At 63.7% G+C, this 46607-nt stretch carries 39 protein-coding genes; 15 read left to right on the top strand and 24 right to left on the bottom strand.

What is annotated here, in order from left to right:
• Positions 1 to 286 precede the first annotated feature (286 nt).
• The 4 genes from AC1DGI_RS16510 to chcC2 all read right to left on the bottom strand — a co-directional run bounded on the left by AC1DGI_RS16510 (position 287) and on the right by chcC2 (position 6479).
• On the bottom strand, positions 287 to 2656 hold the full coding sequence (locus AC1DGI_RS16510; protein ID WP_476899602.1) for an ATP-binding protein: 2370 nt from the start codon (positions 2654 to 2656) through the stop codon (positions 287 to 289).
• A 1285-nt stretch (positions 2657 to 3941) separates the two neighbouring features.
• Positions 3942 to 4316 carry an SDR family NAD(P)-dependent oxidoreductase gene (locus tag AC1DGI_RS16505; protein WP_441402332.1) on the bottom strand — a complete coding sequence of 125 codons (375 nt, stop codon included), beginning with the start codon at positions 4314 to 4316 and terminating at the stop codon, positions 3942 to 3944.
• The gene (locus AC1DGI_RS16500) at positions 4202 to 4702 is read right to left on the bottom strand and encodes an SDR family NAD(P)-dependent oxidoreductase (RefSeq protein ID WP_441402333.1); all 501 of its coding nucleotides are present in this window, start codon (positions 4700 to 4702) and stop codon (positions 4202 to 4204) included. The genes AC1DGI_RS16505 and AC1DGI_RS16500 overlap by 115 nt, the downstream gene beginning before the upstream one ends.
• Positions 4703 to 4760: 58 nt before the next feature.
• Positions 4761 to 6479: a 4-oxocyclohex-2-ene-1-carboxylate 5-dehydrogenase gene (chcC2, locus tag AC1DGI_RS16495; RefSeq protein WP_476899601.1), complete on the bottom strand. Its 1719-nt coding sequence runs from the start codon at positions 6477 to 6479 to the stop codon at positions 4761 to 4763.
• Between the two features lie 133 nt (positions 6480 to 6612).
• On the opposite strand from chcC2, the gene AC1DGI_RS16490 reads away from it, so the two are divergent.
• From AC1DGI_RS16490 to AC1DGI_RS16470, 5 genes are all read left to right on the top strand, one after another.
• Positions 6613 to 7398 carry an IclR family transcriptional regulator gene (locus tag AC1DGI_RS16490; protein ID WP_441402335.1) on the top strand — a complete coding sequence of 262 codons (786 nt, stop codon included), beginning with the start codon at positions 6613 to 6615 and terminating at the stop codon, positions 7396 to 7398.
• A gap of 106 nt (positions 7399 to 7504) precedes the next feature.
• Positions 7505 to 8266, top strand: coding sequence for an SDR family NAD(P)-dependent oxidoreductase (locus AC1DGI_RS16485; RefSeq protein WP_476899600.1), 762 nt, complete (start codon positions 7505 to 7507; stop codon positions 8264 to 8266).
• 80 nt (positions 8267 to 8346) lie between these two features.
• Positions 8347 to 10029, top strand: coding sequence for a 4-oxocyclohexanecarboxylate 2-dehydrogenase (chcC1, locus tag AC1DGI_RS16480; RefSeq protein WP_441402287.1), 1683 nt, complete (start codon positions 8347 to 8349; stop codon positions 10027 to 10029).
• Positions 10026 to 10355, top strand: a complete 330-nt coding sequence (locus tag AC1DGI_RS16475) for a Dabb family protein (protein ID WP_441402286.1) — start codon at positions 10026 to 10028, stop codon at positions 10353 to 10355. Before chcC1 ends, AC1DGI_RS16475 begins: the two co-directional genes overlap by 4 nt.
• A gap of 9 nt (positions 10356 to 10364) precedes the next feature.
• Positions 10365 to 11741 carry an MFS transporter gene (locus AC1DGI_RS16470; protein WP_441402285.1) on the top strand — a complete coding sequence of 459 codons (1377 nt, stop codon included), beginning with the start codon at positions 10365 to 10367 and terminating at the stop codon, positions 11739 to 11741.
• 789 nt (positions 11742 to 12530) lie between these two features.
• On the opposite strand, the gene AC1DGI_RS16465 is transcribed toward AC1DGI_RS16470, so the two are convergent.
• From AC1DGI_RS16465 to AC1DGI_RS16430, 8 genes are all read right to left on the bottom strand, one after another.
• The gene (locus AC1DGI_RS16465) at positions 12531 to 14501 is read right to left on the bottom strand and encodes an acetoacetate--CoA ligase (protein ID WP_476899599.1); all 1971 of its coding nucleotides are present in this window, start codon (positions 14499 to 14501) and stop codon (positions 12531 to 12533) included.
• On the bottom strand, positions 14498 to 15106 hold the full coding sequence (locus AC1DGI_RS16460; protein WP_441402701.1) for a cupin domain-containing protein: 609 nt from the start codon (positions 15104 to 15106) through the stop codon (positions 14498 to 14500). The genes AC1DGI_RS16465 and AC1DGI_RS16460 overlap by 4 nt, the downstream gene beginning before the upstream one ends.
• The gene (locus AC1DGI_RS16455; RefSeq protein ID WP_441402702.1) at positions 15106 to 16122 is read right to left on the bottom strand and encodes a fumarylacetoacetate hydrolase family protein; all 1017 of its coding nucleotides are present in this window, start codon (positions 16120 to 16122) and stop codon (positions 15106 to 15108) included. Before AC1DGI_RS16455 ends, AC1DGI_RS16460 begins: the two co-directional genes overlap by 1 nt.
• 87 nt (positions 16123 to 16209) lie before the next feature.
• Complete coding sequence (locus AC1DGI_RS16450; RefSeq protein WP_476899598.1) at positions 16210 to 17061, bottom strand: ABC transporter substrate-binding protein; 852 nt, start codon at positions 17059 to 17061, stop codon at positions 16210 to 16212.
• Positions 17058 to 18074 carry a fumarylacetoacetate hydrolase family protein gene (locus tag AC1DGI_RS16445; protein WP_441402704.1) on the bottom strand — a complete coding sequence of 339 codons (1017 nt, stop codon included), beginning with the start codon at positions 18072 to 18074 and terminating at the stop codon, positions 17058 to 17060. The genes AC1DGI_RS16450 and AC1DGI_RS16445 overlap by 4 nt, the downstream gene beginning before the upstream one ends.
• 46 nt (positions 18075 to 18120) lie before the next feature.
• The gene (locus tag AC1DGI_RS16440) at positions 18121 to 19059 is read right to left on the bottom strand and encodes a VOC family protein (RefSeq protein WP_476899597.1); all 939 of its coding nucleotides are present in this window, start codon (positions 19057 to 19059) and stop codon (positions 18121 to 18123) included.
• 33 nt (positions 19060 to 19092) lie between these two features.
• Complete coding sequence (locus AC1DGI_RS16435; protein ID WP_476899596.1) at positions 19093 to 20598, bottom strand: bifunctional 3-(3-hydroxy-phenyl)propionate/3-hydroxycinnamic acid hydroxylase; 1506 nt, start codon at positions 20596 to 20598, stop codon at positions 19093 to 19095.
• A gap of 104 nt (positions 20599 to 20702) precedes the next feature.
• Entirely contained in the window at positions 20703 to 22079 is a 1377-nt protein-coding gene (locus AC1DGI_RS16430; protein ID WP_441402443.1) for an aldehyde dehydrogenase family protein, read from the bottom strand.
• A 144-nt stretch (positions 22080 to 22223) separates the two neighbouring features.
• Here AC1DGI_RS16430 and AC1DGI_RS16425 point away from each other — a divergent pair, with 144 nt between their 5' ends.
• Complete coding sequence (locus AC1DGI_RS16425) at positions 22224 to 23237, top strand: ornithine cyclodeaminase family protein (protein WP_476899595.1); 1014 nt, start codon at positions 22224 to 22226, stop codon at positions 23235 to 23237.
• A gap of 27 nt (positions 23238 to 23264) precedes the next feature.
• Positions 23265 to 24284, top strand: coding sequence for a dihydrodipicolinate synthase family protein (locus AC1DGI_RS16420; RefSeq protein ID WP_476899594.1), 1020 nt, complete (start codon positions 23265 to 23267; stop codon positions 24282 to 24284).
• 507 nt (positions 24285 to 24791) lie between these two features.
• On the opposite strand, the gene AC1DGI_RS16415 is transcribed toward AC1DGI_RS16420, so the two are convergent.
• On the bottom strand, positions 24792 to 26177 hold the full coding sequence (locus tag AC1DGI_RS16415) for an MFS transporter (protein WP_476899593.1): 1386 nt from the start codon (positions 26175 to 26177) through the stop codon (positions 24792 to 24794).
• Between the two features lie 14 nt (positions 26178 to 26191).
• Positions 26192 to 27265, bottom strand: a complete 1074-nt coding sequence (locus tag AC1DGI_RS16410; RefSeq protein ID WP_441402746.1) for a substrate-binding domain-containing protein — start codon at positions 27263 to 27265, stop codon at positions 26192 to 26194.
• A gap of 305 nt (positions 27266 to 27570) precedes the next feature.
• Here AC1DGI_RS16410 and AC1DGI_RS16405 point away from each other — a divergent pair, with 305 nt between their 5' ends.
• The 4 genes from AC1DGI_RS16405 to AC1DGI_RS16390 all read left to right on the top strand — a co-directional run bounded on the left by AC1DGI_RS16405 (position 27571) and on the right by AC1DGI_RS16390 (position 31956).
• Complete coding sequence (locus AC1DGI_RS16405; RefSeq protein ID WP_441402747.1) at positions 27571 to 29082, top strand: sugar ABC transporter ATP-binding protein; 1512 nt, start codon at positions 27571 to 27573, stop codon at positions 29080 to 29082.
• Entirely contained in the window at positions 29079 to 30038 is a 960-nt protein-coding gene (locus AC1DGI_RS16400; RefSeq protein ID WP_476899592.1) for an ABC transporter permease, read from the top strand. The genes AC1DGI_RS16405 and AC1DGI_RS16400 overlap by 4 nt, the downstream gene beginning before the upstream one ends.
• Positions 30035 to 31063 carry an ABC transporter permease gene (locus AC1DGI_RS16395; protein ID WP_476899591.1) on the top strand — a complete coding sequence of 343 codons (1029 nt, stop codon included), beginning with the start codon at positions 30035 to 30037 and terminating at the stop codon, positions 31061 to 31063. Before AC1DGI_RS16400 ends, AC1DGI_RS16395 begins: the two co-directional genes overlap by 4 nt.
• A 296-nt stretch (positions 31064 to 31359) precedes the next feature.
• The gene (locus AC1DGI_RS16390) at positions 31360 to 31956 is read left to right on the top strand and encodes a fumarylacetoacetate hydrolase family protein (protein WP_476899604.1); all 597 of its coding nucleotides are present in this window, start codon (positions 31360 to 31362) and stop codon (positions 31954 to 31956) included.
• Positions 31957 to 32250: 294 nt separating this feature from the next.
• Here the strand turns inward: AC1DGI_RS16390 and AC1DGI_RS16385 are convergent, their stop codons facing one another.
• Positions 32251 to 32451, bottom strand: coding sequence for a hypothetical protein (locus tag AC1DGI_RS16385; protein WP_441402627.1), 201 nt, complete (start codon positions 32449 to 32451; stop codon positions 32251 to 32253).
• Positions 32452 to 32453: 2 nt separating this feature from the next.
• Here AC1DGI_RS16385 and AC1DGI_RS16380 point away from each other — a divergent pair, with 2 nt between their 5' ends.
• Positions 32454 to 32732, top strand: coding sequence for a cupin domain-containing protein (locus tag AC1DGI_RS16380; protein ID WP_476899603.1), 279 nt, complete (start codon positions 32454 to 32456; stop codon positions 32730 to 32732).
• 284 nt (positions 32733 to 33016) lie between these two features.
• On the opposite strand, the gene AC1DGI_RS16375 is transcribed toward AC1DGI_RS16380, so the two are convergent.
• The 4 genes from AC1DGI_RS16375 to AC1DGI_RS16360 are packed head-to-tail and all read right to left on the bottom strand — an operon-like array spanning position 33017 to position 36250.
• On the bottom strand, positions 33017 to 33802 hold the full coding sequence (locus tag AC1DGI_RS16375) for an ABC transporter ATP-binding protein (RefSeq protein WP_476899590.1): 786 nt from the start codon (positions 33800 to 33802) through the stop codon (positions 33017 to 33019).
• A gap of 12 nt (positions 33803 to 33814) precedes the next feature.
• Positions 33815 to 34576 (bottom strand): ABC transporter permease, encoded by a 762-nt coding sequence (locus AC1DGI_RS16370; protein WP_476899589.1) that lies wholly within the window; start codon positions 34574 to 34576, stop codon positions 33815 to 33817.
• A complete protein-coding gene (locus AC1DGI_RS16365) occupies positions 34573 to 35328 on the bottom strand; it encodes an ABC transporter permease (protein WP_476899588.1) in 756 nt (251 codons plus the stop codon). Before AC1DGI_RS16365 ends, AC1DGI_RS16370 begins: the two co-directional genes overlap by 4 nt.
• A gap of 49 nt (positions 35329 to 35377) precedes the next feature.
• On the bottom strand, positions 35378 to 36250 hold the full coding sequence (locus AC1DGI_RS16360) for an ABC transporter substrate-binding protein (RefSeq protein ID WP_476899587.1): 873 nt from the start codon (positions 36248 to 36250) through the stop codon (positions 35378 to 35380).
• Between the two features lie 378 nt (positions 36251 to 36628).
• On the opposite strand from AC1DGI_RS16360, the gene AC1DGI_RS16355 reads away from it, so the two are divergent.
• Positions 36629 to 37948, top strand: a complete 1320-nt coding sequence (locus tag AC1DGI_RS16355) for an NADH:flavin oxidoreductase (RefSeq protein ID WP_476899586.1) — start codon at positions 36629 to 36631, stop codon at positions 37946 to 37948.
• Positions 37949 to 38079: 131 nt separating this feature from the next.
• Here AC1DGI_RS16355 and AC1DGI_RS16350 read toward each other — a convergent pair whose 3' ends face one another.
• The 3 genes from AC1DGI_RS16350 to AC1DGI_RS16340 all read right to left on the bottom strand — a co-directional run bounded on the left by AC1DGI_RS16350 (position 38080) and on the right by AC1DGI_RS16340 (position 40464).
• Positions 38080 to 38493: a hotdog fold thioesterase gene (locus AC1DGI_RS16350; RefSeq protein WP_441402056.1), complete on the bottom strand. Its 414-nt coding sequence runs from the start codon at positions 38491 to 38493 to the stop codon at positions 38080 to 38082.
• The gene (locus tag AC1DGI_RS16345) at positions 38490 to 39710 is read right to left on the bottom strand and encodes an acetyl-CoA C-acyltransferase (protein WP_476899585.1); all 1221 of its coding nucleotides are present in this window, start codon (positions 39708 to 39710) and stop codon (positions 38490 to 38492) included. Before AC1DGI_RS16345 ends, AC1DGI_RS16350 begins: the two co-directional genes overlap by 4 nt.
• Before the next feature lie 223 nt (positions 39711 to 39933).
• Complete coding sequence (locus AC1DGI_RS16340) at positions 39934 to 40464, bottom strand: TetR/AcrR family transcriptional regulator (RefSeq protein WP_441402054.1); 531 nt, start codon at positions 40462 to 40464, stop codon at positions 39934 to 39936.
• A 248-nt stretch (positions 40465 to 40712) separates the two neighbouring features.
• Between AC1DGI_RS16340 and AC1DGI_RS16335 the strand changes: the two genes are divergently transcribed.
• Positions 40713 to 41699 (top strand): AraC-like ligand-binding domain-containing protein, encoded by a 987-nt coding sequence (locus AC1DGI_RS16335; protein WP_476899584.1) that lies wholly within the window; start codon positions 40713 to 40715, stop codon positions 41697 to 41699.
• A 28-nt stretch (positions 41700 to 41727) separates the two neighbouring features.
• Here AC1DGI_RS16335 and AC1DGI_RS16330 read toward each other — a convergent pair whose 3' ends face one another.
• A complete protein-coding gene (locus AC1DGI_RS16330; RefSeq protein WP_476899583.1) occupies positions 41728 to 43341 on the bottom strand; it encodes an FAD-binding oxidoreductase in 1614 nt (537 codons plus the stop codon).
• Positions 43342 to 43583: 242 nt separating this feature from the next.
• On the opposite strand from AC1DGI_RS16330, the gene AC1DGI_RS16325 reads away from it, so the two are divergent.
• On the top strand, positions 43584 to 44333 hold the full coding sequence (locus AC1DGI_RS16325; RefSeq protein WP_476899582.1) for an SDR family NAD(P)-dependent oxidoreductase: 750 nt from the start codon (positions 43584 to 43586) through the stop codon (positions 44331 to 44333).
• Between the two features lie 687 nt (positions 44334 to 45020).
• Here AC1DGI_RS16325 and AC1DGI_RS16320 read toward each other — a convergent pair.
• Positions 45021 to 46313, bottom strand: a complete 1293-nt coding sequence (locus AC1DGI_RS16320; RefSeq protein ID WP_476899581.1) for an IS256 family transposase — start codon at positions 46311 to 46313, stop codon at positions 45021 to 45023.
• Positions 46314 to 46607 lie beyond the last annotated feature (294 nt).

Here is a 46607-nt window from a genome sequence, read left to right as displayed (position 1 = left end):
AATGTGGCTCTGCCAGTCCACACCCCCGCGCCTACGTGCGGAAAGACCCGGACCGGCAACCCACGAATCGCTTTGAACCCGAGGTTCCAGTCCCACCGTCAGGACCGGGCGCCGCCACACTTCATATCGTCTAGCACCGCGCCGACGCCAAGGTTGATTCCTAGATCGGAAAACTTGTTACCTTCGGTGGGGCCGAGGGCCCACATTGTCATTCCGACCACGAAGATGACGGCGATAAGAATCAACGCGGGGAGGCTCGTCGATCGGAACCTCGACCAGAGCCGCGTCATGCGGTCGCTGCCTCGGCCTCGACTGCATCGCGGACCAGGGCCGCGCGATCTTCCTCTCCGTTGGCGTCGAGCTCGAGCGCGATAGCCTCCATCAGGTCGTTGCTCTCAAGGTCCCGCGCGTCAGCGGCCGACGTGAACCACTCAAGCGCGCGTTCGCGGTCACCCGTTCTCAGCGCGATCTCCCCCAGCACGATCTGAGTCTCGCGAATTCCCTGGGCGTAGCCAATTGACTGATGCCCGTGCAGGGCGCGCTCCGCCGTCGCATTCGCTTCGGAAAAGGACTCGTCATCTCTCGCGAGAGTCATGAGGAAAGTCGCCTTGTACTGCCAGCCGATCGCCTGGGACCGAGCGGAACCAACCTGAGTGCTCCATGAGATGACTCGCTCGATGTGGTCGAGCGCCTCCTTCGCTTTCCCCGCCCGACGAAGCGTCTTCGCATAGGGAATAAGGAATCGGTGACTCGCCACGCGGCTGTCCACAGTGTCGATAGCCTGACGGTAGAGGCTCTCCGCGACCGAGAGATCGCCGGACACCCGCGACAGCTTCGCCTTATTCCTCAGTGCCCGAGCCCGCAGAGGGCCGGGAGAGAGGTCGGCGCGCATGGCGAACGCTTTGTCGACGTGTGCGATGTATTGGATCCGGTGATTCTCAGCGTTGTCTGGTGCGATACCCGCTTGCCGCTCGTACTGCCGGCCGTGAAGTTCGGCCAGATCACACAATACTTCACACAGAGCCTGAGTGTCGTCGAGCGCCTCAGCAAGCCGTCGACTCTCTTCGTAGGCTTGGAGCGCCTGGTCGATTTCCCCCTCGAAAAGCAGCACATCACCGAACAAGCCAAGTGCGACCGCCCGAATTGAGGAGGGATTCTCTGCACCAGTCAGCTTTGCGAGCAGCCGCCCTGCATCCGCAACCTGGCTCGCACTTATATATGCATTCACTAGCTCAAGCTGGATTGAAGCCCGTGAGTCGTCCCCGTCAAACACGACTCCGTCAGAAGACTCGAGTACTTTGCCGAATAGCGCGGCCGCCTCAGACGACGCACCCGTGGCCTGCGCGTTGCGTGCCGCCCGGAGAAGATATGGGAAGGCATCCGCATGCTTGGCGGCCAGATACAGGTGCTCTCCGATCAAGGCGTCCCAGTCCTCGTTCGAGCTCGCGCGCAAATTGGAGATGACCTCTGCAACCTGAGCGTGAAGCCGGCGCTTACGCAAACCGCTGAGCTGGGCGTATAGCACGTCGCGGATCTTGCCGTGGGAGAACTCAAAGGACTCGTCATTTGTCTGGAGTTCACGAATTAAGTCGACGTCGAGAAACTTCTCCAGATCGCGCAGGAGTTCGTCCTCGCCTGCCTCCATCAGTCCGTGAAGCACGGCGAAAGCGAATCGCCGCCCGACGACTGCAGCGAGCTCAAGTTCGTGCCGTTCCTCGACGTCGAGCAGGTTCAGTCGGGAGGCGATGACCTCTTCCACGGAGTCGGGAATGTCCCATGAACCGATATCACCGTCGAATAACCAGACATCGTCGACCCGGCTCAGCGAGACGCGACCTGACCTCGGGTCGGGTGAGCAGAGCATCCGGATTAGCTCACGGGTAAAGAGTGGATTGCCTTCGGTCTCTTCGTAGAGCTTCTTTGTGACCGCGTCCGGCAGGTTCGTGGGACCGCCCAGCAATGACTCCAAAAGCGCCCCGAAGCCCGCTATGTCAAAGCCCCGGATCTCGTGATTCTGGTAGATCCCTTCCATACGTCGCGCCGAAGCTATGACAGGACGGACAGGATGCGCCGGTTCCGCCACCCGGTCGGAGCGAAAAGCTCCGAGAATAACGACGGGTCCTTCGCTCAGGCGCGAGACCAGGCAGATCAGTGCGTCGGCGCTGCCGACGTCCAGATGTTCGAGGTCATCGATGAACAGCAGCTTCGGGGAGGAGCCACCTACGCGATAGGCTCCCATAATCACATTCGTGAAGGTGGCAACGATGGCCTCTCGACGGCTAGACGGGTCAGCAGAGATGGATTCGCTCACCGCCGCCATCTCGACTTCGGACGAACCGCCGCCGAACTGCTCTGCTACGACTTCTCCCACAGATCGACCGTCGGCCATCTGCCGTACGAGCTCCCGCACCGGGAAATAGCTCATGCCTTCATGAAAGGGTTCGCACGCCGTGCGGACGCAGTCATATCCCAGCTGCTCCGCCGCCATCAACACGGCCTCGGCAAGTGCCGACTTTCCCGCGCCGCTGGCGCCACTGAGCATGATCACCGCCCCCGCCGGACCAACTTCTCGTTTGCTCACGCGCTCGAGTGTCCGATTGATAGCTGCCAACTCAGCGTCGCGGCCATACAACCCGCCGACAATATTGCGATTCACCGACACCCCATACGCCCCACATCGCACCGGATCGGCGATAGTGGATTCATGCTATTTGCGGCCGAGACGAAAGGTCAAGGATCCGCGTTGACTTATGGGAAAGGTCCGCGGAGGCGGATACGTTGCCTCATGGAGAAAGGTCCGGGAAGCTCTGGCGCGGAGATCCTTGGGGGGGTGGAGCGACGATGGGTGAGCGCAAGGCCGTCACGAAGCATTCGCTGAGTCTTACCGGGCCGGCGACCGGGCCCTGAAGGGGCGGATCCCGGACGAGCTGGTCGAGCTGACCCGCTGGCACCGGGACCATGCGTGGGCGGTCTGGCGGTACGCGCTCGATCCGCCCCGGCCACGGCCCGTCAGGCCCGGGCGCGCCCGGTTTATGGGCGGATCTGCAGGCCAGGCGGGTTCTGTGGTGAGCGGTGTTACAAAAATGAGGTGTGTGGCAGCGGACTATTGCCGCAAAGTTTCCTACGCCTCGCCCTCGGAGCCGGCCGCGGCTACCGAGTCGTGTCGTTCCCCCGGCATTTCTGCATGAACAGGGGTATCAGACCGGAAACTTTTTCGACCGGCCGCAACCGTAGGCCGATCCAAAAACACTCAGCAAGTCACGTTGAATGCGGCCCTGGCCACCATGAAGTGGTGAACGAGAAAACCCAACGGAGGGGACGAATGAGGATGAACGCCCAGCAACGACCCCACATGACGTGCCCGACCCGCCGTTGCTAGCCTCTCCCCCACAACCGAATAGGCCGCCCGGGACGCACACACCGGAAACATCAGAGCGAACGCGAGAGTGTGCAATTTGTGCACACTCAGAGGCTCAAAAGCCCCTGAACAGGGGAAACACTGTGCCCGAGGTGGGACTCGAACCGGGTTCCAGCCGTTGAAAATCCGCCACTCTCCAGAGAACCTCCGCAATCCGGCACAGTCCGGCACTAGTACGACCCGATCCGAAGCCCCAGGTGTGCGCATTGTGCACACCCGCCTTTATTGCCCGATTCGGTCTACAGCCGGGCCGCCTAATGGCCCTCCGTGCGGAACAGTAGTTTCTGGCGATTTCGCCCCGGCAGAAAGAGCCGGCTTTTGGGACGGCACCGGCCCGAATAAGCACAGCACTAGGGGGCTGCCTCATGCTGGAAATCGACGACCATCACGGCGGGTACCTCCTTTTCCACCATCTCATGGAGAAAAGAACAGCAACCGGCATGGTCGACATCACCCAGGAGGGGACCCCGGCACGAAGGGCCTGTTTCCTGCGCGCTCGTCGGAGGAACCGACCGATTGGATTTCAGATGGACGTGTAGCCGCCGTCAGCGTTGATAACGGATCCCGTCAGTGCAGAGGAGCTATCACTGGCCAGGAACAGAACGACATTCGCGATCTCCTCCGGTCGAAGCAGTCGTCCGATGGGTTGCTTGGAAATCATCTGCGAGCGTGTCTCCTCGGGGAGTTGCGCCAGCAGCGGCGTGTCCACATAACCCGGTGACACCGCATTGAAGCGGATTCCCTCCCGGGCGTAGGTCAGCGCAGCGGACCGGGTGAAGTTCGCTACGGCGGCCTTCGCCGCAGAGTACGCGTTGCTGTTCGCCTGGCCCACGTGGGCCAGGATCGAGGCCATGTTGATACCGACGCGGTCCGGGGATCCGCGTCTTTCCTGCGGCATGCCAGGATCGTTGCGACGGCCCATTTGTTGCAGATGGCAACACCCGTGAGGTCTACGTCGATGACACGTTGCCAATCCAACATGTCGAGCTCGTGGAGCGGTGCCTTGACCTCGGGAATCCCGGCGTTGGCTACCAGGATGTCCAAGCCTCCAAAGGTGCGCGCTGCCCCTTCCATCAGGCCGCGCACCGAAGATTCATCGGTGACATCCGTGCGAATGAATTCGGCGCTGCCCCCGCGGGCCAATATTTCATCGACGATTCTCGGAACGCTGCTCCCGATATCGCCGATGGTGACCGCAGCACCTGCTTCCGCAAGTTTGCAGGCTATGGCTTCCCCGATTCCGGAAGCCCCACCCGTCACGACCGCGGATTTTCCCTTGAGCATCCTCTTTCCTTACTCCTTTGAATCTTCGGCTGGGCGACTTGTCGGGACCGGTAGGGTCTCAGACACCGGCCACGCGCGGTACGCCACGGTCGGCTGCAAGTTTGGTGATGTCGCGTCCGGCCCGGTAGCCGAATACCAGGGCGGGGCCGATGTGGGAACCGTAGCCCGGGTAGCCGCCCCCGAAGACGCTGACGGCTGCCGCGCCGACGGCGATGAGACCGGGAATGGCGGTTCCCTCTTCGGTGGTGACTTCGGAGCGTTCGTTAACGCCGATCCCGGCGAAGGTACCCAGATCGCCCATCTGGATCTTTGCGGCGTAGTAGGGGCCCTTGCCGACCGGGGCGAGGTTGGGGTTCGGCTTGTGCTCCATGTCGCCGCGGAAATGGTTGTAGAGGGTGGAGCCGCGGCCGAACGCCGGGTCCTCTCCGCGTTCCGCGTCCGGGTTGAACTCGGCCACTGTCTCCTTGAGCCCTGCGGCGTCGATGTCGAGCTTGGCGGCCAGTTCCTCCAGGCTGTTCCCCTTGACCAGGTAGCCGGTCTCGTAGAAGTAGCCTCGGGGCATCGGCCAGGGCTTAGCGTAGCCAATCCCGTACTTGTGCATTGTCTTCGCGTCGCCGATCACATACCCGAACGTCTTGTTCTCGTCCTTGTTGTGCTCAATCATGGCGCCGCCGAAGTCGTGATAGCTCAGGGCTTCGTTCCCGAAGCGCTTGCCGTGGCGGTCGACGGCGATCAGGCCCGGCAGGCCTATGGCCCGCAGGTGGGGGAAGAGGCGCTCTTTGCCATTGAGGTATTTGAAGACCGTTACCGGCGCCCAAGACCCTACGCTGAACACGGAGTTGTCGAGGTGGCCGCCGGCGCTGATCGCCAAGGTGGCGGCGTCACCGCCGTGACCCACGGTGGGCGTGAAGTGGTCGTTGCCGTCGGCGTCGTGCGGGAAGTATTGCTTCCGCAGTTCCTCGTGCCCGGAAAAGCCGCCGGCGGCAAGGATGACGCCCAGGCGTGCCTCAACGGCAACGGCGTGCTCTCCCCCGAGGACGGCGCCGGTGACGGTTCCGGCGTCGTCCCGCGTCAGGGAGAGTGCGGGTGCGGAGTTCCAGAGGCGCACGCCCAGGTCGTCGGCGCTCTTCACCATGCGGGTCATCAGCGCGTTGCCGTTGGAACGCAGGACCGGGCGCCGGTAGCGGGCCGCGTCCGCCCAGGTGCGCAGCAGCTTCTTGGCGACGTAGACAAACGACTTGACCGACTGGTTCACATGGAAGAACTCGTTGATATCCGGACCTACCTGCGGCATGTAGCCAAAGACCGTATAGGAGCTCATGTAGGGCTGCATCAGGAGCCGTTTGTCCCCCAGCACCCGTGCGTCGACGTCCTGCGGCAGGATTGCGCGGCCCGAGAGTTTCGCGCCGGGCAGGTCCATCTTGTAGTCCGGGGATTTTTCGGGGTACGTGAACTTTACCTCGGTCTCGTTCTCGAAGAAGGAGATGGCTTCCGGCACGGTGTCCAGGAAGTCACGGACGCCGGCCTCGTTGAACGTCTCCGGGGCCAGGTTCCTCAGGTAGGCCTCGGCTTCCTCCCTGGTATCTCCCTGTTCCACGCCCTGCTTGTTGCCGGGAACCCAGGCCCAGCCGGCGGAAATCGCCGTCGTGCCGCCGAAGTACCGCTCCTTTTCGGCGACGATCACGTTCAGGCCTTGCGAGGCGGCTTTCAACGCGGCGGCCATTCCGGCCACACCGGACCCGATGACGAGGACATCACAAAGGACGGGTTTGCTCATGATTTTTGCTCCGTTCAGTCGACCGCCCGCGTCGCTGCGGCAGCCGGGTTGGAATGATAGATCCCCAGTAGAGCCGGTGACGCGGATCACCGCGAGGACGATTACCATTGAGCGGGAATCCTGAGGAGGTTCAATGGCGAATTCCGCATCGGGCGAGTCGATCATCGGCCGTTTCGTTAAGATCGTGAGCGCGTTCGACGACGGCCGCACCTCCATGAGCGTCGCCGAACTGGGGCGCCGGACCGGGCTTCCGGTGACGACGACGTACCGGCTGGTCAACGATCTGCTGCTCGAACGGCTCCTCGAACGCGAGCCCGGCGGTGACGTCCATATCGGCACCCGGATGTGGGAGCTCGCTTCCCGCGGGTCCAAGATGCGGGGGCTGCGGGAGGCCGCCCTGCCCTTCATGGAGGACGTCCAGGCTGTGGTGCAGCACTCCACCACCCTGGGCATCCTCGATTCGGACGAGGTTCTATACATCGAGCGGCTGGGCTCCGACAAGACAATCGTGGACATCACCAAGGTTGCCGGCCGCCTCCCTGTCCACGCGACGTCGTCCGGGCTGGTCCTGCTCGCGCACTCCCCCGCCGCTTACCAGGACACCATCCTGGCCCGCCCCCTGACGAAATACACCGAAACCACCCTGACCGATCCCGCCCTGCTGCGCCGCCACCTGGCCCAGATCAGGCAGCGCGGCTTCGCCGACATGCCCGGCGTGATCGTGCCCGAGTCCAGCGGCATCGCCGTCCCCGTCTTCGGGCCCGAGAACACCATCCGCGCAGCCCTCAGCGTCGTGGTGCCGCGCAACGAGGAGAACGCGGCGGCCCGGGTCCCCGTCCTGATGGCTGCCGCGCGGGGCATCTCACGGGCCCTGGGCTGGCGCGGCGAGCTCAAGGGAACCCTCCGCCAAAGTCACTGAAAGATCATTTTGCCGTTCATCGGCAAACGTGTGGTTGCCGTCACAACTCCCCTGCCACTCTGACTTAGACGCAGCGACGATGCTGCAGGAGTACGAGGAGTACCACATGAACCCCACACAAAGCCGCGTGGCCGGGAAGACCGTCGTCGTCACCGGTGGCCGCGGAGATTTGGGAAGCGCCACCGCCGCCCTGCTCGCCGAGCATGGCGCGAAGGTCGCCAGCCTGGACGTTGCGGGCATTCGGTCCGCCGCCGCCCACGAAAACATCAGCCAGTACGACGTCGACGTCACCAGCGAGGACAGCGTCGCAGACGCGATCCGGCGGGTGACGGACGAACTCGGCGCACCGGACGTCCTGGTCAACGCGGCAGGCATTATCGGTCCGGCCGGCGCCTCCCACACCGCCTCCGTCTCCGATTTCGACACCATCTTCAACGTCAACGTCAAGGGCGTCTGGCTGATGACCAAGCACGTGGTCCCCGGCATGATCGAGAAAGGTGCTGGTAGCATCATCAACTTCTCGTCCATCCACGGCATCACGGGCGGCAGGAACGTCCCGCTCTACCATGCCACCAAGGGCGCCGTCCGGCTGCTGAGTAAATCCGATGCGGCGGCTTACGGAAGCCACGGCATCCGGGTCAATTCCATCCACCCCGGGTCCATGAACACCCGCATGAGCCGCCGCTCCGCCGAGCAGTCCGACATCGGCCCGGAGGCCTATTACAAGCAGCTCGTCGGCTCAAACCCGCTTCCCCGCCAGGGCGAGCCCGATGAGATAGCTTACGGCGTCCTGTACCTGGCCTCCGATGAATCCCGTTTCACCACCGGCTCGGAGCTCGTGATCGACGGCGGCTACACCGCCGTCTGAAGTCTTCGCCGAACCCCGTTCCACGGGGAGACTGCCCGCCAGCCGCACCTTTACTGCCATGTTTCCTGAAAGGCCACACCATGAAATTCGTCAATGGAACCGCGTCGGACCGCTACGACGTCGTCGTCGTCGGCTCCGGCGCCGGTGCCCTCACAGCGGCGGCCACCGCAGCCCGTGCCGGCAAGTCCGTCGTCGTCCTAGAGAAAAGTGCCCTGCTGGGCGGTACCTCGGCCGTCTCCGGTGGCATGCTCTGGGTCGCCGACAACCACCACGCGCGTAAAGCCGGCTTCACCGATTCGAAGGAAGCGGCTGCCGCGTACGTCCGGGCCGTGGCCCGCGGACGCGGACGCGAGGAGCTCCTGGACGCCGCCCTGGATTACGGGGACCAGATGCTCCGCTTCGTGGAAGCGGAATGTGGCCTGCGCTTCATCTGCCTGGACAACTTCCCCGACTACCGCCAGGACCTGCCCGGCGCTGTGGAGGGCGGCCGCACGGTCGAGCCCGAGCCATTCAACTCCAAGGTGGCGCTCGGCGCCCTCACCGCGCACGTCCGCACCGATGGCCGCGCGCCGTTCACCATGCAGGAATACGAAAACTGGGGCGCCTTCACCAAATTCCCCTGGGACGACCTCAACCAGCGCCAGGCTGATGGGCTCGTCGCAAAGGGCCAGGCCCTCGTGTCCATGCTCCTGGCGAGCCTGGTCCGCGACGGCGCAGCCCTCGTCATCGGCGCCCGCGGGCACCGGCTGCGCACCGACGGCAACCGGGTGACGGGCATCGAACTCGAATCCGGCGATGTCTTCCAGGCGAACGACGGCGTGGTGCTGGCCACCGGCGGCTTCGAATGGGACAAAGAACTGGCCGACTCTATGCTGGCGTCGCGGCTGTACACCATGTGCTCGCCGCCCTCGAACACCGGTGACGGGCTGCGGATGTCCCAGCGAATAGGGGGCCAGACCCGCGGCACCCGTGAAGCCTGGTGGGCCCCGATGTCCATCACCGGAGACGTGCGCGACGGGCAGCCCGTGGGCACCCTCCTCCGCTTCGAGCGCCAAGGCCCGGGATCCCTCATGGTGAACCGGCACGGCCGTCGCTTCGCCAACGAATCCCAGAACTATAACGACCTCGCCCGCTCCCTGCACTCCTGGGACTCCGCCGGGAACGAGACCCTGAATACCCCGGCCCACGTGATCATCGACCACGCCTATCTGGAGCGCTACGGCATCCTGGCTCACCGCGCCGGTCAGCCCACACCCGGCTATCTCATCGAGGCGGCGACCCTTGAAGAGCTCGCCGCGAAGATCAACGTTCCCGCGGAAAACCTCACCATGTCGGTGTCCAGGTTCAACGAGTTCGCCGTCAGGGGTGTGGATCCGGACTTTGGTCGCGGCGAAAGCGCGTACGACAAGTACTGGGGCGACGACGAAAACCCGTACCCGAACCCATCCCTGGCGCCGTTGCTGGCCGGGCCGTTCTACGCCATGGAGGTGGTTAACGGCGCGTTCGGAACCAACGGCGGAATCGCCACCGACGGGCGCGCCCGCGTCCTGGACGTGGACAACCAGCCAATCGAGGGCCTTTACGCCGCCGGCAACGCGACGGAAAACGCTTATGCCGCCGGGTACCCCGGCGCCGGAGCAACGCTTGGCCCGATCATGACCATGGGCTACCTCGCCGGGCGCACCATCGCCGGGCACGATCCAGCCTATGTGACCGGAGCCGCTCATGGGCCAGCCGCCGAACTGGCCGGAGCCCGGTCATGATCCGCCACACTGTCCTGTTCAAGTTCAAACCCGATTTCCCGCCCGCCGACAAGCAGACCTGGATCGATGGACTCGACAGAATGACCGGCAACATCCCCGGCATGCTCAACCTGACCCATGGCCCGGATGTGCTCAATGCCGAGCGTTCCTTCGACTACGCCATCGTGGCGGACTTCGAAAGCGTAGAGGACATCGCGGTGTACAACACGCACCCGCTGCACGAACCGCTCAAGGCATATTCATTCCCCAACAGCCAGCAGATCCTCTCGGTGGACTTCCACCTCCAGGCTCCCGCGCCGGCTTCCACTCAGACAACGACGTCTTAGGAGATACACATGGACACTGCAACCGCCACGAGCCTGGCCCCGGGCAAGACTCCGGGGAAGGCCGCACTGGCCTCCTTTCTGGGGAGCACGCTGGAATACTACGACTTCTTCATCTACGGGACCGCGGCCGCCCTGGTCTTCCCGCACCTGTTCTTTCCGTCCGACGACCCGGCCATCGGCCTCATCGCAGCCCTGGCAACATTTGGCGTCGCCTACGTGGCGCGGCCGGTCGGCGGGCTGGTCATGGGCCACTTCGGCGACAAACTGGGCCGCAAGAAGATCCTTCTGCTCACCCTGGGCATCATGGGCTTGGCCTCACTCGGCATCGGGTGCCTGCCCACCTACGAGCAGGTTGGCGTGTGGGCCCCGATCCTGCTTGTTGCCGGACGGCTAGCCCAGGGCTTCTCCGCGGGAGCCGAATCTGCCGGCGCCTCCACTCTCACCCTGGAGCATTCACCGGAAGGAAAGCGCGGCTTCTTCACCAGTTTCGTGATGACCGGCTACGCCTCCGGGATGGTCCTGGCCACGCTTGTCTTCATTCCGGTCACCGCTATGCCGCAGGACGCCATGATGAGTTGGGGTTGGCGCATCCCGTTCTGGCTCTCCATCCTGGTTCTCGCGATCGCCTACTGGGTTCGAACCCGCCTGGACGAAACTCCGGTATTCGAAGAGGCCCAGGAGCACCAGCAGGTTGCCCCGATGCCGGTCAAGGAAGTCCTCAAATTCCAGGCACCGGATGTGTTGCGCGTGGTGGGCATGTCCATCATGTCCGTGATGCAGACCGTCTTCACCGTCTTCGGCCTGGCCTACGCCACCTCCACGGCAGGCTTCGACCGGGCGTCCATCCTGACTGTCAATGCCGTCGCGATCGGCCTGTCCATGTTCGCCATGCCGCTCGCCGCGAAGCTGTCGGACCGGATCGGTCGGCGTCCGCTGCTGCTGACCGCCGCGATCGGCTGCTCCATCACGATCTTCTTGTACTTCGTGGCCCTGTCCTCGGGGAACATCTTCCTCGTGTTCCTGGCCGCGTTCCTGAACATGACGGTGCTGTACTCCGGCTTCAACGGCATCTGGCCCTCGTTCTTCGCCGAGCAGTTCGCCGCTCCCGTGCGCTACACCGGCATGGCGATGGGTAATCAACTCGGTTTGGTCCTGGCCGGTTTCGCCCCGATGATTGCCGGCATGTTGCTGGCGCCCGGTGTTACTGGCTGGGTACCCGTGGCCGTCTTCGCGACAGTCTGCATGCTCATCGCCGCGGTATGCGTGTTCTATTCCCGAGAAACAGCCAAGACCCCCATCCACGAACTAGGCGCCCCGTACCTCGCGGGAACGGCCCTACGCCGCGAACAGCACGCCGAGGAACAGCTCGCAAGCCCCTTCCACTAGCCTGGATCGACCAGCGCAGCGATGCGTTTGCCATCACTACATTTCCGATGCTGGGTGGGCCACAAGGGAACTGCACTTCCAAAAGCCGGACTCCCAATTCGAGTCTGACCTTGGGGGTGCAGTTCCCTTTTCATGGCATATCTTTTTGGGCTCTGGATTCCTAATGATGCCCACACATGTCCGGCGGCAGACACGTACCGCCGGCGTGCCCCTTGAACTGCCGAAACAGCCAGCAGGACGCACCCGGTCATGCACTTACCTGGCAACGTCGACTTGAACAGTCGTGACACACCACGAATTTAGGCCAGTGAGCCACTGCCCCGAACCCCTCCTGCACGCCGCCGATGGCATCGGCCGCCGGCTTGCGGAAATGGACGGCATCGACTTCCCCAGCCTGGACGACCCACCTGACGATTAACCGGCTAACGCATCGACGCGACCAAGATCGGAGATTTGCTTCGGGACCGCAACTGTTTTTCGCCGAGGCCGCGGCGTCTCTCGAAAATTTCTCACAGATCTCGAAGCAGGCCACGAACGCGGCGAACTCGGCAAGACCCTGGCCATCGTGGCAGCCCTCGGCTCAAAGAACCAGTTGTAGGCCGGTGCCCGGCCGGCATCGCCAACTACCCAGCACACCGGCTTGGCCAGCCCCCGTCACCCTGGACCGAACTCAACATCACGCAAATGCACGCCCCCTTCCGGAAACTCGGCCGGCGCCTGCAGGTCCGCTGCGCATAAGCCGAGGTCAACCTCGTCGGTGGCGAGGCCATGTGCAGGCAGCGGTGTCGATTAGGGGGACACGGTCTGCCGCGCAAGGGCAAACCGCGCATATTCTTTCAGCAGCTCGGGATCATCTACCGACCCGAGATCCGATACAGACTCTAGGCGCGCCCCCTGCAGAAGCCGCTTGATGGGAACCTCCAGCTTCTTTCCGGTACGGGTATGCGGGATCCCGGGCATGACGACAATCTCGTCCGGCAGGTATCGGACGGAGAGGTTCTCACGGATCGATCTGATGATCGCTTCTTCGGCCACGTCCGGTCTGGCACCCTCGGCCAGTCGGACGAACAGGGGCATGTAATATTCCGTACCCAGTTCCGCGCCGACGACCAGGGCCTCCGCCACCTCGGGCAGTGCTTCGACCACGGCATAGATATCTGCCGAACCGAGCCGCAGCCCATTGCGGTTGAGGGTCGAGTCGGAACGGCCATGAATGAGGATCCCCCGGTGCGTAAACTCGATGTAGTCACCGTGCCGCCAGACCCCCGGGTACGTGGCGAAATAACTCTCGTGGTACCGGCTGCCGTCGTCGCCCCAGAAGCACAACGGCATCGACGGCATCGGCTTGGTCACCACCAGTTCGCCCTTGCCCCGCGTGGGATTGCCGGCTTCATCCCACGACTCCACGCGCACCCCGAGGGCCGGAGCCTGGATGTAGCCAACATGCACCGGCAATGTGGGCGATCCGCCCACAAAGATAGAGGCGATGTCGGTGCCGCCACTCATCGAGCTCAACCAGATGTCACCCACATTGCCGTAGACCCAGCGATAACCGTCGGCCGAGAGCGGCGAACCGGTGACCTGAAGGGATTTCAGGACATCCAGGTCATGGTCGCGCATCGGCACAAGATCGGTCTTCGCGCAGGAATGCACAAATCCGGCGCCCACACCGAGCACCGCCACCCGCTCCGCGGCGGCTACCTGCCACACCCGGTCGATCGACGGGAAAGTGGGGTTTCCATCGACGAGCACGGCGGTCGCCCCCACGCCCAAAGCGGAGACGAGCGAGTTCCACAGCACCCAGCTCGTCGAGGCGACGTTGAGATATCGGTCCCCTGGACGCAGGTCGGAGTGCATGAGGAGCATTTTCATTTCCTCAAGCAGCGCTCCACCGTGCCCGTGCACGATGCCCTTGGGGATGCCCGTCGTCCCCGAGGAGAACAGGACCCAGAGGGGGTGGCTGAATTCGACGTCGGCAAAGGCGAGCTCCACCGGTTCGGCCACCGCCTGCTCCCAGTTCACGGCCGGGGCCCGGGTCGGAACACTCGGGACAGCAGTATGCCGCCCCACCCAGATCACGTGTTCGAGGGTGGGGAGGTGGTCGAAAATTTCCTCCAGCTCAGCTCTGCGGTCCCGGTCCTTCCCCCTGAGCATGTAGCCCGGCGCAGCGATGACGACTTTGGGACCGAGCTGGGCGAACCGCGAAACGATGGCGCCCGGGCCGAATTCCGGGGCGCAGACTGACCAGACGGCACCGATCGAGGCGGCCGCGAGCAGCCCGACGACGGCCTCGGCAACGTTGGGAAGGATCGCCACAACCCGGTCCCCGTGGCCCACGCCGCGGGCCCGGAGGTACGCAGCCAGGGAGCCCACCTCGCGCCGCAGCGCATTCCAGCTGATTTCTTCGCGCCTCCCGTCCTCGGCGATGCCGATCAGTGCGGTGCCCTCGTGGCCCTGCAGCAGCTGCCGGGCGAAATTGAGCGTGCGTCCCGGAAACCAGCGCGTGTCCGGCATGGCATCGGTGGTGCAGACAGGCCCAGGGACGCCGCCGAACTGGACTCCTGCAAATCTCGCAAAGAGCTCCCAGAACTGCTCCGGCTCGTCCACCGACCACTGCCAGAGCTCGTCGTAGCCCGTACCGATGTCGATGCCCTGACGGGTAAGGAAGGCAGTAAACTGCCCGACGCCTGTCGCCGCGCTGCCCTCCGGTTCGGGTTGCCAGATCACCTCTCCGTCAGCGGCACGTGTGTCGGTGATCATGCGGTCTCCAAGGGCTGGGAGGCCAGTTTGCGCTGCTCGGCGATCTGGGCCGCAGTCACGGGCTCGGTTCCGATCAACACGAACAGCACCCGGGCCGTAGTGTTGGTGCGGTTGGACCACGCGTGGCTGGTGGCGCGTTGCACCGCCACGTCGCCGGCGCGCATGGTAGCCTCACCTTCGTCGACGAGCAGGGTGATCTCGCCGTCAAGCACGACGGCATAGTCCAGCGAGTCGGTGCGGTGGAACCAGAAGTGCCTGGATCCGCTATGCTCGGCCCCCGCATCGGCCTCGTCATGCCCGTCGAGCTCACTGAAGATCACCGAGCCCGCCTCATCCGGGTAGACGGAGTCCGGCGGGAAGTCGGCAACTCGCAGAATCGTCTCGCCGACGGCGGGAAAGCTAGGGATCTCGGCGTCCGCCGTGGCTGGGTCGGCATCGGTGACATGGTCGATAGCTCCGGCAGCGGTCCGCCACGGAACTGTGGCACCGAATCCGGGAATCATGTCTGAGGACCAGTGGTTGGGTGCGGCCCCGTCCGAGAGGATGATGGCACGGCCCTGGTCGTCGTGCCCGGTGACGATCCGGCGAACCGGCGGCCGGGTCATCACGCCACCCATTCTTCGTGCGGGTAGGTGCGGGGTTCGGGCCACCATGGCGCTTTTTGGCGTCCGGTGGAGATCGGAGTGCGCAGCGTGCCGACGCCCTCCAGTTCCAGCTCAATGACGTCGCCTGGTTTCAGGAATTTGCCGATCTCAACACCGGCGCCGAAGCCCATGGTGCCCGAACCGATAAGGTCGCCCGGTTGCAGGCGGTCGGAGATCGAGACGTAGGCCAGCAGCTCGGCCGGGGTGTAAACGAAGTCCTCGACCTTCGTGTCCGAGAGCACCTCGCCGTTGACGCGGACCTGGCCGCGCAGGCCCTCGATGGAGTCAATCTCGTCCATCGTGGTAACCCAGGGCCCGATGCCGTAGCCGAAGTCCTTGCACTTCTGCGGACCCATGCCGATCGCCATCTCCGCGCCTTGGATATCGCGTGCGCTGAAGTCGTTGAAGACGGTGAGGCCGAAGAGATGATCCAGCGCCGTGTCCGGGGTGAGGTCGCTGCCGGACTTGCCCACGACGTACCCGATCTCGAGTTCCCAGTCGAGGGCCTCCGTGAAGTCCGGGTAGGGCAGTTCCTGGTTGTGGCCGTAGGACATGGCCGTGGTGCCCTTGAAATACCCCGGCCGCTCGTAGATGGAGCGTGCCGGCTGGGCTTTGGCGACGATGCGGTGGAAGTTCTGGATGTGCTGTTCGAAGGTGAGCCCGTCGCGGATGACCGGTGAGTCTACGGCGGCGCGCCACGAGACCTCGTCGATGGCCAGCGCAGCGTCGTCAGCCGCGGCGAGCGCATCGTGTGCGGCGTCCAGGAAGATGGAGCCGCCGCCGATTCCGGCGGCCAGGCTTCCGGGAAGGACTGCCAGAGCGAGGGCACGAGCCCGGTCCGGCTCGGCAGCCTTGCGCTGAAGCGTCAGGGCATAGGCGCGGGCCAGGTCAATGACCCGGCCCTGCTCCGGCTGGGCCGCGACAAGTCGGATCTGTTCGCCGTCGGGCGTGGGCACTGCGATACGTCCCAGTTTCATGGTTGCTCCTCTAAGTCGTACATACGATACGTACAGTATCGCATTGGGAAAACGAAGTTGCAAGGGTCAACTCCGTAGGGATGAACATCAGTTTCGGCCCGGGGCGGACCCAGTTGCCCTCAGGAGTGCCCCGCCATCGCAAAGCTCCTCCAGGGCTACATCCGGCGGAAGCATGTCCAGGCTTTGACGGATTTCTGTCAGCAGTTCCAGTCCGCGGTGATCCACGGCAAGCGTGCGGGCCCGTGAGCCCCAGGCGCTTGCGGCGGCGGCTTGGTAAGCGCCCCGTTCAAGCAACTCGATGCCCTGCGCATCTGCCATCGACGCTCCGGCCTCCACCCCGCGTACCAGGGCGCCGAGGTAGAGTGCCAGCTCCGTGGATTCGAGAACCTCGGCACGGACCACCAAGCCCTGGCCCGGCAGGTCCGGCAGCAGGGCGTTGACATCCATCACCCGCCGCAGCCCGGCCCGTTCGGCCAGTTGGTCGAAGGGCGGCCCGAGCAGGGTCGCGTCCACTTGACCGCAGAGCAGTGCTTCCAGGCGTTCGCGCACGCCACCCACCACCACGTAGTGGACCTCGACGCCGGCATCCCGTAACAGGCGCTTGGCGATGAGCGCGAACCCGTTGTCGGGGGCGTCCACCGCGAACCGGCACCCGGCCAGATCCGCAATGGATTCCACGTCACCGCTTGCATGGATGCTCAGCGGAGTGGTCGCCTCGACCTGGGCCACCAGGCGCAGGTCGGCCCCGGCACGGGTCCATTCGAACAGGTTGTCAATCGCCGTGACCACCAGGTCCTGCTCCCCGGCAAGCAGGGCCCGCAGTTGCTCGGCGCTCGAGGTGGTCCGGGTGGGCACTACTTCCACGGACCTCAGGAATCCCAGCTCGTCTGCCAGCAGAAAGGACACCGGCGGGACGAAGTGGCTTTGACGCAGGCTCACGAGGCGGCCCCGCCGGCCGCGGCCACCGCGACCGGGCGATCGACGTACCAGGGAGGCAACTGCCCGGAAGGCCCACGGACCGTCGAGCGCTGGACGCCCAGACCCGAGATTTCCGCCTCCATCACGTCGCCATCCTGGAGGAATCGGCCCCAATGCGAACCGTTGCCTGCGGGCGAACCGGTGATCAGGACGTCCCCGGGCATCAGTACGGCGACGGAGGAGGCGTAGGCGATCAGGCTCGGGATGTCGAACAGCAGGTCATCTGCCAGGGCATCCTGCATCACTTTGCCGTTGAGACTCAATCGAATCCGCAGCTTCGCCGGGTCCGGTACGAACCGCTTCGGCACCACGTAGGGGCCGGTGGGGAAGAACGTCGGCTGGTTCTTCGCCCGGAACCAGTCGGTGCCCATCATGGCAATATCGTTGCGCGGGACGAGGGTCCGCGCAGTGACATCATTGACAATCGTGTACCCGGCGACGTAAACGAAGGCGTCCTCGGCCGATACCCGGTGCGCCTTACGGCCGATGACCACACCAAGCTCGAGTTCCCAGTCGACGTTGCCGCCGACATCCGGCAATTGCACGTCGTCGTAGGCGCCGCAGACCGCCGAGGGGATCCCGGTCCAGATGTAGGGGTCGCCGGAGCGGCCGCGCTCATCGATTTGGGTCGCGGCATCGGCTGCCAGTTGCCCCGGGTCGGCGCCTTCCGCACCGAGCTTGTGGGCGACGCTCATCTGCAGGACGTGTTCGCGGTAGTTCGCCCCGGCAGCAATGATGGTGCCCACCGGCTGGACCGGTGGCAGCACATTAAGCCCCTCGAGCGGGCGGGCACCTGCCGCTGCCGGGTCAACGGACCCGATCACCTCAAGGTTTGCGTCCCAGTCGGCGAACAGGTCCCCGATGCGGGTGATGCCCGGCAGCACGGCGCGCAGGTCAACCACGGCGTCGCCGAAGACAGCCCCGGGGAACTGCTCCCCTGCGTCCTCAAAGGTGCCCAGCCTGAATTCGTCCATCAGTCGTCCTTCCTTGAAGCCGGTATTCGACCCCCGTTAGTAGCCGTTAGACCGGCGGGGCGACGTACAGGCCCTTGTCCTTGCTGTTAAACATCTCCTTGGTAATGAAGTCGTCCATGTCCCCGCCGGTGCCCCATTGGTCGGAGGTCTCGGGTTCGCGCACATCGAAGATGCTCGGATGCCAGCTGTCTTCCTCGACCGTGTCCAACTCGGTGGTGTATTCCATGGTGTTGCCGTTGGGATCCAGGAAGTAGGTGAAGGTGTTGTCCCCGGCACGGTGGCGGCCAGGACCCCAGAGCTTCTGGTGGCCCGAGCGCAGCAGCTTTCCGGTGCCGCGCATGTACTCGTCGATGCCGCGCAGCTCAAAGGACGCGTGCTGCAGCGAGGCGTGCGGGCCACGCGCGATCGCCATGGAGTGGTGCTGCTCGTTGCAGCGCATGAAGTAGAAGAGGTCGCCGACCTGCGGGTGGTTCAGGGTGTCCGAGAGGCGGAAGCCCAGGTGCTGCTCGTACCAGGCACGCATCTTTTCCGGCTCCGGGGAGTTAAGAACCACGTGGGAGAGCTTAACCGGAATGGCCTCGCGCTCCTCGATCTTGCGGTGCTTGCGCACCTCGACGTCGGATGAGATCTCGATGGTGCGCCCCTCCAGGTCGAAGAAGCGGAAGCCATATCCCCCGCCGAGGGTCTTGAGATCATCGGGTTCGCCAATGAGCTTTACGCCCTTGGCGATGAGATCCGAGGCGAGCTGGTCAACCGAAGCCTTATCCGCCGCGCCGAATGCGACCATGTCAAGGCGCTTTTCATCAGCCTTGCGCACCCGGACCGAATACTGTTCCGGGGAGCCCTCGGCGGCGAAGTAGGTCACGCCGCCGTCGTTCTCCATTTCAGTGAGTCCCCAGTGATTCTTGTAGAACTCAATCTGCTTTTGGTAATCGGGCACCGCGATGTCGAAGTGCCTCAGGTGCGTGATCGGGCTGAATGCCATGGTGGTCTCCTGTGATCTGACGCGGAAGTGGATTTAGATGTGTGCCGGCACGTCGCGGCCGACTTTCGGGATACTGCCGATGAGGCGTTCGAAGGCCTCGAGGGTGTCGCCAAGGCCCAGGATGTACCGGTCCGGACGAACGATGACGATGTTGGCGCCGGCGGCCGTAAGGATCTGACCAACCTTGGCCGGATCGAAGAGAACGACGACGTCGTCGTTCTCATCCAGCTGCATGCGCAGGGACGCAGGGAGCGCAGCATAGAGCTCGCGGGTGGTCGCCACCAAGAAACGGGAACCCACCATGTCGTCCAAACGCACTCCGTCGGCGAGGATCGGCTGCGTTGCCAGCCGGCCGGCGCGTTCGTCGGTGCCGCCTTCGTGCAGGCCTGGTCCCAGGGGCGGCGAAACAGGTGCCGATGCCGCTGGGTTCGCCCGGATGAAGGCATCGCGTTTCTTGGCGACCTCGGCCTCGGTGGTCTGCAGGAAGCCGGCGGCATTGGCAGCCTGCTCCACCCAGAACCGTGCGTGCGGCAGGCGCTCGGACTCATAGGTGTCGAGAAGGCTGTCATCGGCGGCACCACGCTTGACGGCGTCGAGCTTCCACACCAGGTTGGCCACATCGCGCATTCCGGCGCACAAACCCTGCCCAAAGAGCGGGGGCGCCTGGTGCGCGGCATCGCCTGCCAGGAAGATGTTGCCGGCACGCCACTGTTGGGAAATGCGTCCCCGAAAGGTGTAGGTCGCCAGCCGGTCCGCGGTGAACTTGTCCGCCGGCAGCACACCGTGGCTGAGGCGTTCGAGGCCAGCCGGGGTTGTGATTTCCTCGGGGTTATCCCCGGGCATCAGCATGAATTCCATGCGCACGCGCTTGCCGGGGAGCCGGATCCACAGGGCAGGCCGCGAGTGGTGGCCCAGGAATATCATGTCGGAAGACAGGCCCGGGCTGCCTTCAAGGATACCGTCAGCGACCAGCCACTGCGCATCCTCGCCGATTTTTTCGGTCTCGATGTTCAGCGCCTTGCGGCTCTGTGAGCGGGCTCCGTCCGCCGCGATGGCCCAACGGGCGCGGATGAGGGATTCCTCGCCGTCCGCGTTTTGCACCGCGACTTCGACACCCTCTTCGGCGTTGCGTACCGAGAGCACTGTCATGCCGCGGCGCAGTTCGACACTTGGAAGATCCTCGACAACCTCCTGCAGCAGGACCTCGATGTCAGGCTGGTGGAAAGTGAGGTCGTCGTGCCAACCTTGGTTACCGAGTTGGCCGGTTGGAACGGAAACCAGGACCTCGCGCGCCTCGTTCTCGATGTGCATCGAGGCCATCGGCAGTGTGGCCTTGGCGAAACGTTCGGCCACCCCCAGCGACTGGAGGATGCGGAAAGTTTCGCCGTCGAAGTGCACGGCACGTGCGGTGGGCCAAGCCTGGACCTCGCGTTCCACGCCGACGGCGCTGAGGCCGGCACGGCCGAGCAGTGCCAGCGCCGTTACCCCCACGGGCCCTCCCCCGACCACCACCACGTCAACGTTGACGATGTGAGTCATGTCGCTCCTTTGAGTTCAGTACGTATCGTTTCGTATAAAAGTAACATCCGTCACGTCGCTGCACAAGCGTCTGCGACGGCTTGAGTGTAAGTAGGGCCCTCAACTCAGGCCTTCCAAACCGTCTTGAGGTTGCAGAACTCCCGGATACCGTCGGCGGCGAGCTCACGACCGAAACCGGAGCGTTTGATCCCACCGAAGGGCAGCTCCGGGTAAGAGACGGTCATGCCGTTGATGAACACCGCGCCTGCGTCGAGGCTGGCCGTGAACCAGGCCTCCTCTTCGACGTCATTAGTCCAGATCGAGCTGGAAAGCCCGAAGCTGGTCTGGTTGGCGATGCGCAGGGCGTCTTCCCGATCAGAGGCGCGGTACAGGGACGCGACGGGGCCGAAGGTCTCTTCCTTAACGATCCGCATTTCTTCGGTCAGGCCGGCCAAGACTGTGGGGACGTAGAAGAAGCCGGGACCGTCAGGAATCGTTCCCCCGGTCAGCACCTGCGCCCCCAGTGCGCGGGCGTCCTCAACGAGCTCGGCCAGCTCGTCTCGTCCGGACGCGGTGGCCAGCGGTCCCACCTGGGTTGCGGGATCCAGCGGATCACCAACGACAAGCTCCGACATCAGCTTCGCAAATTCGGCGGCGAAGGAATCATAAACGTCGGTGTGCACGATGAAGCGCTTGCCAGCGATGCAGGACTGGCCGTTGTTGCTGATTCGCGCACGGACGGCCGTCGCGGCAGCAGCGGCGACATCCGAGGAGGGCATCACAATGAACGGGTCAGAGCCGCCCAGTTCCAGCACCGATTTCTTCACGTGGTCAGCAGCGATGGAAGCCACCGAGCGTCCCGCCGGCTCGGAACCCGTCAGCGTTACCGCCTTGACGCGCGGGTCGGCCAGGACGGCCCCCACCTCGGACCCGCCGATCAGCAGGGTGCGGAAGGAACCTATGGGGAATCCCGCCCGCTCAAAGAGGGTGTCAAGGAAAAGCGCGGCCTGGGGCACATTCGAGGCATGCTTGAGCAGCCCGGAGTTGCCCGCCATCAGCGCCGGGGCGGCAAAGCGGATGACCTGCCACAGCGGGTAGTTCCAGGGCATGACGGCCAGCACGGTCCCCAGCGGTTCATAGCGGGTCCACGCCCGGCTGGCACCGACCGAAGACGGGTCCGCCAGCGCCGCATCGGCCAGGAATTCCTCGGAATGCGCCGCATAGAAGCGCATGGCCTTGACGCACTTGTGCACCTCAGCGATCGACTGCGCAATCGGCTTGCCCATCTCGACGGTGATCAATTCGCCCAGACCCTCCGCCTGATCCTCCAAACTGTCCGCCGCGGCCAGCATCCACTGCGCTCGCTTGGCGAAGGTTGTGCCCCGCAGCAGGCGCGCCGCTTCTGCGGCTTCCGCGATGCGCTCCTGGACCTCCTGGGCCGTATGCGGCTCGATGATCATTTCGGTCGAACCGGTGGTCGGGTTGACGGTTGCGATTGCCATGGGGGGATCCTTTTCCTTGAGACGTGTTCTCGATCACGACTATATAGGATACGATTCGTATCGGATACTATTTTAGGTCTACACAATAGATCCACCCCCGCCAGCAGCCCGGGGACCGGCTGCCCGACATCCAAGGAGTGCCCCGTGAGCACCAATGGCGAGTTGCCGACCAGACTTCCGCTTTTTCTCACCGACGCCGACGTTGCCAGCCTTTCGGACTGGGCCGGGGCGATCGAAGCCATCCGCGCCGCCTACAAGGCCCCCGGCGACGAGGCCGGAACCCCCGGGCGGATCTTCGCCCAGACACCGCGGGAATGGTTGCGGATCATGCCCTCGGTGCCACCCAGCGGCCAGTTGTTCGGCGCTAAGTCAATCGCCGGGTCCTTCGCTGACGGCCTGCGCGTCAGCTACCTGATTTCCCTCTTCGACAAGGACACCGCTGATTTAGTGGCCCTAGTTGACGGGAATCGCGTCACCGGCCTGCGCACCGCCGCGACCACCGCTGTGGGCACCTCCACGATCGTGCCGCAACGGCCGCTGACCGTGGGCGTTATCGGTTCCGGCTTTGAGGCCCGTTCCCACCTGGCTGCCTTTTCCCACCTGCTGGAGTTCGCTGAGATCCGGGTGTTCAGTCCGACCCCCGCCAACCGCGAGGCCTTTGCGGCCGAGTTCGACGGCGCGTTCGGGGCGCCGGCAAGGGCCGTCGGCTCCGCCCGTGAGGCCGCCGACGGCGCGGATCTCATCCTGTGCGCGGCACGCTCCCGCGATGAGTCCCCGACGTTGCAGGCTGACTGGGTCGGAGAGGACACCGCTGTGGTATCGATCGGTTCCACGACGGCGGCCCAGCGTGAGCTGCCCGCTGAACTGATCGCCCGCGCCGCGGTGGTTGTGGTGGATTCCCGTGACGAGGTCGTCAACGACAGCGGGGACATGATCGCGGCCCGCGCGTCTGGCGTCGATGTCGATTCGATCGTTGTCACTCTCAATGCCGTCCTGTCCGGTGAAACCGAGATCGATTCCGCGCACGGGATCAGGATCTATAAGTCGACAGGTTCGGGTCTGCAGGACATCGTGGTGGCCGAGATGCTCGTGGACCGCGCCCGCGCCGAGGGCATCGGTACCGTCCTCCCGGTCGGCATTGTCACCAGCCGCAAATAACACCTCACAGAAATGAAGGAGAACACCATGGTGGAATACACCAAATCCGAGGCCCGCTCCTGGGCCAAGGAGAACTTCACCGGCACCGTCGCGGTGACGCACCCATCTTTCACCCCTGACTTCTCGGGCATCAACGAGAACGCGATCCGCCATGACGTCCTCCTGCTCAAAGAGCGCGGCTACGCCGGTTCGCTGATCGTCGCCGAAGCGAATGTCACCCCGGAAGAGAACGCCCGGATCACGGCCGTCGCCCGCGAAGCGGCCGGCCCTGATTTCGCTCTCTTCTTCCACGCCGTCTTCGGCACTCTGGAAGAGAACATTCACGCAGCAAACCTCGCCACCAAGGCCGGCGCCGACCGCRCCCTGCTGGCCTACCCCTCATCGTTCTGGCCGACCTCTTACGACGAGGTCTTCAATTACACCAAGCGTTTCACCGACGAAACTGATCTGGCCACCATGCTGTTCCCGCTGCCTGCCTGGGGCTTCGAGCGCATCCATCCCGCCGGCATGAGCGTGGAGTTCGTGCGCCGCGTCCTCGACGCGATGCCGAGCATCGTCGCCATCAAGGCGGAACAGGGCTACCCTGGCATCCCCGGCGTCATGGAGATGTACCACCACTTCCGCGACGAAGTGGTGATCTCCTGCCCCATAGAGGCCGAGATCATCCCCCTCATGTCAGTCTTGGACGTCCAGTTCTCCGGCACCGCCAACACGAACTGGATGGGCGATTACTACCCCAAGGCCTTCGAGCTGGCGCGCACCGGTAAGTGGGAAGAGGCGATGAAGCGATATTGGGAGGTCCAGCCGGCCCGGGCTGCCAATATGGCTGTATCGTCCACTTCCACTCCGGGCACCAGCTCCATCAACCGCACCCAGTGGAAGTACCAGGAGTGGCTTTCCGGCTTCAACGGCGGCGCCCTGCGGCCGCCGGCAGTCAGGCTTCCGGACCGTTTCATGAAGCAGCTGCGCGCAAGCTTGGAAGCCTCGGGACTGCCCGTCACCGACTCCCCTGACTCCGAGTTCCTGCGCGGTCGCGTCAGCGCCTAAGGCTCAGCTTTAATCGCCGGAGGGCCGGCCACTAAGAAAGTGGCTGGCCCTCCGGCGTGTCACGCAGCGTTGCCGGCACTCGTTTCCGACGATTTTTTTGTTGCCAAACAAATTGAGCACCACCAAGAGACGGATGAGGCCGATGGGCCTTAGGCCCATCAACAGGTCACAGCGACCGCCGGAGTACGCTTCGCGCCACACAACGTTCCGTTTCCGGCGCGCCGGTCACGTTTTCCGGTTCAACCGTCGTCACACACGTACAAGCGGCCTGCTTCTCTTTCGACTGCACCAAACCCGCCGTTGCAGGCCCGGCATTACCCCCTCCTACTGCTTACCCCTGCGCATTGGCACCAGCCCGATGGCCGATTTTCCCCGTGGAGRCAAACGACAAGGGCCCTTCAGTACTGGATACTGAGTTGAACATCCAGTACTGAAGGGCCCTGCGGTTTCATTCAAGCCCGGTGAGTGGCGGGTGCCCGGCCGCAGTAGCAACCGAACTTTGTGCCATCAATCCATGGCGGGCACCCGCTCGTGCCCTCCTTCCAAAGAAGCTGGGCTGGCTGGGCTGACCTCCACTTGCTCCGGCCCACGGGTCCGCCGCGACTGCAAACGAAGCCCCGCCAACGAACCGAGAAGCAGGCCAATGGGTAACAGCAGCGTTAGAAATATTCCGGACAGTCCCAAACCGGCTGCAATGAGCGTCCCGCCGGCAACGCCGCCGGTAGCAGCACCCAACCGTCCACCGAATTCCGCGACCCCGATTCCCGCACCTCGCATGCTGGCCGGGTAGGCCATGGCCGCCAGGACGCCTCGGGTGGGGCCGAAGGCACTTGGCAGAATGAATCCGGTGATCCCCAACACGATAAGCAGGGTAGCGAAACCAAACTCGGGCAGCAAGAACACCACAACCGACATCGCGCCAGCCAACCCGAGCGCAATGCCGATGACCAGGAAACGTGACACCCTGGCCAGGATGGCGCCGAGTACCAGGCCTCCCAACACACTCGCCAATCCGTAGGCACCGACGATGGTGCTGCTCTGCACGGTGTCGAGCCCGGGCACCGGAAGCTGCAGCATGGTAGGCAGGTACTGGGCGATCAGCAATTGGGTGCCCAAGGAGAAGAAGCCGAATAGCCACAGGAGGACCGTCGTGGGGGCCAGCGGCCGTGACAGGATGGTTCCAAAGGACGCCTTGGACACCGGGCCGGACAATTCCGCTCCCCTGCCGCCGGAGGACACGGCGCTGGTCGCCTGCCGCCTGGCCGAGAGGAATGCGGGAGATTCGGGCACGACGACGGCCAGCGCGGCGATCACCGCCAACGGGATCAGGCCGCCCACCACGAGGAGCACGCGCCACCCCGACGTCGGGAGCAAGGTGCCCGCGAGTGCTGCCCCAACCGTTGTCCCCAGCCCCACTCCGGCGTAGGCCGTAGCGAGCAACGCCGCCCGTCGTCGTTCGGGCATGAGGTCCGCCAGCAGGGTGTTTCCGGACGCCATCGCGGCGCCCATTCCGAGGCAGGCTACGATCCGCCAGGCTGCGAATGCCGTGAAGTCGCCCGAGCTGCCGCCCAGGGCAGTGGCCCCGCCGAACACGACCACGCTCACGACGAGGACGAACTTGCGCCCCCATCTATCGGACAGGCCGCCAGCGACGACCGCACCAAGGCCCATCGCCAGGAAGCTAACGGCTACCACCAGGGCGATGCCGCCCCCGACCGAGACGCCCCAGCTCTTGATGAGCGTGGGAAAGACGTGGCTGACGATCGTGACGTCCATGCCGTCGGCCAACAGGACGAGCGTGATCAGAGTGAACCAGACCCAGTGCCTGGGAGTCAGTCGTTCGGAGCTCGATTGATCGAGAGACGGTGTGGCGGATTCATCCCTCGTGTTCAAGTCTCGCGCCACCCTTATGCGCCGGGCTGCGAGAAGAACTTGTTGAGCCGGTCGGTGGGCAAGAAGTCCTCGGGGGCACCGGCCAGATCGGTCAGGTCATTGTGGTCCCACGAGGAATCCGCGAGCTTGGCGAGGTTCTCCCGGGAGACGATCACCGAGGGTTCAACGATCTGGTTGATCTTCGGACCTTGGCCCTTCAGGATGCGCAGGGCCACATCGGCCACTGCCTCACCGGTGCGCACCGACGGGGTCGTCGTGCCAAAGAACGGGTAGTCCTTCTTTGCCAGCGCCCAGGACGAGAATCCGCGGCTCGATCCGTCATCGGCGATCGGCGGGACGTCCATGCCCGATTCCTCAAAGGCGTTGCGGATGCCTACACCCATCGTTCCGGCTTGTAGAACGGCGGCCACCCCGGCAGGGTTGGTGGCAAGGAACTTCTGGACTTCCGCCTGGGCCGTTGCCGGCTGGAAGAAGCCGGTGACCGACCCGGCGACCTTGATCTCAGGGCAGTTCTTCAGGACGGCATCGATGCCCAGGCTTGCGAAGGTCGAGACCGGGATGCCCGGGATGCCATCGACGCGCAAGACGTTACCCTTTCCGCCAATTGACCTCAGCGTGCCTGCGGTCACCTGGGCGATCGCGAGCGGGGTATTCCTCGTCACGCTCACGGCAAACTCGGAATCGATCGGCACCTGGGCCGCAACCAGTGGGACGCCGGCGTCAAATGCGGCCTTGGCCAGGCCGACGGACGGCTCCGGTGCGATTGGCGTGTAAATGATGACGTCCGGCTTCAGCGAGAGCGCCTCATTGAACTGCTGGAGCTGAAGGGGCACATTCGACGGGTCATCCGGCGCGAATTCGCCAACGATCTTGACACCACTGGCCTTCAGGCTCGTGCGAATCGCCCCCGACATGGAGGCAATGAATGGGCTGGCAGGTGGCATGCCCACGATCGCCGCAGTGAAACCGTCAGTCTTCTTCGACTTGTAGCCGGCCCATGCCGATTTCCGGATCTCGTACGGGTAGAGGTTGTACCCCGCGGCGATTTCCTTGGGGAAACCAGTTAGCAGGCCGTTGGGATCATTCACGGTATCCGCCGGCAGTGACCCACAAGTACCTGCGGCCGCCGACTCCGCCGACCCGGGCGCGTTTCCTCCGGAGGAGCCCGGCGCCGCTGGCCCAGACGCCGCACAGCCCGTGAGGGCAAGGGCGCTGACCCCTAGGATCGCAGCGCCGACCGTTGTGAAACGGGGGAAAGAGGGCATCTTCTTCATGTGTTCTTCCTTACCGAATGAACGCTTCGTTGCGTATCGCATCAGACTAGCTACATGCTGTACGATTCGTCTAGTTTCGAATATGACCCACACCACATTTATTGCCAAGGAGATCCGCCGTGACCGACCAACCATCCGGCCTGGTGCTCGCCGGCGTGAGCAAACGCTTCGGTGCCACCCGCGCCCTCGTCCATGGCGAGCTCCACCTCCGACCCGGCGAAATCCACACCCTCCTGGGCGAAAACGGCTCCGGGAAAAGCACCCTCGTGAAGATCATAGGAGGCGTCCACCGCCCCGATTCCGGCACCGTCACATTGGACGGCATCCCCGTAACCAGCCGATCGCCCCGAGCCGCCATGGACCTGGACATTGCGACGGTGTTTCAAGAAGTCCTCACCGCAGGGAGCCAATCGGTCCTCGAGAACGTCTGGCTGGGGTCCCACGGAATGTTCCGTCGCCGGTTGGGCCGCGCCGAGCAACGATCAATAGCCCAAGACGTCCTGACACGCATCGCCGGCGAGATTCCGCTGGATCTTCCCGCGGGGCAGCTCTCGCTCTCAGGGCGGCAGTCCCTCTGCATTGCCCGCGCACTCGTGCGCAACCCGAAGGTGCTCATCCTCGACGAGTCGACGGCCTCCCTGGACGTCAGCTCCCGCGACCGGCTCTTCACGGAGATGCGCCGGCTCGCGGCCAAGGGCACGGCCATCTTGTTCATCTCGCACCGCATGGATGAGGTCGCGGAGATCTCGGACCGGGTTACCGTCCTGCGGTCCGGACAGAGCGTTTCCACCGTGGAGAGGTCGGACCTATCCATCAGCCGCTTGATCTCGGACATGACCGGAAACTCAGGCCCCGACGACGACACCCGGCGGCAACCGCATACCCCCGGGGACACCGTCCTTCAGGGAGCGGCCATCCGTCTGGCACCAGCCTCGGCACCCATCGACTTCGAGCTGCGCGCTGGCGAGATCGTAGGCCTCGCCGGGCTTGAGGGCCACGGTCAGGACCATTTCATAAAGCGCCTGGCCGGTGTGGCAGATGGGCCGGGCAGCGTTGCGCGCCTCCTTGCCGAGGGCGCCGTGGAGCTTAACGAGCACAACGGGGATGTCCTGGGAGTGGCCTACCTGCCGCGCGAACGTCGTGGCGAGTCGCTGTTCGAGTCCATGTCGATCCGCGAAAACTTTGCACTCCCTACGATGGCGAAGGACACCCGCGGCGGCTTGTTGGGCACCCGCAGCGCTGTCCGCCGGTTCGATGCCTTCGCGCAATTATTGTCCCTCCGCTTTGGCTCCTCGCAGGACGCCATCTCCACCCTGTCCGGTGGCAATCAGCAGAAGGTGCTGCTAGCCCGCTGGCTTGCCACCGACCCCAAGGTCCTGCTGCTGAATGATCCCACCCGAGGGGTCGACATCGGGACGAAGCGGGAGATCTACGCCATCTTGCACCGGCTCAGCGCGGAAGGCATGAGCATCGTGGTCCTCTCCAGCGAGGTCGACGAGCTCGTGGACCTCGCTGACCGCGTCCTGGTCTTCCGCGACCAAGCGGTATTTGCCCAGATCCCTCACACACAGCTGTCCACCGAATCCATCGTCGCCGCATACTTCGGCCAGAAATCAGAGGTCCTCACATGAACCGCGTCCTGACCCTGTTCCAGCGCTGGCCCTTCGCCTTTGCTTTGCTGCTCGCGCTGGTGCTGCTGGTGCTGAACCTTTTCATCTCGCCCTCCTTCCTTTCCCCCGCGCGCCTGCCCGGCACCCTGGCGACGCTGGCGCCGTTCGTGCTGGTGGGATTCGCCTCCACGCCCTCAATCTTGGCTGGCGGCATCGACATCTCCGTCGGTCCCCTGGCCACGTTCATCAACTGCTTCTTTGTCGCTGTCCTCATCCCCGCAGGGCTGGGCAACTGGCAACTGGCGGCTCCCATCATCCTGGCAGTTGCCGCCGGGGTCGGAGCGTTGAACGGAGTCCTGGTCGCCGTCCTGCGTCTGCACCCGGTGGTCGCAACTACGGGCATGCTGTTCTTACTAGTGGGAATGTCGCTGACCATCGCCCAGAACCCAGTGGCCGCCCCGGATAACTGGACCGAGCTCTTCGCCGGCGGCATCGGCATTCTCCCTGGCGCCCTGCTGACGATCGGCGCCGCCGGCCTCATCTGGTTCGGCCTGCACCGCACCGCTTTTGTCAGCAATCTCTTGGCCACCGGCGAGAGCGACGTCTCCGCCTACGGATCCGGAGTGAACGTCCGTGTGGTCCGCATCCTGGCCTACACGCTCGGCGGGCTCTTTGCCGGAATCGCCGGAATTGCCTTGACTGCGATCGTGCAGTCATCGCAGTCATCGCTGGCCACCACTTATGCGTTGCTCGGGCTTGCCGCCGCGGTGTTGGGCGGAACCAGCCTGGCCGGCGGACGCGGCGGACTGCTCGGCGCGCTCTTCGGCGCGCTTTCCATCTACCTGCTGCAGCAATTGCTGACGGCGTCAGGCGTGGCACCGAGCCTCATCCAATTCGCCTACGGCTCCGTACTTGTCATTGGCGTCGTACTGGGCGCGACGCTGCTGGCTCCCCGTCTGAAAAGGAACGCATCATGAGTAGTGACACCCTTTCCCCGGCACCGGCACCGGCACCGGCAGGCCAGCTCGCCCGGCCCTTCACCAGGTTCAAAGCCTGGGTCTTCGAAGTGCCCGCCCTGCAGGTCCTGGTCGTCCTGGCGCTGGCGACTTGGCTGGTTATTACCATCCCTGCCATCGCAAACCCCAGGTCCGTCACCTCGATCCTGGTCATCACCTCCCTGCTGGCCTTGGCTGCCATGGGCCAGACGCTCGTGGTGATCCTGGGCGGACTGGACCTTGCGGCACCTGGCTACATCCTCTTTGGTGCCTTCATGGCGGCCAACGTCGCGGGTAAGCTTGCGGTCCCGCCGGTGGTGGCAGTGCTGATCGCGGTTCTGGTCTGCGGGGGCATCGGTGCCCTGATCGGCTGGATCTGCCACCGTTTCGCCGTCCAGCCACTGGTGGTCACGTTGGGCACCGGTGCGGCGCTGACCGGAGCGACGCTGTTCCTCGCCGACGGGGACTATTCCTCCGCTCCGCCGACAGCGCTGCGTTCTTTGGCGAGCCTGCGGGGAACCACCTTCGGCATGCCGTTCCCGCCGATCATCCTGATCGTGCTGCTTTGCGGTGTGGGCATGTGGATCTTCCTCAATCGCACCGCCGCAGGGCGCCGATTCCACGCCACGGGAGTCAATTTCCGGGCCGCACGGCTGACCAGGATTCGCACCTCCGTTGTGTGGACCCTGGTCTTTGCCGCCTCCGGCGCTTTGGCCGGAATCGCCGGCATCTTCATTGCCTCCTACGGCTCAGGCTGGTCGCAGACCATCGGGGAACCGTACCTGTTTTCGTGCCTGGCGGCCGTCCTGGTTGGAGGCACCATCTTTGGCTCGATCCGCGGCAGCTACACCCGGACGCTGCTCGGCGCCCTCACCCTCACCCTTTTGTCCACGATCATTGTGAGCAACGGACTCTCCGAGGCGCAGAGCCGGATCATCTTCGGGATCATCATCCTGGCCGTGGTCTCGCTCTACGGGCGCGAACGCCACGTCCGCGACAGGTTCTGACCTATGGTTCCTGATTGCAGACAAGAGTCGTGGGGGCGGGCATCCCGCCCCCACGGATCGAACCGCAGCGTATTGCCGCTCGCGAAATCCGCATCGTCGCTGCCGAACCAGAGAATTCGCGCGTCATCGATCTGAAGAAAGCGTACGCGCTAGCGCTCCAGAAGGACGGCGCCACCGTGGAGGGATACGCCATCTCGCGCATGCGACATTCCGCGAGCCGGCGATTTCTATTTGGGGGCTGCAGACAGGGCACTCGTAGCATCAGATGACGCCTCGACGCCGATCGACGAAGTTTCCTGGAGAGCGGCGATCAAACCACCAGTCATAGGCGACAGCCTTACCGTCAACGGCCACATCAAGAACTTCTTCGGTATCGTGATGCATTCGAAGCCGACTCGGGCGGTCTACGAGCGCCCGGGCTTCTTCCGGGCTCGACCGCAACGCTTCATGGCAATAACGAAACGATTCCTTACCCGTCTGTCAGCGAGCAGCTGGATTATGAGCTGGAAATCGGATACATCATTGGCAAGCCCGGCAGGAACGTCACGCCTGAGGACGCTTTCAAGCACGTCGTCGGTATCACCATTTTCAATGACTGGTCCCTCCGCGACCTTCAGGTTCTCGAGGCACCAATTGGCATGGGTGCTCAGCATTCGAAGGACTTTGCCTACGGCATCGGACCGTGGATTGTCACCCTGGACGAGATCATGTCGATCATCGGCCTCAACGGTCAAGTACGCGTCAACGGCGAAGTCTGGTCCAAGACCAAGGTCGAGGAATTTACCTGGACGCCAGAGGAGACTGTCTCATATGTCGCCCAGTTCGACGGCTTGCAGCCTGGCGATCTCATCGGTTCCGGCACAATGGCGTTCAGCGCTGGTGCCGAACTCTAAAAGTTCTTGCAGCCCGGCGATGTGCTCGAACTTGAGCTCGAAGGTGTCGGTGTATTGCGCTCTCCGATCGCGGAGCAGAAAGAATCGCCAACGTGGTGGCCTACGCCACAGCCCTTCCCCTTTGAAGAGGACTAAAGCATGCCCGGACGAAAGCCCCTGCGTCGCGTAGTGACCGGTCACAATGACGAGGGTCGTGCCGTCATTCTCTTCAACGATCACGACGCACTGAACTCGTTCACATCCGGGGTTGTGCCCGGATTCGGTGCCTCCGTCGTTTGGTTCACGCCCGAGGGATCAGTCGACCACGTGTCGGACCAAGATCGAGCGCCGGCTGGCCGCGAGTTCAATTTCCCCGAAGTAGGACAGACCGTGGTGCGAGTCGCCGATTTTTCTCAGGACGCCGGATACCCGCAGGACGCGGGCGAAGCGGTCTTCGACGAGATGGGCGGTCAGGAAGGGCGTGCGGCTGGCATTGAACACAGCGGTGGTAAACACTTCTGGTTCCACCGCACCGAGTCAATCACTACGCTATGGTCCTTGAAGGCGAGATGACGCTCCTTGTCGATGATGGCGAAGCCACTTTGAAGGCCGGTGACGTCGCAATTCAACGCGCCACTGCGCACGCATGGTCGAACCGTACCGACAAGGTCGCCCGCGTAATGTTCGTTATCGTCGGGACCGAACCGATCGCACCGGCACAGATAGCGGCGAAGCGGGCATTAATCAAGGCTTCGATGCCACCTGACCGCCGACTCGGCGGTGAGATCGTGAGATAAGCACCGGGCTCGGTCAACCTCGGACGGTGCCCGCGCGGCTCGTCCAGCTGGCTTCCCGCTGCCGTTCGTGCAGGGCCAGCAGCGTGGTGAGCAGTGCCCCAGCCGGTGTTGGCAGCCAGGTCGTAAACGCCGTGCGGCACCGCCTTACCGACCCTGCGCATCGGCCGTACCCAGGAACGGCCCCGGCGCGAATCGCCAGGGCCGTCGACAACATCATGCCAACGCGGACGGCACAGCTTCGTCAAGGAGAACCGTTCAGCACCGGGGAGCTCGCCACGTCGCGCCTAACGTGCAATAGTGTCGGATTTCCGCATGATCATTCGGTGGATCTCGGCACGGAGCTCCAGATAGTCCGGGCGAGACTTAGTCTCGATCTGGTCGCGTCCGGTGCCCAGCGGTATTTCGACCAAGGCAGCCACGGAGGCCGGCTGACCTGACAAGACAATGACCTTGTCGGCGAGGTACACCGCTTCCTCAATGTCGTGCGTCACCAGGACGATCGTAACTCCAAGGCGGTCCCTGATATCAAGCATCAAATCCTCGAGGTCCGCACGGGTCTGGGCATCCACGGAGGCGAAGGGCTCGTCCATGATCAAGATCTCGGGGCGGTAGGCCAGCGACCTCGCAATCGCTGCGCGCTGCTGCATGCCGCCTGACATTTGCCACGGATACAGGTCTTTGGCATGCCCCAGGTCCACATCGGCTAACGCCTGAATCGCACGCTTCCGACGTTCCTCGCGCGAGAGCCCGAGACGGCGCAGCGGCAGCTCCACATTCTTTCCCACCTTCATCCAGGGCATGAGGGACCTGCTGTAGTCCTGGAACACCACCGAAAGTTCCGCAGGTGGCTGCAAGACAACTCGTCCGTTGACCCTCACTTCTCCGCTGTTTGCGGGCCCCAGCCCCGACAAGGCACGCAGCAGCGTGGTCTTGCCCGTGCCGGATGGACCAACGATGCAGACAAACTGACCGTTCGCCACGGAGAACGTGACATTGGCGAGAACCTGGTTGTCGCCGAAGGACTTGCCGAGCCTGTCGGCTTCCAAAATGGGAGTCACTATGGATTGCATGTGGACCTTCTTTCAGCTTCGCGATTCGCGGTGCCAACCGAGCGCAAATCGTTCGACGAGCATAAGGATGACGTTGAGTAAATAGCCGATGATGCCGAGCAGGATCATCCCAGACCACATCTCGGGCAACGAGAACTGGCGCTGGGTCTGCAGGATGAAATAGCCGATCCCATGCGAGGCGCCCATCAGTTCGCTGGCGAACATCAGGATGACTGAAACCGCGAGGCTGGCCCTGATCCCTGCAAAAATCTGTGGGGACGCGCTGGGGACGACCACCCGAAAAACCCAGTCGACGGGGCGAAGCCTGTTGGACCTTGCGACGTCCACCAGCGCAGGGTGCACTCCCCTGACCCCGTCGATTGTGTTGAGCAACACCGGCCACAGCGCCCCCAGCACCACTATCACGACGCGCATGTCGGGACCGATGCCCATCAGCTGGATGGCCAACGGCAGCATTGCCACCGCGGGCAGATAGCGCATGAACTGCAGCAGTGGTCCCACGGCCGAGGCGATGGCATCGTTCAGCCCGAGCACGATGCCCAGGCCAACTCCGAGCACGATGGAAATGCCCAGACCGACCACTACCGAGTTGAGACTGGGCACGACGTGTTCCCCCACGAGGTCGAAGATCCACAGCTCATGGAACCTCTGCCAAATCTTGGCAAGCGGAGGAAAGAAGATCGATGTGCTTCCGGCGCTGGCAATCCACCACAGCGCAATAAGCAGCACCGGGACGATGGCGGGCAGGAAGAACCGGGGGATCCTTTGCCTCATGGGCTAACCTTTCGATGCGACGGGTGCCACGCGAGAGCGCTGCGTTCAAACCAGCGGAATGTTGAGTCGATGGCCATGCCAAGGACCCCGCATAGCACGATGTAGGCAAACATCTGCGGCAGCGCACCACCGAGTTGATGAATGACGATCTGCTCCCCGAATCCGCCCGCGGGCATGACGATCTGCGCACTGATTGAAATCAGCAGGCAGATAGCGGCAGCCAGTCGGACCCCGGTGGCCATGTACGGCAGTGCCGTCGGGAGCAGAAGCCGGGTCACCGTGTCCCAGCGGCGGACGCCGAAGGAGCGGAAGGTGTCTCGGGCCACGGGGTCCAGGTCGCGCGCGCCGTAGATGGTTTGCATGAGCATTGCCCACACTGCACCGAAGAAGGCCAGCAGGATCGTGCTCTGCAGACCCGCACCGTAGAGCAGGACAACCAGCGGGACAAAGACCAATGCGGGAATGGTTCGCAGGAAATCGAGCGCGACCACGGACATCCGGTAGGTTAACCGGCTTACGCCGAGCGGAAACCCGATGACCACGCCGATGACTACCGCGAGCAACAGGCTGATAAACCAGCTGGTCAGAGTCTCGGCAAGGGGTCCCCACAGCGATCCGTCCAGGACAAGTCCCAGCACCGCGCCGGCCACAACCAGCGGCGTGGGCACGGCACCAAGCTGCCCGGTGCTCGCCCCTACCTGCCAGGCCCCGAGCACAAGCACGACGACGCCCAGCTGGGATAGCCGGCTCACCGTCCCTCTTCGTGATGCGGCTTTGGACGGCCGGTGCTTGGTCGGTGCCTTAGCTGCCTGCAGGGGTCCAGATGAGCTTTGCCGGGTCGTAGCCGTCACTGATGAATCCTTCCTTGACCATCAAGTCGGAAAAGGCCTGGATATCTTCGACGCCGAGCTTTGTGTCATAGGTGGGAATCACGGACTTCGCAATGACTTCCGGGGACAACGAGGTGAATTCCGGGACGACCTTGCGCACGGCCTCCGGATGCTCGTTTGCATACTCTCCGGCGCGCTTCATTGCCTTGGTGAACCGCTGGACAGCGTCCGGGTTGGCCTTCGCGAATGCATCACTGGCCACCCACTCCAACGCGCTCATCCCGCCGATACCCTCGGTGAACGGCCGTCCGATCACGGGCAGATCCGCGGCTTGTGCTTTGGAAAGGAATGGGTCGACGATGAAAGCCGCATCAACCCGATTGGATTGAAGGGCCGGAACCATGTCCGGGTACGCGATCTCCACGACTTTCACTTGGCCGGGATCTACGCCAGAATTCCTCAGGAGTACCCGCAGGGCCAGCTCGGGCGCCGACTTTAGCCCCACTACGGCCACCGTCTTGCCGGAAAGATCTTTGATGGAGCCGACACCGCTGCCCCGCGCGGCGACCAGAGCAGTCGTGTCATGCTTCGGGTCTATCGGATAGCGGTCACTGCCCGAGACGACCCGGATCGGCAGCCCCTTTGAGGCAGCCGTGACAATGGGAACCGAGGTCATCAGCGCCATCTGGAGTTGGTTGTTGAGCAAGGAGGGGATCGCCGTCGACGCGGTCTGGATTGTCGTGGCCGTGACATTCGAGCCCTCGTCCTTGAAAAATCCCTGCTGTTCTGCGATGTAGACGGAGGCCGCATTGGCTATGGGTGTCACGCCGACGGCCAATGCCACGGTGCCTCCTGCCGATTCCTTGGGCGCTGCCCCGCTGGCTGAGCAACCGGCCAGTAACAATGCGCTGGCCGAAAGGGCAGCAATCGCTGCTAGGGTTCGGGAAGTTCTGGGCATTAGTCCTCCAGTGTCGTCTGTTCTCGGATTCGAAACGGTCCGGCTCGTATTGGACGCTAAGCGACGCTCCCGGTCTTGTCAAGGCCACCCCCGGGCTTCCCACGAGGCCGAGCGTCTCCGCGAGTAGGTGACGGTAAGGGGTCGCGGTCTAAGAAATCCCGGGCATTCCATATGAAACGCGGCACGGACGCGATACGATACGAGTCGAACGTAATTGCGGTGTGCGTCACTTCAGCCCAGTTCCACCGAAATCCAAGGAGAACAATGTCCACCGAGACCGCTACCGTCGCCGAGGTGCTTTCCAGCCCCTGGAAAATCGACGGCCTCACCATCAAGAACCGCTACGTCCTCAGCCCCATGGCAGTGCTCCAGCCCACGAAGGACGGCCACCCCAGCGAGCAGACCATCGCATTCCTCACCACTCGTGCACGCGGAGGCGCCGGGCTGCTGATCATCGGCGGCACTGTTGCCACCGAGCGCGGGAACCAGGAAGCGCCGTTCCAGCCTTTGATGCGCTTTGACCGTGACGATTTCGTTCCGGGACTCAAGCGCATGGTCGATGCTGTACACGAACACGATGTCCCGATCTTTGCCCAGATCTTCCCAAGCTTCGGTGCCATGGGCGTACCTGCCGAGGGCAGGTCGACACGTGCGGCAAGCCCTAAGCCCGTCCGCATGGCAGCACCTCGCCTCCCGCACGGCCTCTACATTCCCGGCGGGCGCACCAATCCGACTCCGGACGAAATCACCAAACATGAGATCCTGGAAGTCCAGAACGATACCGTCGCCGCCGTGCTCAGGGCCAAGGCAGCCGGCTTCGACGGCGTCGAGCTCGGCGCACACATGCGTTACCTCTATTCCTCCTTCCTTTCCCCGCGCACCAACTGGCGGACCGACGAATACGGCGGCAGCGCCGAAAACCGCGCCCGCATCCTCGTCGACACGATTCGTGCGATTCGCGCCGAAGTCGGTGCTGATTATCCGGTGGGCTTGAGGATGAGCAGCAATGACCACCTTCCCGACGGCCAGGGACCCGAGGGATTCGCAGAGGTGGCGGCGATCGTCGCACGGGAAGGACTCGGATATGTCGCCCTGAGCGATGCAAATTACGAGTCGATGAACGACAACGTGACGTCCGAATCGGGTGCAATCATCGAGCACGGAGAGCCGCAGGCATTCCGGGCCGCCATGCCCAACGTCCCATTGCTCCTGAGCAGCACCTACAACCCGCGGCAAAGCGCAGATGCCATCACCGCCGGATTCGCTGACGGGATCATGCTGGCGCGGCAACTGCTGGCCGACCCGGATTTCCCCAACAAGGTGCTCCAGGGCCGACAGAATGAGATTACGTGGTGCGACCACGACAACTCGTGCCTGCGACGCCTGATCCTTAATGTGCCGGTGCGCTGCCACAAGAACGCAGCGATGGGACGCGAAGCGGTTCTCGCGGGGGCAAAGGAACCTGTATCCATTATGCTCAAGCGTCCGGTGGAGAGCCTGCTAATCGCCGCGACCGGTTCCCCGGTTCTCATGGGCATCGCCGACAAGCTGGCAACCGCCGGCCAGAAGGGCTCAAAGAACTGACCTATGGCCGCGCCGGACCGCCGCCATAGGGGGGGTCCGGCGTGGAAACCTTGGCACGAAGGCGTGTGCGCCCGGACTCCACCGTTGGAGTCCGGGCGCACACGCCTTTTAATATGGGGCTTCTTAGAAACTCACTCCACCGGCCGAAGGGCGCGTCCTGTTCCGCGGTAGATGGCCACTGTCCGTTCCCCCGCGCGTACCATGACGTCCACAATCATCCGGCGGCCCTCGTGGAAGCTCACTTCCGCGGAGGCAACCAGTTCGTCGGCGATGTGAGCCGGAGAAATGTAGGAGATGGAAGCCTCGGCGGTCGCTATTCCGGCGCCGAAAGTGTTGGCGGCCATCGCGAAAGCGGTGTCGGCCAGGGCGAACACCAGACCGCCGTGGGCAATGCCGTGCCCGTTGGCCATGTCAGGCATGACGGTCAGGACTGCAGTGGCTCGCCCCTCACTGGCACGCAGCACCGTGATGCCCATGCCTTCCAGGGCACGGTCGGCGGCCAGCATCGAGCGGGCTGGCTCAGCAATCAGCGTTGCGGGGTTCACGCGAGCCGCTCCACTACCATCGCCATGCCCTGGCCACCGCCGACGCAGAGCGTGGCCAGGCCGAGCGCACCGTCGGTGGTCTGTAATCCATTGATAAGCGTCCCGACCAGCCGGGCGCCGGTCGCGCCGAAGGGGTGCCCCAGTGCGATTGCCCCGCCGAACGGGTTGACCCGCTCCGGATCGGCGCCAAGCTTCCGCACCGCGGGAACCACCTGCGCGGCGAAAGCCTCATTCAGTTCAATAATGTCAATGTCCCCGATCGTCAGTCCGAGGCGCTCAAGCAGGCGGCGGGACGAGTCCACCGGACCAAGACCCATGATTTCCGGCGAAAGGGCGCTTGCGGCACTGCCCAGGATGCGGGCCAGCGGCTTGAGCCCCAGTTCGCCCGCGCGCTGTGCACTCATGACCACCAAGGCAGAAGCACCGTCATTGAGCGGACTGGCGTTTCCTGCCGTGACTGTTCCGGATTCGTGGAACACGGGCTTCAGGCCGGAGAGGGCCTCCAGGGTGGTGCCAGGGCGCGGGCCGTCGTCCGTCCTTACCACGGCGCCTGTGGTCGTGGTCACCGGGACGATCTCGCGGGCGAAGTATCCGGACTTGATGGCCTGCTCTGCCCTGAGCTGGGATTCCAAGGCCCACTCGTCCTGGTCGCGGCGGGTGGTCCCGGTTTGGCGTGCCACGAACTCGGCGGTTTTGCCCATGGACACGTAGACGTCGGGCAGCTGCCCATAATTACGCGGATCCTCCCAGCGCTGATCCGATTCGAAGAGCTCGTCGGCACGCCGTGCCGCGTCCGCGAAAGCGGGGTGCGGGGACTCCACTACTGGCGGCGTCGAACTCGTCGATTCGACGCCCGCGACCAAAAACGCTTCCCCGTCGCCGGCCTTCACTGCCTGGGCCGCCATCGCGGTGGCCTGCAGCGAGGAGGCGCAAAACCTGTTGACGGTCACCGCCGGTACGTTGTCCATTCCGGCCAGCACCATGGCGCGGCGCCCGATGTTGTCGCCCTGGGCACCCTGCGGCACCGCGCACCCAACGTAGGCGTCGGACAACCCGATAGAGTCAATGTGCCCGAGGTCTGAGAGCGCTCCGCGGATTGCGGCTACGGCAAGATCTTCGGGACGCACTCCGGCCAGCGAGCCCTTGCGGGCGCGTCCGATCGGGGTCCGGCGGTACGAGACAATGACCGCGTCATTGGACGCGATGGCGGTACTCACGATGATGTGTCCTTTCATTGTGGATCGCCCGTCGGCAGACTTAATCCACGGGCCGGGAATGGAATTCGCCGGATCGGGATCGCCAAAGTGCCGTAGGTACATTAGGTACCGAGACAGACGTACAATCGAATATATACGGACCGTATCGTATTGCACAAGGTTTCGGCCTTCTTACCGGGCGTCCTCGCTCATTGCGCGGGAGGAGCGGGTACTCTACCTGCCACTACTTTGCAGCAAGCCCCTCAAGCGCCGTCTGCATGACGGCATCGGTGGCCTTGGCGGCGAGGGGGCCGGATTGGAACAACAGACGAAAGTAGATCGGGGCGTAGAGCATCTCCGTCACGACTTGAGCATCGAGATCCTTGCGCATTGACCCCTCGCTGATGGCCCGCTCAACCAGGGACTCAACAACCAGCGCACGCGGGGACCAGAAATGCTTCTTGAACTCAGACATCGCTGCCTCATCCTGCTGGCACTCTCCAATGAGTTGCGCCACGAGCCGGCCCTCACTACTGGCGTAGACGTCCGCAAGCGAGGCCATGTGCTCACGGAGCGCGTCGATCGCGGACAAGTCCTCCCGCACTGGGGTCCGTGCCACATGGTTGTCCAGGAATGTATCGATTACCACAGCAACCTTGCTCGACCACCACCTGTAGATGGTGGTCTTGCTGACCCCCGCTTCGCGGGCAATGCGCTCAATGGAGAGTTTTTGAACCGTAAGCCCTTCTGACCCCGAGTCTTCGAGCAACTTCATGGTTGCTTCCAAAACGGCCCGACGACTCTCTTCGCTTCTAATTGCCATGCGCCAACAATACGTGCCAGATCATCCAATACGAAACGTACGCAATCACTTGCGGGCGATTCCTTTGCTCCGGACGTTAGGGGACCCCAGATCCAGCCGTTGGTTGGCAGCCAGCCGACGAGATGCCGCGCCATCTTTGAATACTGATGTGACGCACCTTACAATCGGTACGGGGCGGATCGAATACTTGAAAGGTGGCCATGATGTCAGTACTGGACACTCGTTCGGTGCCACCAGCTGAGCGCCGGGACTACTGGTCGGCGGGGATCGCCGAACGCTTCTTCCCCATGCAGGTCGAATCGGTCGGGGCGTCGTCCTTTGAGGCCCGCCTGGCAGGTGGGCAGATGGGACCGGTCCGGGTCCAGTCCATCCAAGGGCTTGCCCACCGCGTGGCCCGGACGCCACAGATGATCGCGACTGCAGACCCCGAATGCATCTTGCTGTATCTGCTGACCCAGGGCTCCATCCATATCGAGCAGGACGAGCGCAGTTGCGTCCTCCGCCCCGGCGACGTTGCGTGCCAGGATACGTCGCGGCCCTCCACCTTTGAGAGCCGAGAAGGTTTCGAGGTAGTCGTCTTCAGCATTCCCAGATGGTTCATCGGGGCGCAGTCCGAGGGCATCACCCGGCAATCTGCTACGAGGGTGGATTCGGGCCAAGGACGACTCACCGGGCCGGCAACGCCGTTCCTCGCACAGCTCGCCCGAACCATCACGAGCGGCGGCGGGCTCTTAGGCTCCGACGGGGAATCCGCGGCAGAAATGCTTCTGCCGCTACTCCGGGGCATGTACGGTGCCCAGGAGATTTCCAATCCGCAGATTACCGATCCGCGCTCCCGCTCCGAGGCCTTCCTCGCACGGATGCAGCGCTACGTGATGGAGCACCTGCACGATCCGGAACTCGGACCCGAGCTGATCGCACAGGCCCATTACGTGTCCACCCGCTACGTGCACAAGATCTTCGCATCCTCCGGCAGCGGGGTGTCGTCCTGGATCCGCGAGCGGCGGCTTGAAGGTGCTGTGTTGGATTTGCGCCGGTCTCCGGAAACGACGATCGCGACTGTTGCCGCGAGGTGGGGATACCGCCATCCGGCCAGCTTCAGCAGGGCTTTTCGCGAGGTGCACGGTTTCGCGCCGCGGGATGCCAGGCAGTTGCCGGAAGGACCTGGGAACCCCCCGCCCTTTTAGTAAGGCGGGGGGTCCTAAGGATGCGCGGTCAGATTTGCGGGAAACCGGCCTTCCTCAAGCGGGTGCCCCAGATCCCCGACTTGCCCGGGGCGATGATCCCGTTCGGGTCGAGGGTGTCCTTGATCGTCTCGTTGAAGCGCCGCAACGCGTGATCATTGAAGCCGAATTGGTCAGCCGCCAGGTCCATAAAGGACAGGTGCGCCCGGTATTCACCGTAGCCTCGCTTCCCCGCCTCCGCGACCATGCGCTTGGCAAGGGCATACGCCTTGGCGACCTGCTCCGGATTTTTAGTGTCAAAGGGGATCACGTTGATGAACGTGGTCGACCTGGCGTTGATCGGGAGCATGCCACCGAGGAAATCAAGGCCCACCTCCGCGCACATTTCGGCCATAAGCTTCTGCGCGGCGATCGCGTGCTGCGCCGTGAGCGGGATGACCGGCGAGAAGTCTACGTGGCCGCCCTCCTCGCCGCCTGACCATCCAGCCATCTTGTACAGGTCCTGGCTCGGCACCCCGATCTGCACCCGCTCATGCGGGTTAGGCAGCGTCTCCCAGGCGTCCGCCCCGTGCTTCTGGCCCATAAGGTCCACGCTCGGGATCTGAAGGAAACGGGCCTCGAGCCTCGCGAAGTTGTGGTCGACCACCGCCTCGTCGCCATAAAGGGCAAAGCGCATCATCCAACGGCCAAGTCCCATCTCCTTGGCGATCTTGTCGATGATCTCCTCGGGCATCGGGCCCTCACCGGTGTACCACTCAGCACGGGTGGTGAGCATCGAGGCCATGCATAGCGTGTTCGACAGCTGCGGGCGCATGTCGATCGTGCCGGCCAGCATGAGCTCGCGCAGCGCATCGACTACGGCGGGCATCTGCGCCTCGTCCCAGACGCGCAGCCACAGCGGCATGTACACCTCGGGTTTGGGCATCAGCCAGTAGCCCATCTTTGTGACGATGCCGTAGTTGGACTGCATGAACATCTCAGTCGAGGTCGGCCCAAGGCCACGCTTGTAGAGCGGCCACGTCGGGTTGTTGTCCATGGCGCCCGAGCCGGTGCGCATGAGGTCGCCGTTTGGGAGCACCACCTCGAAGCCGCAGTGCGAGGCCTGGTCGATCGAGTACGGCATGTAGGTGAGCCCGTGCTCGAGCGTGTTCGAGACGACGCCTCCCCAGCCGATGTCCACGATGGAGGCGACGAGGTTGTGGCCGCCAGCCTTGATTGCGTCGTGCAGGTCGTACCAGCTCACACCGGGCTCCACGATGGCGTACCCGAGCTCCTCATTGATCTCCAAGACGCGGTTCATGTTCCGGAAGGACAGCATGACGGAGCCGCGCACCTGCGGGGCGGCTCCCCCGTAGCCGTTGTTCTTGCCTCGGCTTATGGGCCACAACGGGATTCGATACTGGTTTGCGATCCGAACGACTGCCTGGACGTCCTCGGTACTCGTGGGGCTGACGACGGCGGACGGGAGATTCGTCGCGGAGCCGGGAACCTGGAAGGGATCCTGGAAGTCCTCCAGGGACGCGGCATCGCTAGCAACCTTCTCTTCGCCGATCGCAGCGGCGAACGCCGCCAGTGCCTCTTCAAGGTCGGACTCGGTGACGCCGGGTGGGAGCGGGCGAACGGACGTCTCAGGGGTAATACTCATCTTAAACATCTCCTTTGATGCAGTGTGGCGTGCGTAACACGTGCTGCTTATCCTGAGCCATCTGGGCCGGGGCTGGGAGACCGCCCGACCCGTAGTGCAGTTCGTGCACAGAAGTGTGCACGAACTGCACCATCACACCGCTCCGTTGCCCCGTCCCCTCCGCGCCGTGGTTGCATGGGCCCAATACATAAAACGAGGTAGACGGAGAAGAAACCATGACTAGTGGTCGTCTTGAAGGAAAAGTGGTTCTGCTGACAGGCATCGGCGGCGGGATGGGCCGGGTGACCGCCCGACTGTTCGCACGTGAGGGCGCTACAGTCGTCGGTTGTGATCTCGATGCAGTAGGAGCCGCGGAGACGGTACGCCTGGTGAAGGCGGAGGGCGGCACGATCGAATCTAGCGCTCCTTTGGACCTGGGAACCCGGGAGGACATAGATCGCTGGGTGGGCGATGCGCTCGAACGTCACGGACGCATCGACGTGCTTTACAACAACGCCAGCAAACCGAAATTCGCGCCCTTCGCACAGATGAGCGCCGAAGATTACCGTTTCACCCTCCAGAACGAGCTGGACCTGGTGTGGCACGCCTGCCAAAGCGCATGGCCGCACCTTGCCGCCGTCGGCGGTGCGATTGTGAACATCGGCTCGGGCGCCGGGATCCAGGGCGCACGAGCCCTGCCGCAGGCCGCCCACGCTGCCGCGAAAGGGGCCGTCATCGCTCTCACCCGGCAACTCGCGGCCGAGGGTGTCGCCGTCGGCGTTCGCGTCAATTGCGTGAGTCCTGGGGTCATGGCGACTCCGCCGGTGCTCGCGATGTTCGAGGAGTACGGCGAGAACGCGCCGGTCGCCCCGATCGTAGAGCGCACCATTGACGGCAAGCCCGGGGACCCGCTCGCCGTCGCGTATGCAGGCCTTTACCTCGCCTCTGAGGAAGCGAAATGGGTCACGGGATCCCACCTGGTCGTAGACGGCGGAGCCAGCGCAATGATGTAGGTCCGAGCCAGGCCAAGGGGCGGTCACCGGCCAATCCGCCTGGAAACGTCATGTAGCCACAGCCCACCCTGCCTTGAAAAGTCAAGAACACGGATCCACCAGCCGGCCGACCCGAGGAAGTGGCGACCCGGTCCCAGCAGCAGCACCAAAAAGGCCGCCGCAGGGCCTATAAGAGAGCAGTTTGTGCCACACTGTGGCCCAAAGCCCCACTGACCTGCGGAAACACTGTGCCCGAGGTGGGACTCGAACCGGACTCCCGCCCCTGCAAATCCGCCACTCCCCCGAAAACCTCCGCAATCCGGCCCAGTCCGGCACTAGTACGACCCGCTCCGAAACCCAAGGTGTGGACACTGTCCACACCTTCACTTTTGTCCGACTCGGCATGCCTATATAGCCGTCCGGGCGCGACAGTTGTGTCTTGCAAGCGATCTCGCCCCGGCAAAGAGAGCCGGCCTCCCGAACAGGACCGGCCCCGAATAGGCACAACACAAGAGGGCTAACCTCAAGCTCGAAATCGACGACAATCACAGCGGAGTACATCCTTTCCAACATCTCATGGGGAAGAGAACAGCAACCTGCATGACCGGCAGCCCGATCTTCCACGAAGTAGGCACGAACCGCCGACGCCGCAACGGAGCACGCCAGCCGAGGGGACTATCTCATTAACGGTGTATCCGGCGGTTTCTTTTAGTAGCTTTCGGCTGCCGGGAATCGGTCGCTGAAAGTGATGGCGAAGGCGTTCAAAGCGGGCTTCCAGCGCATTGTCCATCGGGTCCTGCCGGCACCGGTTGGATCCAGGGATCGGGTGACCAGATACAGGCACTTTAGCGCAGCCTGCTCTGTCGGGAAATGACCCCTCGCCTTCACGGCCCGCCGGTACCGGGCGTTCAGAGATTCGATCGCGTTGGTCGAGCAGATCACGCGCCGGATTTCCACGTCGTAGTCCAGGAACGGGATGAACTCCTCCCACGCGTTCTCCCACAGGCGCACGATCGCCCCGTATTTCCTGCCCCAGCGCTCCGTGAGCTCCTCGAACGCCGCCCGGGCGGCCGCGGCGTTGACCGCGGTGTAGATCGGCTTCACATCGCGTTTGAGCGCGTCCCAGTCCTGCCTTGAGGCCAGCCGGAAGGTGTTCCGGATCAGGTGAATAATGCACGTCTGCACGGTCGTCAGCGGCCACACATTGGCCACGACCTCCGGCAGGCCCTTGAGCCCGTCGCAGACCAGGAAAAAGCTGTCCTTCACGCCGCGGTTCTTGATGTCGGTGAGCACGCTCATCCAGAACTTCGCGCCTTCCCCGCCGGTCCCGGCCCAGAGGCCCAGGATGTCTTTCTCACCGGCCAGCGTGACTCCGATTGCGGCGTAGACGGGCCGGTTGGCGACCTGCCCGTCCCTGACCTTGACCACGATCGCGTCGATGAAGATCGCCGCGTAGATCTCATCCAGTGGCCGGTTCTGCCACGCCGCCATCTCTTCAAGCACCCGGTCGGTGATCCGCGAGACCGTTTCCTTAGAAACCGAGGCGCCGTAGATCTCGGCGAAATGTGCGCTGATCTCCCCGGTCGTCAAGCCCTTGGCATAGAGCGAGAGGACCATCTCATCAACGCCTGACAACCGGCGCTGGCGCTTGGCAACGATCTTCGGTTCGAACGTGCCCTCCCGGTCCCGCGGAACGTCAATGTCCACCGGGCCTGTCGTCTCCGTCAGCACGGTCTTGGACCGGGTGCCGTTGCGCGAGTTGGCGGTGACCTTAGCCGCCGTGTCATGCCGTTCATAACCGAGGTGCTCGGTCAGTTCCTCGTCCAGGGCGGTCTCGATGACGGTCTTCGTCAGCATCTTCAGCAGCCCGTCAGGACCGGTTAGGGACAGCCCCTGTTCCTTCGCCATCCTCACCAGCTCGCGCGCGGCCTCGGCCTCGGATTCCTCTGTCAGTTTCTCAACGATTTTCGTACTCGGCACAGCCTCAAGTGTTGCGGCCATATCGGGCTCCCTCCCGCCAGGCTCACCGCCCGGCGTGTCGAGCCAGATACACCGTTAATTCCACAGTCCCCAGCCGAGTCACCAACGTCCGTGGTTAATACATCTGATATGTAGGCCTTCCTTGTCAAGAGGGCATGGGTGAGCGGTCCAAGGCTGGATGTCTTGGACCGCTCTTTTGTGTTCGCTCCCCGCCTGCTCCGGTTGGCCGGCGCGTCTTGATCGACGGCGCTGTCAGACTGATATGCGCGGGTTGGCTACCGCAGGACGAGGTGTTCGGCTACGAGGTGTTCGGCT

Source organism: Arthrobacter sp. 05N428_2, from assembly GCF_056397065.1.
Note: the sequence above shows the minus strand (reverse complement) of the source record. Positions and strands in the feature narration are given on the sequence as shown.

What these genes read in the sequence shown, in the direction of transcription:
- AC1DGI_RS16505 (WP_441402332.1), bottom strand. Translation starts at nt 4,316, where the DNA reads ATGCCGCAGGAAAGACGCGGATCCCCGGACCGCGTCGGTATCAACATG.
- AC1DGI_RS16500 (WP_441402333.1), bottom strand. Translation starts at nt 4,702, where the DNA reads ATGCTCAAGGGAAAATCCGCGGTCGTGACGGGTGGGGCTTCCGGAATC.
- chcC2 (WP_476899601.1), bottom strand. Translation starts at nt 6,479, where the DNA reads ATGAGCAAACCCGTCCTTTGTGATGTCCTCGTCATCGGGTCCGGTGTG.
- AC1DGI_RS16490 (WP_441402335.1), top strand. Translation starts at nt 6,613, where the DNA reads ATGGCGAATTCCGCATCGGGCGAGTCGATCATCGGCCGTTTCGTTAAG.
- AC1DGI_RS16485 (WP_476899600.1), top strand. Translation starts at nt 7,505, where the DNA reads ATGAACCCCACACAAAGCCGCGTGGCCGGGAAGACCGTCGTCGTCACC.
- chcC1 (WP_441402287.1), top strand. Translation starts at nt 8,347, where the DNA reads ATGAAATTCGTCAATGGAACCGCGTCGGACCGCTACGACGTCGTCGTC.
- AC1DGI_RS16475 (WP_441402286.1), top strand. Translation starts at nt 10,026, where the DNA reads ATGATCCGCCACACTGTCCTGTTCAAGTTCAAACCCGATTTCCCGCCC.
- AC1DGI_RS16470 (WP_441402285.1), top strand. Translation starts at nt 10,365, where the DNA reads ATGGACACTGCAACCGCCACGAGCCTGGCCCCGGGCAAGACTCCGGGG.
- AC1DGI_RS16465 (WP_476899599.1), bottom strand. Translation starts at nt 14,501, where the DNA reads ATGATCACCGACACACGTGCCGCTGACGGAGAGGTGATCTGGCAACCC.
- AC1DGI_RS16460 (WP_441402701.1), bottom strand. Translation starts at nt 15,106, where the DNA reads ATGACCCGGCCGCCGGTTCGCCGGATCGTCACCGGGCACGACGACCAG.
- AC1DGI_RS16455 (WP_441402702.1), bottom strand. Translation starts at nt 16,122, where the DNA reads ATGAAACTGGGACGTATCGCAGTGCCCACGCCCGACGGCGAACAGATC.
- AC1DGI_RS16445 (WP_441402704.1), bottom strand. Translation starts at nt 18,074, where the DNA reads ATGGACGAATTCAGGCTGGGCACCTTTGAGGACGCAGGGGAGCAGTTC.
- AC1DGI_RS16440 (WP_476899597.1), bottom strand. Translation starts at nt 19,059, where the DNA reads ATGGCATTCAGCCCGATCACGCACCTGAGGCACTTCGACATCGCGGTG.
- AC1DGI_RS16435 (WP_476899596.1), bottom strand. Translation starts at nt 20,598, where the DNA reads ATGACTCACATCGTCAACGTTGACGTGGTGGTGGTCGGGGGAGGGCCC.
- AC1DGI_RS16430 (WP_441402443.1), bottom strand. Translation starts at nt 22,079, where the DNA reads ATGGCAATCGCAACCGTCAACCCGACCACCGGTTCGACCGAAATGATC.
- AC1DGI_RS16400 (WP_476899592.1), top strand. Translation starts at nt 29,079, where the DNA reads ATGAACCGCGTCCTGACCCTGTTCCAGCGCTGGCCCTTCGCCTTTGCT.
- AC1DGI_RS16395 (WP_476899591.1), top strand. Translation starts at nt 30,035, where the DNA reads ATGAGTAGTGACACCCTTTCCCCGGCACCGGCACCGGCACCGGCAGGC.
- AC1DGI_RS16375 (WP_476899590.1), bottom strand. Translation starts at nt 33,802, where the DNA reads ATGCAATCCATAGTGACTCCCATTTTGGAAGCCGACAGGCTCGGCAAG.
- AC1DGI_RS16370 (WP_476899589.1), bottom strand. Translation starts at nt 34,576, where the DNA reads ATGAGGCAAAGGATCCCCCGGTTCTTCCTGCCCGCCATCGTCCCGGTG.
- AC1DGI_RS16355 (WP_476899586.1), top strand. Translation starts at nt 36,629, where the DNA reads ATGTCCACCGAGACCGCTACCGTCGCCGAGGTGCTTTCCAGCCCCTGG.
- AC1DGI_RS16340 (WP_441402054.1), bottom strand. Translation starts at nt 40,464, where the DNA reads ATGAAGTTGCTCGAAGACTCGGGGTCAGAAGGGCTTACGGTTCAAAAA.
- AC1DGI_RS16335 (WP_476899584.1), top strand. Translation starts at nt 40,713, where the DNA reads ATGATGTCAGTACTGGACACTCGTTCGGTGCCACCAGCTGAGCGCCGG.
- AC1DGI_RS16330 (WP_476899583.1), bottom strand. Translation starts at nt 43,341, where the DNA reads ATGAGTATTACCCCTGAGACGTCCGTTCGCCCGCTCCCACCCGGCGTC.
- AC1DGI_RS16320 (WP_476899581.1), bottom strand. Translation starts at nt 46,313, where the DNA reads ATGGCCGCAACACTTGAGGCTGTGCCGAGTACGAAAATCGTTGAGAAA.